The following is a 57,671-nucleotide window of genomic DNA, read 5'->3' as shown; positions in this document are numbered from 1 at the left end:
CGCGTTCCTCAACGCGATCGTCGTCAATTCGGCGATCGGCGGGTCGACCAATGCGCCGATCCACCTTGCCGCAATCGCCCGGCACATGGGGGTGGAGCTGTCGCTCGCCGACTGGGAGCAGGTCGGTCACGACGTGCCGTTGCTCGTCAACCTGCAGCCCGCCGGGGAATATCTGGGCGAGGACTATTATCGCGCCGGCGGCGTGCCGGCCGTGGTCGCCCAGCTGATGCGCCACGGGCTGATCCGCGAGGACGCGCTGACCGTCAATGGCCGCAGCATCGGCGACAATTGCCGCGACGCGGCAATCGCGGACGAAGCCGTCATCCGCCCGATCGACCGGCCGCTGATGGCGCGGGCGGGCTTCGCGGTGCTGACCGGCAACCTGTTCGACACCGCGATCATGAAGACGAGCGTGATCTCCGACGCGTTTCGCGCGCGCTATCTGTCCGATCCCGCCGATCCCGACGCGTTCGAGGGGCGCGCGATCGTGTTCGACGGGCCGGAGAATTATCACGCGCGGATCGACGATCCCGCACTGGCCATCGATGACCGCTGCGTCCTCGTGATCCGCGGCGCGGGGCCGATCGGCTATCCCGGCGCCGCCGAGGTCGTGAACATGCGCCCGCCCGCCTACCTGATTCAGCAGGGCGTGACCGAACTGCCGTGCATCGGCGACGGCCGCCAGTCGGGCACCAGCGGCAGCCCGTCGATCCTCAATGCCTCGCCCGAAGCGGCGGCGGGCGGCAACCTTGCTATCCTGCGCACGGGCGATCGGCTGCGCGTCGACCTGCGCCGCCGCCGCGTCGACATCATGGTCGACGATGCCGAACTGGACCGGCGGCGCGCCGCGCTGGAGGCGGACGGGGGCTATCGCTACCCCGCATCGCAGACACCGTGGCAGGCGATCCAGCGCGCCTGCGTCACCCAGCTGGGCGACGGTGCGATCCTGGGCGGCGCCGACGCGTTCCAGCGCGTCGCGCAACGGGGCTTGCCGCGCGACAGCCATTGATGCGGCCGGCGTGCAGCATTTCGATGCTGCGGCGTCTCAGCCCGCTTCCTGCGCCAGCCAGTCGCGCGTCCGGTCGCGTCGCCAGATCGGCGTGGCGGTCGCGCCCAGAACGAAACGGTTGACCGCCAAGGCGACAAGGATCGAGCTGAACAGCGTGACCGGCATCAGGTGGATGTAATGGGTCGGGGTCCACGCGAAGGTGAAGATCGCGTAGAGCCCGATCCCGAACAGGAAGCCCGCGATCGCCGCGCGCCAGTCGACGCCGCGGAACAGCAGCCCGACGACGAATACCGACAGGACCGGCATGCTGGTCAGCCCGTTAAGCTGCTGGACCAGGTTGATGATGCTGTCCGCGCCGTCATAGACCGGTACCAGCGCGACCGCGAGGACGACGAAGGCGGCGCTGATCGCTGCGCCCAGCCGTACGACATTGGGATTGCGGTCGACATAGGGTTCATGCAGGTCGCAGACATAGAGCGCGGCGGACGAATTGATGATGCTGGCGAAATGCGCGAGCACCGCCGACGCGATCGCAGCGGCGAACACACCGGTCAGCCAGTTCGGCAGGACGGCTGCGACCACCCGGCCATAGGCGGCATCGCCGATCGGCCCGAACAGCTTGTACGACACGATGCCCGGGATCACGACCATCGGCGGGATGATCAGCACCCGCACGAGCGTGGCCGCGAGCAGCCCCTTCTGCGCCTCGCGCAGCGACGGCGATCCCATCGCCTTCTGGGTGATGGTCTGGTTGGTCGACCAGTAGAACATCTGGATGAAGATCATGCCGGTGAACAGCGTCGGCCACGGGATCGGGCTGTCGGGCCCGCCGATCAGCGACAGCCGCTCGGGGGGGATGCCGCTGAAATCGAAGCCGATCGCGGCGAGCGAGAGATAGACGACCAGCGTGCCCATGCCGAGCAGCAGCACGCCGCTATAGGTGTCGGTGATCGCCACCGCGCGCAAGCCGCCGAGAATGGCATAGGCCGCCCCCGCCACGCCCAGCAGCGCGGCGATCAGCAGGATCGGCGCGTCCAGCCCGAACAGCGTCTTCATCAACAGCGCGCCGGTATAGAGCATGATTGGCTGGTAGATCAGGCAATTGCCGACCAGGAACAGGCCGCCGATCGCGGCACGGACATGCGCGTTGCGATAGCGCTTCTCCAGCAGCTCGGTGACGGTCGTGCAGTCATAGCGGTAATAGATGGGCAGGAAGACGAAGGCGAGCATCAGCAGCCCCGCCACCGCGGAGAGTTCCCACCAGGCGAGCAGCGCCATCTGGTTGCCGTTCATGCCGACCAGCTGTTCGGTCGACAGGTTGGTGATGGTGATCGACCCGGCGACGAAGAACCAGCTCAGCCCCTTGTCCGCCAGGAAATAGTCGCGACTGGTGTTCGCGCGGCGTCCGCCCTCGCGCCGGACCTGCCACACCGTCGCTGCCGCTACCCCCAGGGTCAGCAGCACCGCGATCCAGACCTGGCTGTTACCCAGCTCCATCAACGTCTCTCCCGATGGTCGTTGCGCGCGTCGATCAATCCTGCGGCGCGCGGCGATGCAGTTCCAGCCCGACCGCCCAGCGGCGCTGGAACCCGCGCCAATAGCTGGCCGACGCGCCCGCGCCGCTCGCGACGCGCCCGCCGGTCGCTTCGTTGGGCGCGAGCGGCCATTCGCCCGCGTCCGACACCGGGGTTGGCACGTTCAGATAGCCCGCGCGGTCCGCCTCGCCCTTCAGCTTCCAGTCGAGAAACGCAGTGACGAAATGGGCGTTGACCGCCAGGATTCGGTCCTTGCGCCATACTGGTTCGTCATAGCGGTCAAGAAAGCGGTGATCGCCACGCAGCGTCGCGGGGGCGGCGTTCATCGCGATATTGTGGCGCGCCTCGCGATAGACGAGCAGGTAGCGTTCGCTGTTGACCAGCGTGTCGAACATCCAGCGCACGCCGCCGGCGAAATCGGCGACATCGTCCTGATCGCCGTCGACGATCAGCGTGGGTGCCTGCACGCTGCCGAGCGATGCGGGCGTCCACATCCGCACGCCCGGCCCCCCGCCCCATGGCCCGAACAGGATCAGCGCCTTGATGCCGGGGATCGGCCGGGCATTGCCCTCGGTCAGCGGGGTCAGCAGTCCCCCCGGGATCCGGCTGGCCAGCGGCGATTTGGGGTCATAGCCCGCGCCCGCAGTCGACAGCGCACCGAACGCGCCCATCGAAAAGCCGCCGAGCGCCATTCGATCGGGATCGGCATGCGCCAATACCGGGTCGCGGCCGGCGGCGGCGCGTGCGATCAGCTCGGCGATCACGCCGCGCTGGTCGGCGCCACGCTGGACGATGGCCTCGAGCGCGGCGAGCTCGCGCGGGGTGCGGTCACCTTGCAGCGTCGCATCGCCATGCTCGATCGCGGCGACGATATACCCCTTGGACGCCAGATTTTCCGCAAGCTCGCTGAACATCACCGCGCGGTTGCCGAAGCCGTGCGACAGGACGACCAGTGGAAATCGGCCCGGCGCGGGCGCGGCGTCCCTGACCGCAGCACCTGCAAAGCTGACCGTCGCGGGCACGGCGGGTCCGTCGCCCCCGACGATCGGGGTCGGCATTTCATATTCGGTTGCGGCGGGCTTGGCCGTGGCCGGCGCAGGATACCACAGCACGACCGGCAGCTTGCGTGGGCCGCGCGCCATCGCCCCGGTGACGAAATTGCTTGCCCGCAGGTCGGGGCGGTCGGGCAGGGTGATGGTAATCTGGCGAGTGCCGGCCTGAAACGCGCCGCGCGGCGCCAGTTCCGGCGCGTCGGCCGCGATGGAAATCGGGGTGTCCGCGCGCGCCGCGACCGGGGCGGCAATCAACAGCGACAGGGCGAGCATGCGCATCATTCGGGAATCCTCCAAGCCGCCAGGTCGCGCGGACCGATCTGCGGCCCGCCGATCAGGAATTCGGCGTCCGCCGGTGCCGGGCAGGCGACCGGGTCCGCGCCATAGTTGAAGGCGAAGGTCACCGGTCCTCGCCGGCGCAGGCGCAGCGTCGTCGCCAATCGCATCGTCGCGATCCCGGCATCGGCGCAGAGCGATGCGAAGAAATCGGTGAGAAACGCCGCGTCGGTCAGCGTCGCGAGATAATGGGCGCTGCCGGCGCGGACGAGCGCGGGGGCGCCGTCCTCATAGGTCGCAACCACCTCGGCGCTGCCGGGATCGATCGTCTCGCGCCACCGGTCGCTCGCATAGCTGCGCCCGGCGAAATGAAGTTCGCCCGGACAATCCGGCCGGATCGTTTCGGTCGCGAGCATGCGGACCGGGACCAGTTCGCGCAATTCCCCGGGCGGCAGGCCGGTCACGATCGTGACGTCGCGCGTCTTGGCCCCCGATCGCGGGCCGAACACCAGCGTCGCGCCGCTCGCGCGCATCCGGCCGACGACCCCCCCATCGGGCATCGCCAGGCAGGGTGCGGCGATCAGCCGGTAACCCGCCAGATCAGCGTGGGGCGCGACGAAATCAACGTCGAGGCCCAATGTGCGCAGCGCCTGATACCATTCGAGCAGCACGCCGGTGTAATCATAGCTGTCGCCCTGGCGCTCGACCTCGGCCAGCCACTGCGCGTCGATATCGACCATCAGCGCGACGGGCGCGCGCGCGGCCGCGGCGTGCGCAATCCCGGTCCGCGCCAGTTCGGCGGCGACCCGCTCGACCTCCGGCCAGGCCTCGGCCTCGCTGCTGTCGGGGCGCAGCAGCCCGGCATGCATCTGTTCCTGCGCGAACGGCACCTGGCGCCAGCGGAAATAGCTGACGACATCGGCACCATGCGCGAACGCTTCCCAGCTCCACAGCCGGACCATGCCGGGGGCCGGGCGCGGGTTGTGGCCCGCCCAGTTCACCGGACCGGGCTGCTGCTCCATCACCCAGAACGACGTGCCGGTCAGGCAGCGCGTCTGGTCGAAATAGAAGGCGCCGAAATCGGGGTGCCCGGTGCGCATGAACGGGCGGAATTCTTCCGCCGCCGCGCGGCGCATGGTCAGGTCGGTGCGCCCGAGCGGATAATTGTCATAGCTTGCGAAATCGAGCGGGCGGGCGAGCGCGTGATTGTCGACCCCGGTTTCGTCCATCGGGATAAAATTGTGGGTGATGAACCGCCCGGGCGAATGTTCGCGCAGGATCGCGACCATTTCGTCGTGAAAGGCGACGACCTGGTCGGAGGCGAAGCGTTTGAACGCCATGCGATGCGCCGGGCTGGTCTCCGTCACCGCGCCGAACGGGACCTCGATCTCGTCGAAGCTGCGATATTCCATCGACCAGAAGACATTGCCCCATGCCGTGTTGAGCGCGTCGATCGTGCCGTAGCGTTCCGCGCACCACTGACGAAAGGCATCGCGCGCGACCGGCGACGCGCTGAGCGTCGTGTCGTGACAGCTGATCTCGTTGTCGGTCTGCCACCCGGCGACCGCGTCGTTGCGGCCATAGCGCGCGGCGAGTGCGCGCGTGATCCGCATCGCTTCGCGGCGATAGGTCGCGCTCGAAAAGTCATAATGCCGCCGCGACCCGAAACCGCGGGTCCGGCCGGTGTTTGGGTCGACGGGCAGGATGTCGGGATGACGGTCGATCAACCATTTGGGCGGGGTCGCTGTCGGCGTGCACAGCACGACTTGCAGGCCGGCGGCCGCCAGCGTATCGATCGCGCGATCGAACCAGTCGAAGCTGTAACGGCCCGGATCGGGCTCGAACCGTGACCAGGCGAACTCGCCGATGCGGACATAGGTGAGGCCGAGTCCCTTCATGCGGCGGGCGTCGTCGGCCCACCACGATTCGGGCCAATGTTCGGGATAGTAGCAGACACCCAGCACGCTGTGCTTCATCCTCCCGAAAAACCAGCCGCCCCGTCGACGATCGGCGCGGGGAGGATTAGACTTGGATACTGAACATATTTATCAGACAAACAATGCCGGTCAATCCGCCAGCAGCACTACCGCCGCCAGATCACCAGCTTCGGGACCATCATGTCGCACCTTTACCCTGACCGCTACCTCCGTCTCGACGGCGACGCCGTCACCTTGATCCTGGCGATCACCGATGGCGTTCCGCACGTCCTCTACTGGGGCGAGCGGCTGTCGGCCGAGACGGACGGCGCGATGCTCGCCCGACTCGCGCTGCGCGAGGAAGCACCGGCATCGCCCGCGCAGCAGATTCCGGTCGCGCTGACGCCGATGCCGGGCCACGGGCATGTCGGCCGTCCCGGCGTTGCCATCCATCGCGACGGCCGCGACTGGGCAGTGATGGCGCGGGTCGTCGCGGTCGAGGCCGATGCGCGGGCGATCCGGCTGACCAGCCGCGATCCGGCGTGCGGGATCGCGATCGAGCATGCGCTGGCGATCGACGGCGATGTCCTGATCGCGACGACGGCGCTGGTCAACGAAGGTGACGCAGCGATCGACCTCGCGCATCTGTCGGCACCGGTCCTGCCCATCCCCGCGCAGGCAACCCGGATCCTTGGCTTTGAGGGTCGCTGGTCCAACGAGTTCCAGCTTCATTCGCGCGAGCGCGGCGTCGGCAGCTGGCTGCGCGAGAATCGGCGCGGGCGGACCAGCCATGACGCGTTTCCCGCACTGATCCTGGCCGATCCCGGCGCTGGCGAGGCCGACGGGCTGGCCTATGGCTTGCATCTGGGCTGGAGCGGCAATCACCGCAGCGTCGTGGAGACGACCGCCGATGCGCGCGGTCAGGTGATGATGGAGGCGCTGCTGTTTCCCGGCGAAATCCGGTTGGCACCCGGCGACCGCTATGCAACCCCGCCCCTGTTCGCCAGCGTGACGCGCCAGGGCCTGTCGGTGTTGTCGCGGGCCTTTCACCGCTATCTCCGTGCGCGCCCTGAGCATCAGCGGCTGCGTGAACGGCCGCGGCCGGTGCACTATAATTGCTGGGAGGCGATCTATTTCGACCACCGGCTCGACACCCTGCTGGCGCTCGCGGATCGCGCGGCAGCGGTCGGGGCGGAACGTTTCGTGCTCGACGATGGCTGGTTCATGGGCCGGCGCAGCGACCGGGCGGGGCTGGGCGACTGGCGGGTCGATCCGGCGGTCTATCCCGACGGCCTTGCACCGCTGATCGACCAGGTCGCGGCGCGCGGCATGGAATTCGGCCTGTGGGTCGAGCCCGAAATGGTCAATCCCGACAGCGACCTCTATCGCGCGCATCCCGACTGGGTGCTCGCCACGCCGCCTGCGCCCGCCGTCACCTATCGCAACCAGCTCGTCCTCGATTTCGGGCGAGCGGAGGTACGCGACCATCTGTTTGGCTGCATCGACGCGCTGCTGCGCGAATATCGCATCGGCTACCTCAAATGGGACATGAACAGCGACCTGCCTCAGCCCGGCGGCGGCGATGGCAGGCCGGCCGCCGACGCGCATGTGCGCGGCGTGTATGACGTGCTCGACCGGCTGCGCGCGGCGTGGCCGCATGTGGAGATCGAGAGCTGCGCCTCGGGTGGCGGACGGGCGGACTACGGCATCCTGGCGCGCACCGACCGGATCTGGACGTCGGACAGCAACGACGCGATCGACCGGCTGGCGATCCAGCGCGGCTTCTCGCACTTCTTTCCCGCCGAACTGATGGGGGCGCATGTCGGGCCCGATCCATGCCACATCACCGGCCGCACCCTGTCGCTCGCGCTGCGCATCCAGACCGCGATGTTCGGGCATATGGGGATGGAGCTCGACCTGCGGACGCTCGACGACGCGGCGTTCGCCGAGCTTCAGGCGGGGATCGCGCTGCACAAGCGGCACCGTGCGCTCATCCATCACGGCGACCTCGTCCGGCTGGATGCGGGCCGCGGGGTCAACGCGTTCGGCATCGTCGCCGCCGATCGCGCGGAGGCGCTGTTCAGCGTCACCCGGATCACCGAGGCGACCGGCTATTATCCCGATCCGCTCCGCCTCGCCGGGCTCGACCCCACCCGGCGCTATCGCGTGCAGCTGGTCTGGCCGCAAGCGATCCCCGCGCGCTCGGCGCTGACAGCGGCGCTGATCGAGGGAATTGAGGTGACCGGCGAGGCGCTGATGCTGCACGGTCTCCAGCCGCCGCGCGCGCATCCCCAGACGGGTTTCGTCCTGCATCTCACCGCCGCCTGACAAAAAGGGCGCGGCGAAGACGCCGCGCCCAGTTGACCTCCGGTCGGGGGAGGAAAAGCGCAGGCGGCGAGGGTGACCGCCCGCGCCGGAGGCTAGAAGTCGAGCCGGGCACCCAGCGCGTAGCGGGGACCGGTGTCGACCAGTGCGATGAATTCGCGTTCGAGCACGCCCTGGCGGCGGGTCTTGGCGCCGGTCAGGTTGACCCCTTCCGCGAACACGCGGACATTCTTCGTGACCTGATAGCTCGCCTGCGCGTCGAACTGTCCCAGCGGGCGGACGAACACCGGCCGGTTGCCCGGGGCGGCCGACAGCGCCTGAAGGAACTCGTCGCGCCGGTTGTACGCGATGCGCGCCTGAACCGGACCCTTTTCGTAGAAGACGGTCACGTTCTGGCTGTCGCCGAGCCCGGTCAGCGCGACGTTCTGCGTCGGATCGCTGGCGTCGAATTCACCGCTGCTGCCGACAAAGGTCGCGTTGGCGGTGATGCCCAGCCCGTCGAGCGGCGACGGCAGATAGGTGAAGGTGTGCTGCAGGCCGATTTCGAGCCCGTAGACGTCGATCGCATCGAGGTTGCGGGGACGCTGGACGTTGAAATTGGCCACCCCGCCGGCAAATTCGGGCGCGTTGCTGGCATTCGCGATCGGGAACGGCTCGATCGCGCCGTTGGTCGCGATGAAGTCGTCGACGCGCTTGTAGAAGGCGGCGACGGTGAAATAGCCGCCACGCTCGTAATACCATTCGAACGACACGTCGAAATTGGTCGACTTGTACGGCCGCAGATCCGGATTGCCGCCCGACGCCTGAAGGTTGCCGGGACGGGCATTGGTCACCGTCACGCGCGGTGCCAGCAGCGGCAGGTCGGGCCGGGTCACCGTCCGCGACGCCGCGAACCGCCCGACGATGTCGTCGGTGAAGTCGACCTTGAGGTTCAGGCTGGGGAGGAAGTCGTCATAGGAGTTCTTCCGCGAGATCGCGGTCGATCCGGGCTCGAACACCGTGGTGTAGGAGGTCGGATCGCTCGGGATGGTCAACAGGTCGAGGAGCGCCTGCTGCGACCCGTCCGACGTGACGTCGGTGTGGACATAGCGGAAGCCCAGCGTGCCCGACCAGTTCAGCCCGGCCAGCGTGCCCTCGAAATCGGTCTGGACATAGCCGCCGATAATCCGTTCGCCGATGCGATAGCTGACCGGATAGCGGATCGGCGCATAGCCGTTGTTGGCGGCCAGGAATGCGGCCAGCGAGCCGATCGGGCGCCCGACCGCTGCATCCTGTGCGTTGGCGGCAGCGGTGGATTCGAGGAACGCGAAATATTCCTCCTGATCGAACGCGAGCCACTGGCGCGGGAAGTTGCCCGACGTGCCCGAGAAGAAATTGGGCGGGTTGTAGGGCGTGAGCAACCCGGCCGGCACGTCGATCGCATAGCCGCAATAGGCGCAGCCGACATCGTTCTGGCTGCGCAGCAGCTCGTTCGACTTGGTGCGATCGAGGAAATAGCCGCCGACCTTGAACGCCTTGAGGATGCCGCTCTCCGTGCGGAACGTGGCGTCGAGCCGCTGTTCGTACACATCCTCGGCGATGTTGAACCCCTCGCGCGTGGCGAAGTGCGCGCGACCGACGACATTTTCGGTGAAGCTGCGCTGGCCCGCGACGCTCGGCACGCTGCCGGTGCGGTTGTCGAAGGTGATGATGTTGTTGAAGCCGACCACCGCAAAGACTTCGTTGCCGCCATTGTTGGATTCGGCGCGCGAATAGCTGCTGTCCGAGGTGACCGTGATCAGGTCGGTCGGATTCCATTCGGCATTGAAGCCGAACGCCAGCACTTCGGTCGGCCGGTTGAAGGTGCGGCCGATATAGTCGGTGTTGCCGCTCACGGTCATCGCCGTGATCTGGTTATCGCCGTTGACGGTCAGGTTGCGCGCCTGGCTCGGCGAAAAGAAGTGGCCGATGCTGGCCGCTTCGCTGTCGACGGTGAATTTGTTGTACAGGCCGTCGAAAGACAGCGTCAGCTTGTCGGTCGCGCGGAACTGGACGGTGCCGGTCACGCCGATGCGCTCGCGGTCCTGCTGGTCGGAAATCTGGTCGTAATTCTGCGGGAACAACACGCCGCCCGGGGCGCTCGGCACGTCGCGGGTCAGGAAATAGCCGTTGGTCGCCAGCGTGTTCACCAGCGCCTTGCGCCGCTGATACGACACGGACACCAGCGCGCCGAGCCGGTCGTCGGCGGTGGTCGTGCTGAACAGGCCGAATGCCGAGCCGGCGAACTTGTCGGCGAGGTCTTCGTAATTCGCCTTGCCCGACACGACGATCTTCTGGCCGCCCAGATCGAACGGGCGCAGCGTCTTGACGTTGATCGTCGCGCCGATGCCGCCGTCCTGCAGCTTGGCGTTGCTGCTCTTGTAGACATCCGCGCCGGAGATCAGCTCGGCGGCGAGCAGGTCGAAGCTGAATGCGCGATTGTCGTTTTCGGTCGCGAGCGTCCGGCCGTTCAGCAGCACGGTGTTGAACGACGGGCCGAAGCCGCGCACGGTAACGAACTGGCCCTCGCCCGCGTTGCGGTCGATCGAGACGCCGGTGATGCGCTGGAGCGATTCCGCAACGTTTGAATCGGGGAACTTGCCGAGGTCTTCCGACGCGATCGAATCGACGATGACGTCGGCATTTCGCTTGATGTCGATCGCGCGCTCAAGGCTGGCGCGGATGCCGGTGACGACGATGTCGTCGTCCGCCGGGGCCGCGGCGGGCGTGGCGTCCTGGGCATAAGCTGAAAATGGCGTGGCTGCCGCGACCGCGGCGCACGCGCCGGCGAGCAGACGCGTGCGAAGACGTGATTCATGAGTGCGCATCGGCCTCATACCTCCCTAAAGGATCGCAATCGATCCGGCTCCCGGACATCTTCCCGGTTATTCTCTTAATTATCTTATCAATGCGATGGTGTCAAACCTGGCGGAGGCCGGTAGCGCACGTTCGCGGCATGAGCGATTAATATGATGATTGAACTCGCGCCCGGCGATGGTTAGCCTTCATGGCCGAGAGGACAGCGCCGTCGACAAGGCTGATACATGCTGGCGATCACGCGCATCGCGCCGTACCGCCCCGATGCTGGCGGTGGCGGCCGGCATGCTCGTGTCGGGCGGTTGCGGTCAGCCCGCCGCCCCGGTGTCGTCCCCCGCCATCGCCACGCCAGGCCCGGGCGAAATCGCCGGCGCTGGCGTCGGGCCCGCGGACCTTGTCAGCTATCGTCGCCTGCCCGCCTATGCCGAGCCCGCCTGGATCACGCGCGATTTCGTCCGCAAAGGCAAGCTGCCGCGGGTCGAGCGCCGCCTGCCGCGCGAGCCTTTGGTCTATGGTCCGGCCGCCATGCCCGACGGGCCGGGGGTCTATGGCGATGCGCTGCGTCAGGTGACCGGCGGCCGGCCCGAGGGCTGGAACTACAGCGCCGGGCAATCGCAGGGCTGGGGCGGGATCGACCTGGCGACGATGGAATGCCTTACCCGCACCGGCCCGCTGTTCCTGGTCGATCCGGCGCGGCTCGAGCCGCTGCCGAATCTGGCGAAAAGCTGGCGCTGGTCGGCGGACGGGCGGCAATTGACCATGCAGCTGATCGAGGGGGCGAAATGGTCGGACGGCCACCCGTTCAGCAGCGCGGACGTGATGTTCTACTGGAACGACAATGTCCTCGACCCCAATGTCAGCCCGCTCAACGGCGCCTCACCCGACAGCTTCGGGCCGGGAACGCGGCTGGAGGCGCTCGGCCCCTACACGATCCGCTGGACGTTCCGGCGGCCGTTTCCGCGCGATTATCTGTACCAGATGGCGTACGGCAAATTCTGCCCGGGGCCCGCACATGTGCTGCGTCCCCACCATCCGCGCTACAATCCGCGCAGCAGCTACCAGGCGTACAAGCTCGCCTTTCCCGCCAGCCGGGTGAACTTTCCGGTGATGGGGGCGTGGGTCGTCACCGAATATCGCCCCGACGATATCCTGATCCTGCGCCGCAACCCCTATTACTGGAAGGTCGATGCGCGCGGCCGCCAGCTGCCCTATCTGGACGAAGTGCAATATCGCCTGCTGTCCTGGGGCGACCGCGAGGTGCAGGCGATCGCCGGCGGCAGCGATATGGCGAATATCGAAGGCCCGGCGAGCTTCGTTGAGGTGCTGCGCAGCGCTGCCCGACCGCAGGCGAGCTTTCGTGCGATCTTCGGCCCGCGCACCATCGCCTATTCCGTGCATTTCAATCTGTCCGGCAATGGCTGGGGCGAACCCGACGCGCGCGGCCGGGCGGTCCGGCGCCTCAACCGCACAACCCGTTTCCGCCAGGCGGTCAGCATGGCGATCGATCGCGTACGGCTGGGCGAGACTCAGACGCGCGGGCCGTTCATCCATCCCTATCCCGGAGGCCTGCTCGAAAGCGCGCCCTTTTACGATGCGCGCGACACGATCGCGTATCCGCACGATCCCGCGACCGCGCGCGCGCTGCTCGCCTCGATCGGGCTGGTCGACCGCGACGGCGACGGGTTCGTCAATTATCCCCGCGAAACGCAGGACGGTGCCAACGTCACGATCGTGCTGACCGCCAGCCCCGACAGCGTGATCGAACGCTCTTTTGCCGAGGGGATTCAGATGTTTGCCCGCGACGCCGGTCTGCGCGTGGTGCTGCGCTTTGCCAGCGGGCCGCAGCGCGACGCGCTGCGCGCGAGCGGCCAGTTCGACTGGGTGCTCCAGCGCAACGAGACGACCGAGCTCAACACCGTGGTCCAGGGCGCGGACGCGCTTGCGCCCACCGGGCCCTACACCCATGCCTTTCACCGCGCCGGCCCCGACGGCCGGCTCGACCTGCTGCCGCACGAACGGCAGCTCGTAGCCCTTGTCCGCGCGTTCATCGCGAGTCCCGACGCGGCCGAACGGCGGCGGCTGATGCGGCTGTATCAACGCGTGTCGACCGCCAACGTCAACGCGCTCGGGCTGATCCAATATTCGGGCGGGGTGCTGATCGACAAGCGGTTCGCCAACGTGCCCGCGGGCACCCCCGTCATCATGTTCAACTGGGCGGAGGATGCGATCATGCGCGAACGGCTGTGGGTGCCGCGCGCGCGCCGCAGCAGGTATGAATTGCGTCCCGGCACGCTGCCGGGCTGCTTCGATTGCGGCGGGGCGCGGCGGTGACGGTGATCTGGTTCCTGATCCGCCGGCTGGCGGCGGCGATCCCGACGGTGGTGCTGCTCAGCCTCGTCACCTTCCTGATCATTCAGGCACCGCCCGGTGACTACGCCGATTCGCTGCGCACTCAGCTGATCAATCAGGGCGGCGCATCGGCCGCGGAGGCCGAGGCCCAAGCCGCGCGGTTTCGTGCCGAGAACGGCCTCAACGACCCGCTGCTGGTCCAATATGCGCGCTGGGCGGGCGGGATCGTGACCCACGGCGATTTCGGCTTCTCCTACGCGGCCAACCGGCCGGTTGCGGGCATCGTCGGCGAGCGCTTGTGGCCAACGCTGCTGCTGGCGCTGACCAGTCACCTGCTGGCGACCGCGATCGGCATCGCGCTCGGCGTGCTGGCGGCGACGCGCGCGGGGCGCTGGACCGACGCCGCGCTCAACCTGTTCGCCTTTGTCGGCATGACGACGCCGCGCTTCCTGTTGGCGTTGATCGCGCTCTACGTCCTCGTATTCCAGTTCGACCTGGCTCAGGTCGGCAGTTTCCAGTCGGCGGCCTATGTCGGCGCGCCGTGGTCGTGGGGCAAATTCGCCGACCTGGTCGCGCACGTATGGCCCGCGATCCTGATCGCGGCATGGGGCGGCATCGCCTATTCGATGCGGGTGATGCGCGGCAATTTGCTCGACGTGCTCAACGCGCAATATGTCGAGACCGCGCGTGCCAAGGGGCTGTCCCCCGCCCGGGTGATCTGGCGTCATGCCGTCCCCAATGCACTGCACCCGCTGGTCGCGCACCAGGGCGTGGCGCTGCCTTATATGGTGACGGGCGAGATCGAGGTGGCGATCGTGTTCGGGCTGGCGACGGTCGGACCCGCGATCGTCGGCGCGATGGCGGTCGGCGACGTGTTCGTCGCTGCGACCTTCATGCTGGTGCTGGCGGTGACGCTGATCATCGGCAATATCCTCGCCGATCTCGGGCTGGCGCTGCTTGATCCGCGCATCCGGCTGGAAGGGCGCAAATCGTGAGCGGCGCGCCCGCTGCCGGCGGTGACAGCTATGCCCGGCTGGTCTGGCGGCGCTTTCGCCGGTCGCGGCTGGGGATGGCGGGGCTGATCGCGCTCGCGCTGATCGGCGTGGTGCTGCTGATCGGGCCGTTCCTTGCGCCGCATGACCCGGACCAGCGTTTCGCCTCCTATCAACCGCCGAGCCGGATCGGAATCGATTCGTCGGGGCTCTACGCGGTCAATGCGCGGCCGACCGGTGCGATCGATCCGGTCACGTTCCAGCCGGTGCTGAGCCGCGACGGCGCGCCGCGCGAGCGCCTGGGCCTGTTTGTTCGGGTCCCACGCTACCGGCTGATCGGGCCGGTCATGGCGAACCGGCGACTGGTCGCCCCGATCGCCCCGGGCGGGCGCCTTCACCTGATGGGGGCGGACCGCTTCGGGCGCGACATCTTCTCGCGTGGACTGGTCGCCGCGCGTGTCTCGATGCTCATCGCGCTGGCGGTCGGCGGGCTGACCACGCTCGCCGGGCTGATCGTCGGCGCGACCTCCGGCTATATCGGCGGCGCGGTCGATCGCTGGATCCAGCGCGGCGTCGACTTCCTGCTCGCCTTCCCCCAGCTGCCGCTCTACCTCACGCTCGGGGCACTCATCCCGGTGACCGTATCGTCCGGGCTGTTCGTCGCCATCCTCATCCTGACCTTGTCGGTGCTCGGCTGGGCGGGGTTGAGCCGCGAGATCCGCGGCAAGACGCTCACTCTGGCGCGGATGGACTATGTCCGCGCCGCGGTCGCGCTCGGGGCCGGCGACCGGCGGATCATCCTGCGCCACATCGCGCCCAATCTGATGTCGCATCTGCTGGTCAGCTTCACGCTCACCCTGCCTGCGGTCGTCCTGCTGGAGAGCTTCCTGGGCTTTCTGGGCCTGGCGGTGAAGCCGCCGATGATTTCCTGGGGACTGATGCTCCAGGATGTCAGCGGCTATGCCGCGATCGGCTCATACCCCTTCATTCTGTTTCCGGTGGTGTTCGTCTTCGTCGCCGTCTTTGCCTTCAATGCTGTCGGGGATGCGCTGCGCGATGCCGTCGATCCCTATTGATCCCCCGCCGCTGCTGAGCGCGCGCGACATCGGCGTGACCTTTCGCGTCGAAGGGGGCGAGGTGGCGGCGGTGCGCGGTGTCGACCTCGACATCCGCCGCGGCGAGATGCTGGCGCTGGTCGGCGAATCGGGGTCGGGCAAGTCGGTGACCGCCCGCGTGCTGATGGGCCTGCTCGGCCGCAATGCGCGCATCTCGCCCGACACGCGCATCATGCTGGAGGGCCAGCCGCTCGACATCGCCGACGATCGCCGGATGCGCCGTGAGCGCGGGCGATCGATCGCGATGGTGTTTCAGGAACCGATGAGTTCGCTCAACCCGGTCTATCGGGTCGGCGACCAGATCGTCGAAGCGATCCGTGCGCATCAACCGCTGCGCAAAGCCGCCGCCCTGGCGCGCGCCGCCGAGCTGCTGGCGCAGGTGCAGCTGCCCGATCCGTCGGCGATGCTGCGCCGCTATCCCCACGAACTGTCGGGCGGCCAGCGCCAGCGCGTGATGATCGCGATGGCGCTGGCCAATCATCCGCGCCTGCTGATCGCCGATGAGCCGACCACTGCGCTGGACGTCCGCGTCCAGGCCGAGATTCTCGAGCTGATCCGCGCGCTTCAGGTCGAACACGACATTGCGGTACTCCTCATCACTCACGACCTAACCGTGGTGCGCAACTATGCCGACCGCGTGGCGGTGATGCAGCGCGGCGCGCTGGTCGAGCAGGGACACACCGCAACGCTGTTCGCCAACCCGCAGCACCCGTACACGCGCCAGCTGCTCGCAGCCGAGCCGACCGGCTTTGCCGACCCCGTCGCCCCCGGGGCGCCGTTGATCGAGGCGGCGGCGGTGCGCATCGCCTTTCCCGGCCGGGGCAAGTCCGCGCCAACGATCGCGGTCCATGGCGCCGACCTTCAGGTCGCGCGTGGCGAGGCGGTCGGTATCGTCGGGGAATCGGGGTCGGGCAAGACGACGCTGGCATTGGCGCTGACCCGCCTGATCGAGGCCAGCGGCGGCGAAATCCGTTTTGCGGGCGAAGCGATCCACCGGCACGACCGCCGGCGGATGCGGCCGCTGCGCACCCGGATGCAGATCGTGCTGCAGGACCCGTTCGCCTCGCTCAACCCGCGCATGTCGGTGCGCGCGCTGGTCGAGGAGGGGCTGATCGTCAACCGGATCGGCAACGGTGCCGCCGATCGGCTCGATCGGGTCAAGGCCGCGCTGGTCGCCGCCGGGTTGCCGACCGATATCCTCAACCGCTTCCCCCACGAATTTTCGGGCGGCCAGCGCCAGCGGCTGTCGATCGCGCGCGCGATCGCGGTCGAGCCCGAACTGCTCGTGCTCGACGAGCCGACATCGGCGCTCGACCTGTCGGTCCAGGCCCAGATTCTGGACACGCTGCGCACGCTCCAGCGCGAACGCGGGCTGAGCTACCTGTTCATCTCGCACGACCTTCGGGTGGTACGCGCGCTGTGCCAGCGGGTGATCGTGATGCGCGACGGCCGGATCGTCGAGGAGGGGACGGCACGCGACGTGCTGGAGCGACCCTCGACCGATTACACCGCCCGGCTCGTACAGGCCGCATTCCACATCCGCTGAGTCATGCGACAATATCGAAGGTCTTTGCGTCAACGCCCGATTTTCGCCGGGACCGGTCCGGTTTAGACTGGCGACAATTGACAAGGATGCTCCGATGATACCGACCGCGCACGATGCCCAGGATTTCGCGTTCGACCTGCAGGGCTATCTGGTGCTGCGCAACGCGATCGCGCCGGATCTGCTGGGCGAGTTGAACCGCGCGTTCGACGCGTTTCCGCAGCTGGCCAGCGGCGACTGGTGGGGCAATGTCCAGCGGCTCGACAATTCGGGCCATGCCGGGGTCGAGCTGCACAATATCGTCGAGGCCGGGTCGCCGTTCGAGGCGCTGATCGATCACCCCGCCTGGATCGACCGGGTCGCGCGCTATTGCGGGGAAAAGGGCAGCTATGTCGAAGGGCTGTTCATCGACGAATGTTTCGCATCGGTCCGGCGGACCGGCGGCTTCTTTCCGCTGCATTCGGGCGGACAGGACGGCGTGGTGCGCAACCAGTTCCGCTTCGTGAACGGGCAGTTCCGGTGTGCACAGGTCAATATCCTGCTGGCATTGACCGACATCGGGCCGGGCGACGGCGCGACGCGCGTGCTGCCGGGCAGCCACAAGAGCAATATCGCCCACCCCGTCTTCGCCCGCAGTTTCGACGCGCGCCGGGCGGACGAGGACGAGACGGTGGAGGGCGCGATCGAGGTCCATCTGAATGCTGGCGATGCGCTGCTGTTCGTCGATGCGATCGCGCATGGCGCGGCGCGGCGCACCAATGCTGGCGATCGCCGTGTGGTCATCTATCGCTACGGCCCGGCCTGGGGCGCGACGCGGCACGGCTTCCGATACAGCGACGACCTGCTCGCGCGATTGACGCCGGCGCGGCGCCGTATCCTTCAGCCGATCCCGCCGCGCATTCCGGGCGTGACCCCTGGCTATGGCGAGACGCGCGCGGTCGCCGCCGAATGAGTGCCTGCGTGTGACGGCAGAGCCGGCGGATCCGCCCGCCGCGCCGATCCTGGCGGGGGATCAGCGCCAGCGCCCCGGTGTCGTCTCGCGCGCGGTGCGGCCGACGGGCACCCGCGACTGGTTGCTCGTGGCGACGCTGGCGGGCGCTGGCTTCGTCCGCGCAGGCGGGGTGCGCCATACCCTGGAACCGGGGGATCTTCTGCTGTTCCGTCCGGGGTCCCCGCAGGATTACGGCCATCGCGACGATTCCGGAACGTGGCGCAACGTGTGGGTTCATTTCCAGCCGCGCGAGGACTGGTTGCGCTGGCTGGCCTGGCCGGCGCTTGCCCCAGGAATCATGCGGCTGCGGCGGCCTGATCTGCTCGCGCGGCTGCGGCCGCAGCTGTCGGGGCTGGCGCGCGCGCTCGACGGCACGGCGCTTGGCCGGCTCGACGCGATGAACCGGCTCGAACGCGTCCTGATCGACGCCGCCGATCGCACGGCCGAGGCGACGGTCGATCCGCGGCTGCGCCGCGTCATCGACCACGTCCAGGCCAGCCCGGCCGCGCGGCTCGACGGCCCGGCACTGGCCGCGCTGGCGGGGCTGTCGCGGTCACGGCTGAGCGCGATGTTCCAGGCGCAGCTTGGCACGACCCCGCAGGCCTTTGTCGAGCGCGCCCGCCTGATGCACGCGGCCGGACTGCTGCAATCCACCCGCGCGCCGCTTGCGGTCGTCGCGGCACGATCCGGTTTCGCCAGTTCCTTTTATTTCTCGACCCGCTTCCGGCGCGCGTTCGGGACGTCGCCTCGGCAATATCGTCACGCCGCACATCGGCTCGACCCCGCCGAGCCACCAGGCCGCACCTGACCACGACCCCGCCATGAATATGGCGGGCACGTGGGGGCAGGGGAATCGCGAAACGCGGATTCTTGAGGGATGTCCGACCTTCGGCCCTACAGCGGGACAAGCATATCCCAGATGGAATTCGCAACGGGGCCTTCATCGGGCGAAGCCGGGGTCGGCTGGCGCTGCCCTGGTCTGGTGTCATCGCGTTGCCTGACCAGGCGCGGCAGCGACAATGACATGGCTCGACTGACTCGCTTGTCGATCATCGCCGTTACTTGATGACGATCGGGTTCACGGGCGCGCCCGTGCCTCCGACGACCTTCAGGGGCGCAGCCACATAGAGGAAGGTCCATTGGCCGTCCCCGGCACAGTCCTCGGCCAGCGGATCGAGTTGCGCGATCTCGGTAAAGGTGACGCCCAGATTGCGCATGAGCGAATGGTGCAAGGCGAACGATACGCCGGATTCGGGATGGATCGCCAGTTCGTTGGCGATGGTGTCTGTCACCAGATTGGGAATTTCCATGGTGTGGAACCACTCGACCAGTTCGCGGCTGAAACACAGGCCCGGCTCGGCATAGTCGGCGTAAAATTCCTGCTGGTCGCGGTGGTAGTAGGAGCCGATCCATCCCGTGCGCAGGATGAGGATATCATGCTTCTCAATGGTCACGTCCTGGGCGGCGGCGGCGGCCAGCACATCTTCCAGACCAAAGCTCTCGCCGCGGTCCAGCCATGCCTTGCCGCGATGCCGCGCGATATCAATCAGCACCGCGCGGCCCGCGATGCCACGTTCGGCGATCGGCAGCACGCTGGCCTTTGCCATCGCGCCGATGGTCGAGCGCGCGTCATAGCCGTTGTACAGCTTGTCATCGTGCCAGACATGGCCGAGCGCGTCATATTGGGTCGATCCTTGTAGATACAGGATCATCATATCGTCCGAATATTCGGTGCCGCCGGGAATCTCGTCCATCTTGCCGGACAGGAAATCGCCCTTGTCCAGCACGTTCACCCGGTGCGCCTGCTTCCGGCCCGGCCAGACGGGATCGCCCCGTTCGTGACCCATCGGAATCTGGAGCGTGAAGGTCTTTCCCGATCGCACGGCGGCAATTCCGCGCAGCACCTGAGCGGCGTCGAGGAAATTCAACGCGCCGACTTCATCCGCGCTGCCCCACCGGCCCCAGTTGGTGGGCAGGCCGGCCAGCAATGCCTTGGCACTCGGCTTGGCGGGGGCGTGAGTGTCGCACATGCTTACGGTTCCTCTCCCTATCGGTCTGTCTGGCGGGATCATGCGGCGTTTCGCCGTTGCGATCCAGCATTGACCAATTCGATCTCCCCATCCTATACGAACAAACGTTCGTATCAATAATTGTTTTGGGGAGAGGGGATTTGAGCGCCCGACCAAAGGCCTATATCGCCGGCATATCGGAACACCCCGTCCGCAAGGCGACCGATCTGTCCACGGCTCAGATCGTCGCGGACGTCGTCCGCTGGGCCCTGGCCGATGCGGGGCTGGATCATCACGCGGTCGATGGTTTCCTGTGCGATGCGGAGATGCCGGGCCTCGGCGTCCTGTCGATCGCGGAATATCTCGGTCTACGCCTGACCTATATGGACAATACCGACCCCGGCGGTTCGGCCTACCAGATGCATGTCGCGCATGCGGCGGAGGCGATTGCGGCGGGCAAGTGCAACGTCGCCATCGTCGTACTGGCCGGCCGTCCGCGCGCGGCGGGCGCGGGTGCCGATCCCAAGCCCGATTTCAACGTGCCGGAACTGGCGTTCGAACATCCCTATGGCTCGATGGTGCTCAATCAGTATGCGATGGTCGCGCAGCGGCACATGCACGAATACGGCTTGACCAGCGAACAGCTCGCCTGGGTCAAGGTCGCCGCGTCGCACCACGCCCAGCACAATCCCCACGCCATGCTGAAGAATGTCGTGACGGTGGAGGAAGTCGTCGAATCGCCGATGATCGCCGATCCGCTCCATCGGCTGGATTGCTGTGTGGTCAGCGATGGCGGCGGTGCAATCGTCGTCGTTTCGCCGGAAATCGCCAGATCGCTGAACCGGCCGCTGATCGCCATTCGCGGTGCCGGTGAGGCAGTGAAACATCTGAACGGTGGTCGCATCGACTTGACCTATAGTTCGGCGCGGGAGGCCGGGCGCATCGCGTTCGAACAAGCCGGCGTGACCCCGGCCGATATCAAATACGCCTCCATCTATGACAGCTTCACGATCACCGTCGTGCAGCAGCTGGAGGATCTAGGCTTCTGTCCGCCGGGCGGGGGCGGGCGCTTCGTCGCCGACGGCAACCTGATCTCCGGCGTCGGCAAGCTGCCGTTCAACACCGATGGCGGGGGCCTGTGCAGCAATCACCCCAATAACCGCGGCGGGATGACCAAGATCCTGGAGGCGGTTCGCCAGCTGCGGGGGGAGGCGCATCCGGCGGTGCAGGTGCCGAACTGCGATCTGGCGCTGGCCCAGGGCATGGGCGGCTGGCTGGGTAGCCGCAATGCCAGCGGCACGCTGATCCTCGAAAGGGAATGAACCGATGATTGAAGCTCTGCCGACCCTGCCCGCCCCCGCGATCAGCGCCGAGGTCGCCCATTACTGGGCGGCGGCGGGCGCGGGGAAGCTCGCCATCCGCACCTGCAATAGCTGCGGGGAACTGCACCATTATCCACGTGCCATCTGTCCCTTTTGCCATTCCGACCAGCTCGACTGGCGCGAGGCGGCGGGGACGGGAACCATCTATTCCTTCAGCGTGATGCGTCGCGCCGCGACACCCTATGCCATCGCCTATGTGAAGCTGGACGAGGGCGTGACGATGCTGACGCACATCGTCGGCGCGGATTTCGACGCTATCCGCATCGGCCAGCGCGTGACCGTGGATTTCGCCCCGACGGAAGGGGATGGGCCGAAGGTGCCGGTGTTCAGGTTAGTGGCGTAAGGGAAGCCCTTAGCGTCGAGCGAAGGCGAGACACTCGATGCCAGGTGTCTCGACCTCGCTTGACGCGGATGGAATGGGATTCTGGGTGGGCCTAACGCAGCAGCACTAAGCCCTGGTCGATCGCCACCACGTCTCGCTCTACCACGATGAGCTGGAACGACAGCGTGTCGCCGTCCACCCAGATGCGCGCCTCAAGCGTCTCATCCATGAAAATGGGGGAGGTGAATCGGCCCGCGACATGGGCGACGCGCTCCGGCTGATCGCCCACCGCTTCTCCGATCACGGCACGCAGGGCCATGCCATAGCTGCACAGGCCATGCAGGATCGGCGCGGGAAATCCGGCAGCACGGGCAAAATCGGGATCGACGTGCAGCGGGTTATGGTCGCCGGACAGACGATAGAGATGCGCCTGGTTGGGCGCGACCCGCCAGCGGCGCTGGTGGTCCCATGGTCGATCGGGAATCGCATGCGGCGTGGGTCCGCCCTTTGCTGGCCCGCCAAAGCCGCCATCGCCGCGGGCGAAGACCGTGGACAGGAGGGTGGCCAGCGGCTCCGGCCGACCTTCCTCTTGCAGCCTGGTCTCCACGTAAAGCAGCGCGCCCTTGCCGGGCCCCTTGTCCACCGCCTCGACGATCCGGACGCTGGCGCGCAGGGTCGCCGTCGCGGGCAGGGGGCGGTGCAGCGTGATCCGCTGTTCGCCATGGACGATGCGCGTGGCGTCGAGGCCGAGCCGGCCGATCCAGCTATCGTCCCAGGCCACAACGGTCGCCATGGAGGGCACGACCCGCGGCACCGGACCGATCAGATAGGGAAGATCGGCAGCGGCGCCGTCCTGCCCCAAGCCGATGCCGAGCGCGTAGAGCCGTGTGCGCTCAGCGTCGTATTGGAATGTCCGTTCAGGGAACGGCGCGGCCAGCGCCTCGAGCGTCAAAGGCATGCGGGATCGACATCCAGCAAGGTGCGATCCAGCCGCTCGACAATCTCGAGCCACGGGCCGACCCGGCCCAGCTCATAGGCGAAGAAGAAACGCGTCGCGGCCAGCTTGCCCTCGTAAAAGCGTTTCGCTTCCGCACCCGGCGTCTCGTCGAGCGCATTCAGCGCTACGATCGACTGACGCAGCCACATCCAGCCGATGCAGATATGGCCCAGGGCATCCTGAAAGGCAGTGGCGTTGGCGATGCGCAGGCTGGGCTGATCGGCGGTCGCGGCGAGCACGGCGGCGACAGTTCGTTCGGCATGCGACAGCTTGGCGTCCAGCGCATCTGCATGGTCGGCTAGCGCGGCATGGCCACGCGCCTCGGCCAATGTCGTCCGGATCGCGCCAGTCAGTTCCGACCAATAGGCACCGTCCTCCGCCGACAGTTTCCTGCCGATCAGATCGATGGCCTGGATCCCGTTCGTCCCTTCGTGGATCAGGTTCAGCCGGTTGTCGCGATAATATTGCTCGACCGGATAATCGAGCGTGTAGCCGTAGCCGCCGAGCACCTGCATCGCCTGCTTGTTCGCTTCGAGGCAGAATTCCGATGGCCAGCTTTTGACTATCGGCGTCAGGATCGCGAGCAGGCGGCGGGCCGTCTCGCGCGCCTCTTCCTCAGGTGCGGTCTGTTCCTCGTCCACCAGATAGGCGGCATAGAGGCAGAGCGCGAGCGCGCCCTCGACGAACGTCTTCTGCATCAGCAGCATGCGGCGGACATCGGCATGGTCGGTCAGCGGCACGGGCGGCGCAGCCGGATCCTTGTTCTCCGGCGGCCGCCCCTGCAGCCGCTCGCGTGCATAGTCCAGGCTATAGCGATAGCCGGCATAACCGAGCATGGTCGCCCCGGCGCCGACCGAAATTCGCGCCTCGTTCATCATCAGGAACATGGGCGCCAGGCCGCGATGCGGCTCGCCGACCAGATAGCCGACACAGTCCCCATTGTCGCCGAAGTTCAACACGGTGTTGGTCGCGGCGCGATAACCCATCTTGTGATTGAGGCCGACGAGGCTGATGTCGTTGTGCTCGCCCACCGAACCGTCGCTGTTCAGCCGCCGCTTGGGCACGACGAACAGCGAAATGCCCCGCGTGCCGGCCGGTGCACCGTCGATCCGCGCCAGGACGAGATGGACGATGTTCTCGCCCAGCTCATGCTCCCCGCCGGAAATCCACATCTTGGTGCCCTGGATGCGATAGGTGCCGTCGCCATTGGGAATGGCGCGGGTGCGCAGGTCCGCCAGGCTCGATCCGGCGTGCGGTTCGGACAGGCACATGGTGCCGTGGAAGCGCCCCTCCAGCATCGGGCGCATGTACAGTTCCTTCTGCTCCTGCGACCCGTGCGCGCGCAGCACATTGGCCGCGGAAACGGTCAGGAAATAATAGATGGTCGCGCCGATGTTGCAGCCCTGGAACATGGCGTAGCAGCTTTGCAGCACCGTCCAGGGCAATTGCTGCCCACCCTCCTCATACGGCAGGTGGGCCGACATGAACCCCGCTTCCGTAAAGGCGCGGATCGCCTCGCCGATTTCAGGAACCAGTACGACCTTGCCGTCCTCGACATAGGGTTCGTTAGCGTCGCTCTTGCGATATCCCGGCAGGAAGTGATCCACGGCCACCCGCTCGGCCAGATCCAGCGTCGCATCCAGGGTCGCGCGATCGTGATCGGCAAACAGCGGACGATCCGAAAGCCCTAGCGTCGGTAGCACCTCGAAAATCTGGAAATTGAAATCGTCGCGGCTGATCGGTGAAGTGGGCGTCTGCGCCGCCATGACCTGCTCCCTTTGAAATGCTTCGACGGCTCTTGACGGGCCTCGTGCATCCGACTTAAACAAACGAACGTTAGTTTGCAAGGGAGGAGAGTGCGCGTGGCGATCCGTTTTGACGACCGGACGGCGATCGTGACCGGTGCCGGCAGCGGGCTTGGCCGCGCGCATGCGCTGATGCTGGCCAGCCGTGGCGCACGGGTGGTCGTGAACGATCCGGGCAAGTCGGCGGGCGGCGAATGGCTTGCGGATGCGGTCGTGGCAGAAATTGTCGCGGCCGGGGGACAGGCGGCGGCGAACCACGAATCGGTCGCTTCAGTCGAGGGCGCGCAGCGGCTGGTCGAACAGGCGGTTGATGCCTTTGGCGGGCTGGACATCCTCATCAACAACGCCGGCATTCTGCGCGATCGCAGCTTCGTGAAAAGCGATATGGCGGATTTCGATCTGGTGGTGGCGGTGCATCTTCTGGGCTCCGCTTACTGCACGCGCGCCGCCTGGCCGATCATGCAGCAGGCCGGATATGGCAGGATCGTGATGACGCTTTCCAACACCGGGCTGTACGGCAATTTCGGGCAGGCCAATTACGGCGCCGCAAAGGCCGGCCTGATCGGCCTGATGAACGTGCTGAAGATCGAGGGACGAAAATACGGCATCCTCGTCAACGCGCTCGCCCCGATGGCAGCGACGGCGATGACCGAAGCCACGATGTCCCCGGAAATGCTCGCCCGCTTCGATCCCGCCTTTGCCTCTGCCGGCATGGCGGTGCTGGCCAGCGAGGGCTTTGCCGAAAGCGGGACCATCCTGTCCGCGGCGGCAGGTCACTATGCCAAGGTCCGCATCGTCAGCGCCCGCGGAGTCCAGTTTACGGCAGACGCGGTCAGCCCGGAACAGGTGCTGGACGCGTGGGACCGGATCGGCGACCTGTCCGATCCCGTCCTGTTCGAAAGTGCAGGCGACGAGGTCAACTATGTCGCCGAACGCACGATGAAGGCTGCAGCAGCTGCGGATTGAACGACAGGCGCAATACACCGAAGATCGCGTCGGACCACAAATGACAGAGCCTCCAAAGAGCAAAGCGAAGAGGGGACGGACAATGGAGAGGGCCAAGCCCGCTTTGCGCCACGAACTGCTTTTCGGTGAACGCATGGTGCGCTGTTTCGCCGACCGCCCGGCCGACATCTGGTCGATGGTGACGGAGAGTGCGGCCGGCTCAGAAGCCGCACCGGCGCTGCTGTGGGGCGATGAAGGTTGCCTCGCCTATGCCGACCTGCTCGGTCGGGCGGAGGCGCTGGCGCAGCGGTTGGTCGCCGAGGGCGTTCGGCGCGGCGACCGGCTGGCGACCTGGCTGTCCAACCGCGCGGAATATCCGATCTGGTTCCTTGCCTGCTGGCGGCTGGGTGCGGTGCTGGTGCCGATGGACACGCGACTGAGCATGAAGGAGGCGGCGTACCTGCTTCGTCATTCGGGCGTTGCGATGCTGTTGAGCGAAGCGGCGATGGTGGACAAGCTGCCCGCATCGGACGACTTGCCCGACCTGCGCCATGTTGTGCTGGCGGAGGAGATGACGGACTGGATCGATGGCGGCCCGCGCCCCGTCCTTCCCCCGCATGAGGCGGACGAGGAGGCTCTGGCCGCGATCCTCTACACCAGCGGTACGACCGGCGCGCCAAAGGGCGTGATGCTGGCCCATGTCAACATCGTCCATTCGGTGCTGCACTTCGAGGGGAGCTGGGGCTTGCCGCGCGGCAGCCGCACCCTGCTGGCGATCCCCGGCTGCAACGTCACCGGACTGATCACCGAGTTTCTGACCTTTTTCAGGCTGGGCGGCGCGGTCGTGCTCATGCCGCCGTTCCGCGCGGCAACATTCATCGAGGAAGCGGCGCGGCACCGGATCGACCATGCCTTCATGGTGCCTGCGCAATACAAGCTGTGCCTGATGAACGATGCGCTGGCCGCGCATGACCTGTCGTCATGGAAGCTCGGATCTTTCGGCGGTGCGCCGATGCCCGCGGCCTTCATCGCCGAACTGCGCGAGCGGTTGCCGGCCCTCAGCCTTTCCAACGGCTATGGCGCGACGGAGACGGCATCGCCCGTCGCGTTGCTGCCTGCCGCACTGACGCCGGATCATCCCGATGCGGTCGGCGCGCCGGTGCCTTGTGCCGATGTGATCGTGGTCGATGAGGATGGTCGGGAGGTTCCGCCGGGCACGCCGGGCGAGCTGTGGGTGGCCGGGCCGATGGTCGCGCGCGGCTACTGGAACAATGCCGACGCGACGCGCGCGGCATTCGTCGGCGGATACTGGCGTTCCGGTGATGTCGTCACGATGGGCGCGGACGGGCTGGTCCGGCTGCACGACCGGAAGAAGGACGTCGTCAATCGTGGCGGGTACAAGATCTACAGCGCCGAGGTGGAGGCCGCCCTCGCCGAGCATCCCGCCGTGGCGGAGGTGGCGGTGGTCGGTCGCCCAGACCCGGTGCTGGGCGAGCGCGCGCATGCCTTTGTCTGTCTGAAGGCGGGCATGTCGGCGAATGCGGAGACAATCGCCGCCTTCGCCCGCGAGCGCCTGTCCGATTATAAATGCCCGGAGGGCTGGACCATCGGCATCGATCCGTTGCCCCGCAATTCCAACGGCAAGCTCTTGAAGCGGGAATTGCGCGACACCCTGGTCGAACGGGCGGAGGCCTGAGTCCCGTGTCAAAATTGCGGTGGGTCCCGTCCGGGCTGTTTGGGCTGGTGCTGTTGGTGGTGGGCGCGCTGCTGATATGGGGCGGCACGCTGCTGATCGCGGCGGGCGGCTCGCCCTATTACCTGCTGGCAGGAGCTGGATTGCTGGTCGCAGGCATCCTGTTCGGCCTGCGCCGCTATGCCGGCTTGCAGCTACTGGCGGCAGTAGTGGCGCTGACGCTGCCCTGGGCAATCTGGGAAGGGGGGTGGGATTTCTGGCCGCTGTTTGCCCGGATGTTCGCCCCGCTGGTGCTGTTGACGCTGGGCGGACTGGCGGCGCTCGCGCTGCCGAGCCGCGGCCGAACAGGCGCCGTCGCGTCCGCCCTGATTGGCGGAGCAGGCGCGGCCGCACTGTTCGGGGGGATGTTCTGGGAACATGGCGGCATCCGGCCAGCCAGCCGCGCGCCCTTCGTCGCAGCGACCGAGGCGCCGGGCGACTGGCGCTTCTACGGCCGATCCGGCGATGGCAGCCGCTATGCTCCGGCAGGCCAGATCACGCCGGAAAACGTCGCGGGGCTGAAGGTGGCATGGACGTTCCGCACGGGCGACAGCGGCGCGGGCGAACTTTTGTCCGAGGACCAGAATACCCCGCTGCAGATTGGCGACACGCTTTATGCGTGCACGCGCAACAACCGTGTCTATGCGCTGGATGCCGATAGCGGTGCGGTGCGCTGGTCGTTCGATCCCAGGCCGGTGCCGCCGCCGCTGTGGCGTCGCTGCCGCAGTCTGGGCTATCACGAGACCGCAACACCGGGGCCGGCCGGCGATCCGGCTGGCGAGTGCCAGCGCCGTATCCTGCTGACCACCATCGACAACCGGCTGATCGCGCTCGATGCCGCCAATGGCCGCCCGTGTGCGGGGTTTGGCAAGGACGGCACCGTCGATCTCGCCGATCAGATGGGGCCGCTCAAGCCCGGCTATCTGATCCCGTCGTCCGGCCCCACCATCGTCGGCGACATCGCCATCGTCGGTGCCTGGGTGTTCGACAATCAGGAGGTGAACGAGCCCTCGGGCGTGGTGCGCGCCTATGATGTCCGCACCGGCGCGCTCGCCTGGGCGTGGGACATGGGTGCACCCGACCGCATCGGCGCACCGCCGGAAGGGCAGACCTACACCCCCGGCACACCTAATATGTGGTCGGTGCCCAGCTTCGATGCGGCGCTCGGCTTGGTCTATTTGCCGATGGGCAACCAGACCCCCGATTTCTGGGGTGCGGACCGGACGGAAGCTGCGGAGAAATACGCGGCTGCCGTCGTCGCGCTGAACATCGCTGACGGCCGCCCGCGCTGGGTCTATCGCACCGTTATCCACGACGTATGGGATTATGACGTGCCCGCCCAGCCGGTGCTGCACGACCTGCCCGACGGCAAGGGCGGGACGATTCCCGTGCTGGTGCAGGTGACGAAGCAGGGCGACATCTTCATGCTCGACCGGAGAACGGGCCGGCCCGTCGCGCCGGTGACGATGCAGCCCGTGCCGCAGGGCGCGCAGGCGGGCGAGACGCTGTCGCCGGTGCAGCCGCGATCGCTCGCGATGCCACGCATCGGCAATGCGACGTTGACCGAGCGCGACATGTGGGGCGCGACCCCGCTGGATCAGCTGGCCTGCCGCCTCGCCTTTCGCCGGGCGCGCTATCAGGGGCTGTTCACGCCGATCAAGACCCGCGAATGGACGCTGCAATTCCCCGGTTATTATGGCGGCATGAACTGGGGCAGTGCTGCGATCAACAAGGCGAACGACACGCTGATCGTCAATGACATCCGGATGGGCATCTTGCTGAAGCTGGTGCCGCAAAAGGACGTCGACCGCGTGACCCCGCGCCAGGGCGACCATGACGGGATCGGACCGCAGACCGGCGCGCCCTATGCGATCAACCGCGAGAGCTTTGTCTCGCCATTGGCCGTGCCATGCCAGGAGCCGCCCTTCGGCACGATGACCGCCATCGACCTCAAGACGCGCCAGATCGTCTGGCAGAAGCCGCTGGGCACGCTGCGCGACACCGGGCCGCTGGGGATCGCCACGGGGCTGGACGTGCCGGTGGGAATGCCGTCGATCGGCGGATCCGTGACGACCGGGTCGGGGTTGGTCTTCTTTGCCGGAACCCAGGATTTCTACCTGCGCGCGCTGTCCGTGGCGGACGGGCGGGAATTGTGGCGCGGTCGCCTGCCGGTGGGGTCGCAAGCGACGCCGATGACCTACGTCTCTCCCAAATCCCGTCGCCAATATGTGGTCGTGTCGGCAGGCGGGGCGCGGCGTTCGCCGGTGAAGGGCGATTATCTGATCGCCTATGCGCTGCCGGGGGGCAGCGGCGAATAGCCGGTCGGCACCAGCAGACGACTGTCCATGCTGGCGATCATCGGGCGGATGATCGCCAGGCATTCCTGCCACCGACTGTCTGCCGCCAAGCGCGCGCGCCGCGCCAGCCGCTCCTCGAACGAGGGATAGGCCCATAGGTGCACCAGGCTGTGCAGCCCGCCCACCTCCACCGTGTAAGCGCCGACAAGGCCGCCAAGGATCGAGCGCTGCACCGGCAGCCCGATCCGCTCATAGGGTTCGAGATACGCCGCCAGCGAATGAACCGGCGACAGGCGATAGGTGCGTTCCTCGACGATCATACGTCCGCTCCGCAATTGACAGTTCGTGGATCTTTATACAAACATACGTTCGTATAAAAGGAGGATGCAATGTCAGCAATCACGGTCAGCGACAGCGACCTTCATCCCTATATCCTGGAAAGCCAGGAGGCCCGCGGGCGCATCGTCGTCGGCAATTCCCTGACGTCGTTTGACGAGGGCGATTGGCAGGGCGACGTGCTGCTGGGCGCGTCCTTTGCCGGCGCACCGACCGGCGCTATTCCGCTGCGGCGGGGTGCGCGGGGCTGGATCGCGCACGAAGGCGGGCCGGGCAAGGACGAGGCGGGGATCGCCGGCCTTCCGCTGTCGGACCGGTTTGGTGTTCCGGCCGCCGCCATCGCCACCATGGAGGCGCGGCTGTCCGACGGCGACTCGCTGCTGACCGGGCGGGTTTCACGCGCCAACGCCGCCGCCAACGCGATCGGTGTGGTGCCCGGCATGACCGGGCTGGAGGCCGCGCGCGTCATGCTCGCAAATGGCCCAGAGGGCGCACGGGCGGATGTCGATGCGCTGGTGGACGAGGAAACACGGATCGTCCACCGCGCACCCAATGGCGGGCGCATTTTTTCCTGCTGGTCCTTTTCGCGCGTCGGCGAATCGACGCCCGATGACGTGTTCTGCGTCGCCTCACACGGCGCGCGATTGATGGCACTTTACGCCCTGCGCATTCGGCCGAAGGGGCTGATCTGCAATGATGCCGGGCGTGGCCTGGACGATCTGGGGATCGAGGGGCTGGGGATGCTTGACCCCGAAGGCATCGCGGCCGCCTCGGTCGATACCGACAGCGCTCGGATCGGCGACCCGCTCAGCACCTACGAGCATGGCGTGATCTCCGCCGCGAATGCCACTGCCGCCGCGATGGGCATCGCACCGGGCATGAGTGCGCGCGATGCCGCGCACCGAATGCTGGAAGGCTGAACAGGGGAAACCGTGATGACTGCCACCGGAATCGAACAGGCCGCCGACGGCCTTGGCCCGCTCGCCTCGCGCTATATCGACGTCGCGTCGCTGCCCTGGAAACCGACGCCGACGCCGGGCATCGACATGAAGGTGCTGATGTCCTTTCCCGAAACCGGGCTATTGACGGCCCTGTTCCGCTGGCAGCCGGGCACCGCACTGCCGCTGCACGAGCATGTCGAGGTCGAGCAGACCTATGTGCTTGAAGGCAGCATCGTCGATGACGAGGGCGAGGTGCGCGCGGGCGATTTTGTCTGGCGGCCCCGCGGCAACAGGCATTTGGCGAGGTCGCCGGACGGCGCACTCGTCCTCAGCTTCTTCCTCAAGCCGAATCGCTTCATCGGCGGGGAATTTGACGGCCTGGAGCTGAAGTGAGCGACCCCGGAGCCGACGTCATCGTCGTCGGATCGGGGGCAGGCGGCCTTTCGGCAGCGGTCACGGCCGCACGCCTCGGCCTGTCCGTCCTCGTCATCGAAAAATCGGGACTTGTCGGCGGGACGACCGCGCGGTCGGGCGGCGTCCTGTGGCTGCCGGGCAATCCGGTCGCCGCACGGGCTGGGGTGACGGACGATGTGCCGGCGGCGCGCAGCTATATGCACGCGATGGCCGGCAACTGCTTCGACGCCGAACGGGTGGATGCATTTCTGTCCAATGGTCCGGAAATGGTCGATTTCTTCGAACGGGAAACGCGCGTCGCGTTCGTCGCCCAGCCAGGTTTCCCCGATTATAATGCCGACAGGCCCGGCGCATCGGCGGGCGGGCGCTCCATCGTCGCCGCGCCAATGGACGGTCGCGAACTTGGGCGCGAGATCCGCCGCCTGCGCCCGCCGCTTCGCGAAATCACCTTTGTCGGCATGATGTTCAACGCCAGTCAGGAAGTGCAGCATTTCTTTCGCGCGACCCGGTCTCTGGCCAGCGCCCTCTACGTCGCGCGGCGGCTGGCCGTCCATGGCTGGGAAATGTTGCGCCATGGCCGGGCGATGCGGCTGACCAACGGCAATGCCCTGGCCGCACGCCTTTTCGCCAGCGCGCTGGATCTCGGGGTTCAGATACGCACGGGCACCGGGCTGGTTGAACTGATCGAACGGGGCGGGCGCGCTGTCGGCGTCCTGACCGATGGTGGCGAACGCCTTTTCGCCCGCCATGCCGTCGTCCTGGCTGCGGGCGGCTTCCCGCGCGGCATCGCGCGGCAACAGCGCCTGTTTCCGCATGTGGCGGCGGGCGGGCAGCATCTGTCGCCCGCGCCGGACAGCAACCAGGGCGATACGTTGACGGCCGGCGAATCGATCGGCGCGCGGGTTCGCGATGACCTGCCCAACGCGGCCGCCTGGATTCCGGTCTCTGCCGTGCCCCGCGGCAAGGGGCCGCCCGGCGTCTTTCCGCACCTGATCGACCGGTACAAGCCCGGCATCATCGCGGTCGATCCGTGGGGCCGCCGTTTCGTGAACGAGGCGAACAGCTATCACGATTTCGGACAGGCAATGCTTGAGCGTTGCCGCCGGAACGGGCGCGTCTATGCCTGGCTGATCGCCGATCACCGTGCGTTGCGCCGCTATGGTCTGGGCATCGTCAAGCCTTTCCCGGTGCCCTATGGCGGCTGGATCCGTTCCGGCTATCTGAGGCGGGGTCGCACGGTTGCTGAGCTCGCGCGGGCGATCGCGTGCGAGCCCGCATCGCTGGACGCCACGCTGACCAGCTTCAACCTCGACGCGGCGAAGGGCGAGGACACTCAATACGGCAAGGGATCGACGCCCTATAACCGCTATCTGGGCGATCCGGGGCATCTGCCCAATGCCTGTATTGCGCCGCTCGATCAGGCGCCCTTCTTCGCGGTGAAGCTCGAGATGGGCGATCTCGGCACCTTTGCCGGCCTTGCCACCGATGCGAGGGCGCGGGTGCTGAATGCGGCCGGCGCCCCGATCCCCGGCCTCTATGCTGTCGGCAACGACGCGGCCAGCGTGATGGGCGGCGCCTATCCCGGCGGCGGCATCACCCTGGGCCCGGCCATGACCTTTGGCTACATCGCCGCCCGCACGATCGCCAGCGACGCGGGGCTGGAAAACTAGACCGGGTTGGGGCAATCCGGTCACCCCGGCTTTTACAACTACAAGGTAGCGCAAGGTCCATGCCCGCCACGAAAAGCGACATCATCTTCAAATCGACGGACCGACCTTCGCGCGAAAAGGGTCGTGAAACCCGCGAAATGCTGCGGCACGCTGCAATTACGCTGTTCGCCAAACATGGCTATCAGAATGTCAGCCTGAGGATGCTGGCCCAGCATATCGGGATCCAGGCCGGCTCGATTTACAATCACATCACCAACAAGCAGGAATTCCTGTTCCTTCTGCTGCGTTCCATCATGGAAGATCTGCAAGCGGAGGTGCAGTCGGCTGTCGATCGGGCACAGACCGCCCCGGAGCGGCTGGATGCGTTCATCCGCACCCATGTCCATTTTCATGCGATCAACAAGGAAGCCGTTTTCATCGGCAATATGGAGCTGCGGAACCTGGAGCCGGAACATCTCGACCAGATCCTCGACATGCGCCGCGCCTATGAAGCGCGGTTCAGCGACGCCTTGCTCGATGCCGCCCGCCATCACGGCATCGGCATCGATGACGTCCGGTTCATGACCCGCGCGGCTTTTTCAATGATGAACGGAGTCGCCAGCTGGTACAGCCGCAAGGGGCCGATGAAGAGCGATGCCGTTGCGCAGGGTTTTGTCGACCTGATCCATCGAATGGCCGGCATCCCCCAGGAATCCTGAGCCTTTTCAGCTTCCTACTCCGGGAGACCAAAAACTATACGAACGTTTGTAAGCCTATTGCGGCCGCATTGCGCTTGCTTTATAAACTAACGAACGTTCATATTATGCGACGGATCGGCAGGATAGCCGACCGTGCACGAGAGAGGGGAAGTCCATGAACAAGAGCGTGATCCGTTCGCTGCATCAATGCGCCGCGATACCTGCGTTGATGGTCGCCGGGATCGGCACCGCACAGGCACAGGATGCGACGGCAGACGCCGAGCAGACGACGGAAGCGAGTGCGCAGGATGGCCTCGGTGACATCATCGTCACCGCCCAGCGCCGGTCCGAAAGCCTTCAGGACGTTCCCATCTCGATCACCGCGTTCGGCACCGAGACCCTGCAAACGCGTGGCATCACCAGCGTCAGCGATCTGGCCCGCGTCGTCCCGGGGTTCCAGGCAGCGGAATCAGGCCTCAATACACCGATCTACACGCTGCGCGGCATCGGCTTCAACGAATCCAGCCTGTCGGCGACAAGCACGGTAAGCATCTATGTCGATGAGGTCGCCATCCCCTTTCCCGCGATGACGCTGGGCGCGACGCTCGACCTCGAGCGGGTCGAGGTCGTGAAGGGGCCGCAGGGCACGCTCTATGGGCAGAATACGACTGGCGGTGCGATCAACTATATCGCCGCCAAGCCGACCGACATGGTCGAGGGCGGCGTCACCTTCGGCTTCGGGCGCTTCAACGCCGTGGAAACGGCGGGCTACCTCAGTGGGCCGATCACCGACACCCTCAAGGCGCGGCTGGCCGTGCGCACCGACAATGCCGATGACTGGCAGCGCAGCCAGCTGCGCCCCGGCGACGGCGCGGGCCAGGTCAATCGCCAGAGTGGTCGCCTGACCCTCGAATGGGGACCTGCGCCGACGCTGCGCACCACCCTCGTGATGAGCGGCTGGCGCGACCGCAGCGACACTCAGGTGCCGCAGATCCGTCAGATCGACCCCGTGTTTCCCGAGGCGGTCAATCCCGATCTTGCCGCATATCCGATCGCACCGGAGGGCGATGTGCGCGCCGCCGACTGGGATGAGGGATCTGACTTCGCGCGCGACAACTGGTTCTGGCAGGCCTCTGGCCGCGTCGACTGGGATCTCAGCTCGGATATCACCTTGTCGTCGATTACCGCCTATGCGCGGTTCAAGGATGAGAGCTTCAACGAATATGACGGCACGCCCGTCACCGTGTTCGATTTCACCACGTTCGGCCGGATCAATTCCTTTCAGCAGGAGCTCCGCCTGACTGGCTCGTTCGAAGGGCTGGCCGACTGGGTGGTCGGTGGCAATTACGCCCGCTCGACCGTCTATGCCGAACAGACTTATCGCACCGGCCAGACCAGCGCCAACCGCATCTCCGGCGTGCAGTCGGCGGAAAATTTCACCGACCAGACACTCAAGTCCTTTGCCGCTTTCGCCTCGATCGACTGGCAGCTGACCGACAAGCTGACCCTGACCACGGCGGCGCGCTACACCGATTTCAAGGTCGATTTCCGCGGCTGCAGCGGCGACACGGGCGACAATACGCTGAGCCCGATCATCCAATTCGTCAGCGGTCTGATCCGCACCGGCGCGGGCCTGGCCCCGCTGCCCGCTAGTCAGTTCCAGCCGGGCCTGCTCAGCAACGGTAACTGCACAACCTTTGTCGATCCGCGCGGCGACGTCAGCCTGACCGCCACGCCGGGCCTCAGCGTCAACACGCTGGCGGAGGACAATGTGTCCTGGCGCGCCGCGCTCAACTACAAGCCGGTTGACGATCTTCTCTTCTACGTGTCCGCAAGCCAGGGCTATAAATCGGGCAGCTTCCCCAATGTCGCCGCCACCGGTTTCCGCCAATATGAACCGGCGACCCAGGAAAAGCTGATCGCCTATGAAGCGGGCGTAAAGGCGAGTTTCGGCCGCACGGCGCAGGCGAATGCCGCGGTGTTCTACTATGACTATACCGACAAGCAGCTGCGCGGGACGTTCCTGGACGAGGTGTTCGGCCCGCTGAGCCTACTGATCAACATCCCCAAATCGCATATCGTCGGGTTCGAGGTGGATACGACCGTGATCCCCACGCCGGGTCTGAAGCTGACCGGCGCTGCCGCATATCTCGACACGCGCATCGACGAATATGTCGGCCTGGACGTCAACGGCGTGCTGACGGATTACGAGGGCGGCGTGCTCAGCTTCGCGCCGAAATGGTCGCTCGATTTCGACGGGCAATATGACTGGGATGTCGGTAATCTGGGCTTCTTTGTCGGGGGCAGCTGGTCCTACCGCGCGACCGCGTCGGCGGTGTTCGGAGAGGACCCGCGGCTTGACCTGCCCTCCTATGACCTGCTCGGATTGCGCGCCGGCTTTGGCAACGAAGCGGCGGGATGGCGGCTCACCTTCTGGGGCGAGAATGTCACCAACAGCTATTACTTCAACAATGTCTTGCCGCAGTTCGACACGATCAAGGCCTATGTCGGCCGTCCGGCCACCTATGGCGTGCGGCTGAACTACGATTTCTGATATCCTCCCTGGCGTCCGGGCCCTGTGCCCGGACGTGCCTTGTCGGTGAGCTGCCCCATGTCGCTGCTGTTCGATCTTCCTGTCGCTTCGGTCGCGGTGGCGGGCGATGTCCGGCGCTTTCCGGTTCGCCGCATCTTTTGCGTCGGGCGCAACTATGCCGCGCACGCGCGGGAAATGGGCATGGACCCGGTCAAGGATCCTCCATTCTTCTTCACCAAGCCGGCGGATGCCGTGGTCGATGACGGCGCGTCCATTTCCTATCCGCCGCTGACCAGCAACCTGCACTACGAAGCCGAGCTGGTCGTCGCCATCGGCGCAGCCGCCCGGGACATCGCGGCCGATTCGGTGGAGGATGTGATCTTCGGCTATGCCGCCGGGATCGATCTCACCCGCCGCGACCTCCAGCTCCAGGCGCGCGACATGGGCCGCCCCTGGGACTGGGGCAAGGCGTTTGATCACTCCGCCCCCTGTGGCCCGATCCTTCAGGCCAGCCGCGTGGGCGGGGTGCCGGATGCGGGCCACATTCACCTGTCGGTCAATGGAGAGACGCGGCAGTCTGCCGATCTTGCCGACATGATCTGGGGCGTGCGAGACATTGTGTCGCTGATCTCGCACGGAGTGGCGCTGAGCGCTGGCGACCTGATCTTCACCGGCACGCCGGAGGGAGTCGGGCCGCTGGTGCCCGGCGATCACGTCGTTTGCACCGTCGACGGCATTGGCACGGTCGCGATCGATATCGGCCCGGCCGCGGGAGGAAGAGCATGAAGCGAAAGCTCGCCGTCGTCGGCGCGTCCGGCCTGATCGGCCAATCCTGCATCGCCCATTTCGCGGCCCAGCCGGATACAGAGGTGATCGGCGTGTCGCGTCGCGCGCCGTTCCACCTGCACGGCGCCCAGTTTGTCGCCACCGACCTGCGCGATCCCAAATCGGTCGCGGCGGCGGCGGATGCGCTGAAGGGCGTGACCCACCTTGTCTATGCGGCGCTCTATGAGGCGCCCAGCCTCGTCGCGGGCTGGTCGGATCAGGAGCAGATCCGCGTCAATGCGGAGATGCTTCGCAACCTGATGGAGATCGGCATCACCGATCATGCGGCCCTCGCCCATGTCACCCTGCTCCAGGGGACAAAGGCGTATGGCGTCCATATCCGGCCGATGGTGCTGCCCGCGCGCGAGAATCGCTCGGAAATGCGCGAGCACCCCAATTTCTATTGGGAGCAGCAGGATTATCTGACCGAGCTCGCCGGGATGCACGGCTGGCACTTCACCGTGCTGCGGCCGCAATTCGTATTCGGCCATTCGCTGGGCGCGCCGATGAATCTGATCCCGGCGCTCGGCGTCTATGCCGCGATCCTCAAGGCGCGGGGTGAGCCGCTTCATTATCCCGGCGGTCCCATGGGCATATTGGAGGCGGTGGACGCCGACCTGATCGCCGAGGCGATCGACTGGTCGCATGGTGTGGAAACGGCCCGGAACGCGGTCTTCAACATCACCAATGGCGACATCTTCCTGTGGAAGAACATCTGGCCCGCGCTGGCTCGCTCGCTCGGCATGGAACCGGGCGAGGACCGGGCGATGGAGCTGGCAACCGCCATGCCTGCTGCTGCGTCCGAATGGGATGCGATCCGCGAGCGCCACGGCCTGGCCGCGCCGGATATCGGCAAGTTCGTCGGCTCCTCCTTCCAATATGCCGATTTCGCGCTCGGCTATGGACGCACGGTCGCATGGGAGGACTCGATTGTCTCGACGGTGAAACTGCGCCGCGCCGGATTCAGCGGCGCGATTGATACCGAAGAGATGTTCGATAAATGGTTCTCGCGCCTGCGTGCCGATCGGCTGTTGCCACCAATCGACTGACTCCGGAAAGCATGACGACGAAGTCGCGGATAATGTCCCGCGCGCGCTTGAGGATAATGTCTAGCCGCGGGTGGGGTCGGACGGGCCGGGGATAACCCGTTCGGCCAGCGTGCGGCCGAGGAAGCAAGCGTGGCGAGCGATACGGGCAGCGTCTTTCGAGCTGCACGGCGCACTCAACAGAAAAGTGGAGCAGGTTCTGGACGACAATGGTCGAAAGCGGACGTTTGCTTAGCTGACTGAAACCGCCCGGCCGGGCCATGCCAGCCATGAAATGACGGCCCATGGTTTGCGCGCGATGATATCAAGGCTGGTGAAGGAAAACGGAAAGTGGCCCCCGGACGCGACCGAGCGCGCGAAGGAATGGGTGCAGCGCGGCTCACACGCGCCCTTGCCACCACCGACCTCACGGTGTCGGAACGGTGCTTCCCGGCGTGATGACGATGTCGTTGTTGGTGAGCGCGGTGCCAGGGATCAGCGTGGCGATGATCTGTGCCTCTCCGGAACTGGTGCCGTCCGCGTCGTAGAACAGGCGACCGGTCGCCTGATCGTACAGGAGCTGCGGACCCGCAGCGGTGGCGGCGACGCCCAGCACGAACTGCGCAGCGGTGATCGTCGCGCCGGTAAAGCCGGTGAAGGTACCCTCGCTCAGCGAGATCCGGTCGCCCTGCGCCGCGCTGAAGTCGGCGATCACGTCGGCATTGCCTGCACCCACGTCGGCAAAGTGGAAGGTGTCCGCGCCGCCCAGCCCGGTCAGCGTATCTACCCCAGCGCCACCCGCCAGCACGTTGCGCCCGAAATTGCCGCTGATGCCGTTGTTCCCGGCATTGCCCTGCAGCACCAGATTGTTGAGCGCGCGCGCGTCGGCGGCAATGAGATTTTCGATGTTTGCGCCGAACAGACCCAGATTGAAATTGCTGCTGGTGAACACCGTGTCCGTGCCGGCATTCGCGAACTCCTCGGCGCGGTCGTCGGCAGAATAGACCCGATAAATGTCGTCACCAGCGCCGCCGCGCAACGTGTCGCCTAGGCCGGCCGGGGCACCGCCGCCGTCGAGGATATTGTTGCCGTTGTTCCCGATGATGAGTTGCGCGCCCGAATTGCCGATCAGATAGACGTCGCCGGTCGCCGCATCTGCCCGCAGATCATCGATCGCGACGTTTTCGGCCAACGCATAGCCGCCGATCGTGCCTTCGAAGACGACAAGGTCGAAGGTCTGCGTGAAGCCGTTGGGTGCCAATCCGGTTTCGATGATGACATCGTCCGCGCTGTCGACGCGATAGACGTCGCTGCCGGCACCGCCCACCAGCGTGTCGGCCCCACCCCCGCCGATCAACGTCTCTGAAAGCGGCCGATCCGTGCCGTAAATCGTTTGGCCAAACTCATTGCCGGTGATCAATGCTGGCCCGCCACCAAGCCGCAGGACTTCCACCTCGCTGCCTGCGCCAAGGACAAACGGTTCGCCGGCCGCACCGGCGAAGGTGATCGTGTCAAACCCGCCACCGACCGCTTCCAGTACGATATCGGCCTGGCCGAGGAGGTCGTCGATGCTTTCCAGAATGTAAAAATCATCCCCACCGAGGCCGATCAGCGTGTCCGCGCCGCCGCCGCCCACGAGCGTGTTCGCCGCCATATTGCCGATGATCTGGTTGTCGGCGACATTGCCGGTCAGCACGATGCCGGTGCTCGTGCTGCTGTGGTCGGCGACCGACAGGTTTTCGACCACGCCGAATGTCGTCGCCAGCGAATAGCTGGAGCTGGTGAATATCGTATCGACCCCGCCCGCGTCGGTTCCGGCGACCCCTGATCTGGTGGCGAAGTCGTAAATCTCCTCGCTCACCACATCGGCGGCGCTGTAGACGCGATAGATGTCGCTGCCGCCGCCGCCATAGAGCGTGTCGCCCGCACCGCTCGCGCCGGCCGCGCCGTTCAGGATGTTGTTGCCGTTGTTGCCGACGATCTGCTGACTTGAGCTGTTGCCGACCAGGAAGACGTTGCCGGCGGCACCGGCGAGCAGCCGGTCGACATTGACTCCGTCGGCCAGGGCATAGCCGCCGGTCGTGCCGTTGAACTGCACCACGTCGACGGTCGGGGTCACGCCATTCGCCGCAAAGCCGCTTTCGATGATCACGTCGTCGGCGGAATCGACGAAATAGTCATCTTCGCTGCCACCGCCGGCCAGCGTGTCGGCGCCGCCGCCGCCGTCCAGCGTTTCGTCGAAATCACCGGCGGCACCATTGATCCGCTGGGCGAATTCGTTGCCGAAGACCTGGTTGACGTTGGCGCTCAGGTTGATGACGTCGATCGACGCCCCCGCGTTCAGGATGAAGGTCGGCGCAACTCCCAGCGCGAAATTGATCGTGTCGGTGCCGGCCGAATCGATGATGGTGATGATGCCCAGGCCGCCGATGACATAGGTGTCGTCGCCGTCCAGGCCGATCAGCGTGTCGTCGCCGTCGCCGCCGCCGTTCAATGTGTTGTTGCCGAAATTGCCGATGATCGTCTGGGTGCTGCCGTTGCCGGTCAGCACCAGCGCTTCGGTCCCGCTGTGCGTCGCCGCCGACAGCGTTTCGATGATGACCCCGGCGGCGAGCGTGAAAGTGGCGATGGCCTGGCCCGCCGCCTGCAGCGACGCGGCGTCGATAAAGGCGATGTCGGCACCGCCATCGGAGTCGACCAGCACATCATTGGGGTTGCGCACGACGAAAATGTCGTTGCCGCCGTTGCCGATCAGCGTATCGCCGCGACCCGGCTCCGACGTGTTGCGACCGCCGTCGAGCAGGCCATCGAACAGGCTGCCTTCGATTTGCTGGGCAAAGTCGTTGCCGACGAACGACACACCGGCATTGAATATCGAGATGATCTCGATCCGGGCGCCCGGGCTCAACGCATGGGAAGCAAGGGCGTTGAGCCGATCGACTTCGCCGGGTCGATCCTCAACGATCAACAGGCCCGAGACTGGAAAGTTCACGAAGTATCGGTCTTCGCCGTCTCCGCCGACCAGGGTGGCGCCGTTATGGGCGAATAAAAGGTCATCGCCGGCGCCGCCGACCACGCTGTCCGCACCCTCGGCAACCAGACGATCGTCGCCACCATTGCCGAAGATGGTCTCCGCCAGACTACTTGTGCCCCTGATCGTGTCCGGGCCATCGGTGCCGATGAAGATCGCCATGTGCTGCGCTTCCCCTGGGTCGCATATCCGCGCGCGTCCGTGATAACGCCCGCTCCGCATCGACCCGGCATTGCCAAGGTGGCGCGATTCCCGTCAATCAGCGCGCACGTCTCCACGTCTCATGTCCGTTGTTAGCGCGTCGCACGTGGCGTTCGTTGACAAGGGCTCAACCAACGCGGTTTTTGACCCTCGATCTGTCAACCGGCTTGCCCTGTGCCGGCTCTGTGGCGACCGGATACAGCGTTAATTGCCGCGCTGAAAAACGTGCCCGCACTTCAACCAGAGGCTTCGGGATGCTATTTCAACTTGCGATGGACCAGCCCGCTTCCCGGTCGAAGTCACGAACGGCGTCGACCGCCGCAGATTGGGCACCCGGCGAAGCGCGCTGGACCCCGGCGATCGTCCATCCCGAGACACCCATATTGGTCAATGTCTCGACCGATGCAGTGCCACCAGCCGATCGCTTCGCATACTGGTGCAACATCGCGTACTATCACTTCGAAGCTATGCCGCGACCGTTCGACGCGCCGCTATTCTCGGCGGAGGTGCATGGTGCGTTGATGCGAACCGTCGAAATCTATCGCTACCGGTCGGATGCGGTGCGCGGGGTGCGCACCACCCGCCAGATCGAGCGCGATGGCGGCGATATAATCAGCATCGGGTTCGTGATCGAAGGCGAGCGCCAGGCCACCCAGCAAGGCGATCGCATCACGCGCGCGGGGCCCGGAAATCTCTTCGTCTACGATGCGGCGCGCCCATGCGAATTGGGCTGGACGGCGCACCGGGGCATGCACGTCGGATTGCCACGCCGCACCGTGGTTCGGGCGCTGGGCCATGATGTGCCGCGCCCCAGCGTGCTGATCGATCAACTTAACCGGACGTCGTCGATCACGCTGCTTCGCCGCCAGTTCGAAATGGTCTTGGACCTGCTGCCGATGGTTGAGCCGCACGCCGCTGCGTTGATGCTCGACCAACTTGTGCAGACGATCAGCTTCGCCCTCATGCGGATCGAAGCTGGGCCGATCGAGGGTGATGCGACGCGAAGGCGGGCGCTTTATTCGGTCGCCATGATGGTGATCGACCGGCATCTTTCATCACCGGGCCTGAGCCCCGATTTGCTGGCCAATCGCCTCAACTGTTCGCGTGCGACACTCTATCGCGCCTTTGCCGATCAAGGCACATCGATTGCCGCCGTTATCCATCAGCGTCGGTTCGAGCGCGCCAGGCGGTTGTTGCGTACCCTCCCTGCCAGCGTAACCGTGAGCGAGATCGCAACCCGCTGCGGCATCTATGACACGATCAATTTCAGCCGGCGCTATCGGTCGCGTTTCGGCTGTACGCCGAGCGACGAACGCGCCGACGCCCCCTGCGACAACGCGACGTCTCGATTGCGACACCAGGATTAGCGCTGGCGCCGCCTGATGTGGATTATCCTCCGAACGCGAAGCGCCGGGGGCGGAAAAATGCAGGTACGGACGTTCATCGACAGGCCATTGTATCTGAACACGCTGGGCGTGAATGCGACCACCATGCTTTCCAACTTCGTCCGCCCGCAAATGCTGGGCGACGAGACCGTCGACGGGACGCGCTCAGTCTATCTGTTCGGCGGCCGTAGCTCGATCCGGCGATATTGCGATGCCGTACGCTTTACGGTCAGCGCGCGGGGCGCGCTGTACATGCAGGTTGCGCGCGGCAGCTATGGCCTTTTCAAGCCGCGAGCTGATTACAAGGACAAGAACCTCGAGATGCAGTTCGCCAACGAGATCGGTGCCTACAAGCTCAAGACAGTCACGCTTGTCGCCATCTGCGCGACCGCGCCTGACGTCGACACCACTTACATGTTTGACGAATCCGGCGTGATGCACACCAAGGTCTCGAGCACGCGAATTGGCATGGCGTTGGCCGAATGGGATGAAATGGATCTGCGGATGCGGAAGTCGACTGCGGGCCCGTCCATGACCAAGACCGACTACAATCATGCCAAGTCTTACCTGGCAGGCCAGAAGGATGCACTGAGCAACTATGGCGACACCATGGACGCGCTGTTCCCAGGCCGAGTCAAAAACACCGGTCGATGGTTGAAGGGCACACCGCCGCTCAACGAGTAAGGAGCGCGTCCCTTCCGGGGGACGAACACTTGACCAGGTGTCGTCTAAAATGTGCGTGCGGCGAGGCTCCCGTTCGCACCAAGTCGTTCCGGAGCTAAGGCGTCGGAACGGTCGTCCCGGGCGCGATGACGAAGTCCGGTTCTCTCAGGGCTATCGTTCCAGCGTCTCACCGTGCTTGGGACGCCGCGCTGGCGACCCGCTCCGCGGCAAAATCATCGCGATGTGCACGGCCTGAAGTTAGGGTCTCGGGGATGGGACGATTATCCGGGCCAGCCGCGCAAGTGGGCCAATGGCGTGACGTTTCCGGGGCGCAACGCTGGCCAGGTCGCGGCCTGGCGGTGCTCGCCGCTCACGCCACTTGCCACCGCGACCAGATTCCGGCATTGCCCTAATATACTATATATTATATTGTCGTGCCGGGCTTACGGAGGATGGATTATGAACGGCACGATTAAATCGTTTCGACTGGCTCCACGGAGGCATGGCGTCGACCTGCAAAGGTTTGAACGAAACGCTGTCCAAAAGTTCGTATTGCGAGCAGCCACATCGTTCAGTGCGCTCATCGTCACCTGCGCTCTAGGGCCGGTGACCTTCGCACAAACCCCCGCGCCGGTGAATGTGACGTTGAGCCAGAGCCAGCCGGGTCCCTTCACCGACGCCGTGCGGCCGAACGTCTCGATCAACTCCTACTGGTTGAACGATCAGAACGCGGCGATCTTCTTCAATTCGACCACGGTGGCGCAGCTCTTCAATACCCTCGGCGGGTCAGACGCCGTGCGGCGCCTGCGCATCGGTGGATCGGGCGGCGACACCACGTTCTGGACGAGCACGAACGAGCCGACCCCGGCATGGGCAACCTATGTCCCTGGATCGACGACGCAAGATGGTCGCGGCAGGATCACGCCCGCGAGCCTTACGGCGCTCAGGAACTTCGTCAATCGTACCGGTTGGGGCATCGTCCTCACGGTCAACCTGCGTCAGCGGGTCGCGTCGCCAGCGTCCGACGCGGCCCGAGCGGCGAATTTCGTCGCTGCGGCTCGCGCGCAGCTCGGATCGGGCCTCGCGGCCGTCCAGGTCGGCAACGAACCCGACCTCTATGGCGTCTATGGGGGCGGAAGCGGTCCGGGGACGTATTTTTCGCACTGGCGTCAGTATCGTACGGCGATCGAGCAGGCTGCGCCGAACACGCGCTATTACATGGCCGCGACGGCAAGCATTGGCGGGTTTCTCAACGCATTCTTCCAGAACGAGCTAGCCCTGCCGTCGCCGGACATCAATGCGCTGACCGCTCATCACTATAATGGATGTGCCACCAACTTCGGCTCGATCAGCAACCTGACGAGCAGAGGGGTGTATGACGGGCAGATCAATGCCGCGCAATTTATCGTCAGCCGTGCCGCAAATCCCGACCTGAACGTCCCGGCGGTTCTGGACGAGCGCAATTCCTATTCTTGTGCCGGTCGGCCGGCGGTCAGCAACAGCTTCGCCGCGGCGCTCTGGACGCTGGACAGCAGCCTGTTGTTCGCGCGCGAAGGAATTCAGCGCCATTACCTGCATTCGATGTTCGGCCGCTGCGGCGACATCGCGCCGGAATATGGCTGGTACTCGCTGTTCTGCTCGCCCGATGACGCCGCGCGCAACGCCGGCGCCGTCCAGGCGGCCGTGCCCTTTTACGGCGCGCTCGCGGCACGGCTGGTCGGCTCGGGTCATTTCCTGCCGGTCACCTTTGCCAACAGCGACGATCTCAACCAGACGCGCGTCTATGCGCTTCGTGCCGCAAGTGGCAACGGGCTGACCGTCGTCGTCGTCAACTATAGCGATCCGGACTCGTCGTCGAGCCGTGTGGTAAATGTCGATCTCGGGCGCCTTTACGCCAGCGCCAGCAGCATCGTGCTGCAGACATCATCCGCCAGCGATCTGTCGGCGACAACGACCGCCGGGATCACCCTGGGCGGTGGCAGCGTGTCGACGACCGGGGTGTTCAGCGGCGCGACCTGGACCAACGTGCCCGTCACGCCGGTGGGTGGCTCGAACTCCAGCATCGCGATCACATCGCAGCCGGCGACAGCCACGATCATTCGACTGAACTAGCGTGGCCGATCGACTGAACGGATCGGCACCAGGACAACGGGACACCCAGGCAGGCGGAAAGCTCGGCCTGGGCGCCCTGTGTCTCATCATCATCGGCGTCGCGGCGGTCGTGACGGCGGCGACGTGGCTGCTCCTGTTCAGCGCCGCGCGGGACAACGGACAATCGGGCGCGGCGGGCCAGATCAAGGTCGAACGCGCGCCTGCAGCCGGCGGGTCGGCGGCACCTGCGGTTGAATCGCGCAACGTCATTCGGCCCATCGGTGAGGGATATGTGCTTAAACGCGTCGACATGAGCTCGAGTGATCCCTCAGCGTCGCTCCAGGCGCCGGACGGCACGGTGGCGACATGGCGGGCGGGGGTGCAACTGCCTGACGGCACGCGCCTTGAGCGGATCGGGCCATCCTATGTGATCCTGGGCCGGGGTGGCGAAACGCGCCGCATTGGCGTGGAAGTCACCGAGGTACCAGCTATGGCCTTGCGCAAGGATGGCCGGGCGCTCGGCACGCCGACGCCTGGCGCGCCTTCGGAGTGAATAGAGACGTGGCGCGGTGGCTCCGCTCAAAACTGGCGACGAGCCGCTCAGTGCGCCCTGATCCAGCGCGCCATTCGCTGCAGGCGCCTCCACCTGGCGGCGCGCCGGGCCTGACCTCGCGACCTGCCGGATGATCATTTCGTCCACTGCTGATTTCCGCGAGGCGGCCCGCCGCCGTGTGCCGCGCTTCCTGTTCGATTATGCGGATGGTGGTGCCTATGCCGAGCACACGATGCGCCGCAACGTCAGCGACCTGTCGGCGATCGCGCTGCGCCAGCGGGTGCTGAAGGACGTCGCGACGATCGACCTGACGACACAGATCCTGGGCGCGCAGCAGGACCTGCCCGTGATCCTCGGCCCCGTCGGCATCAGCGGCATGTATGCGCGTCGTGGCGAGGTGCAGGCCGCACGCGCCGCCACGCGTGCGGGCATCCCGACGTGCCTGTCGACCGTGTCGATCTGCGGGATCGAGGACGTCGCCGCCGCCGCGCCCGACCGCTTCTGGTTCCAGCTCTACGTGATCCGCGACCGCGCATTCATGCGCGACCTGATCGCGCGCGCCAAGGCGGCGGGGGCGAAGGCGCTGGTGTTCACCGTCGACATGCCGGTGCCCGGCGCGCGCTATCGCGACGCGCATTCGGGCATGTCGGGCCCGAACGCCGCCTATCGACGCGTGGTGCAGGCGATGGGCAAGCCCGGCTGGGCCTGGGACGTGGGCGTCATGGGACGGCCGCATACGCTGGGCAACCTGGCGGCGGTGCTTGGCCGCAACAGCGGGCTCAACGACTATATCGGCTGGCTGGGGGCCAATTTCGATCCGTCGATCCAGTGGCGCGATCTCGGCTGGATCCGCGAGCTGTGGGACGGCCCGCTGGTCATCAAGGGCATATTGGACCCCGACGACGCGCGCGAGGCGGCTGCGCTGGGTGCCGACGCGATCGTCGTGTCGAACCACGGCGGACGCCAGCTTGACGGCGTGCTTTCCTCCGCCCGCGCCCTGCCGCCAATCGCCGATGCCGTCGCGGATCGGCTGACGATCCTGGCGGACGGCGGCGTGCGTTCGGGGCTGGACGTGGTTCGCATGCTGGCGTTGGGCGCGAATGGCGTACTGCTCGGCCGGGCCTGGCTCTATGCCTTGGCCGCAAGCGGCGAGGCCGGGGTGACCAAGCTGCTCGACCTGATCGCGCGCGAGATGACGGTCGCCATGACGCTGACCGGGGTCAATCGGATTGCCGCAATCAATCGATCGATTCTGGTCTGAGGGTTGCCCGTCGGGCCGTGTCGTCGGCTATGAGCGCCTAACGCCCGCCGACGATCGGGAACCAGTCCGGGCGGCGCGGATCGACGCGAAAGCGCGCATAATAGTCGCCCTTCTCCTCGAACAGACGCGCGTACTTCGCCATCTTTTCCTCGTCGAGTGCGACGCCCAGGCCGGGTCCGGCCGGGACGTCGATCATGCCGTCGCGATAGGCGAACTTGCCGCCGGCGATGATGTCGTCCTCCAGATAATGATAATGCGCGTCGCCCGCGACGACCATTTCGGGGATGGTGCTGGCGGTGTGCAGCATCGCCGCCAGCTCAATGCCGAACTCGGTGCCGGAATGCATCGCCACGCCGACGCCGAAGGTCCGGCAGGTATTGCACAGGTCGCGCACGCCCAGCGGCCCTTCCCAATAATGGATGTCGGTTAGGATCAGGTCGGCCGTATCGCGGCGGATCGCCGGGCCGAGATCATCGAAGCGCGCGGGGTACATGTTGGTCGCAATCGGAATGTTCACGCGGCGGCGAACCGCGTTCAGGCCCTCGATCCCCCACGCCGGATCCTCATACCATTCGAGATTGATCCGCTCCAGCCGCCGCCCGATGGCGATTGCGGTCGGTACCGACCAGGTGCCGTTCGGATCGATGCGCAGGTTGAAGGCGTCGCCCATGCGCGCGCGGCACGCCTCCATCGCGGCGGCTTCCTCCTCCGGCGCCATCACCCCCGCCTTGAGCTTGGCGGAACGGATGCCGAGCGTCTCCGCCAGTTCCTCGCAATGATCGGCGATGTCCTGGGGATCGGCGTCGTCGCCGCCGCCGGGGCGGTCATAACGCCAGAACAGATAGCCGATGAACGGCAATCGCTGGCGCAGACTGCCGCCGAGCAGGTCGGACACGGATCGCCCGGTCGCCTTGCCCTGGATGTCGAGCAGCGCCATCTCGATTGCCGCATAGATGCGCGCGTTGGGCATGAAATAGGTGTTGCGCAGCGTCCGCTGCTTGATCACGCCGATATGGTAGGGATCATGGCCGATGATCCGCGACGCCAGCCGCTCGAACGCGGCACGTTGATCGCCGCCGCCGACCTCGCCAAGCCCGGTGATCCCTTCGTCGGTCATGATCTCGATGATCGTGCGGACGAAATAGCCGGGATGGACGCCGGTGTTCGACCGCAACGTGGCGCTGAGCGGAATAGCGACACAACGTGCCCGTGTTCCGGTAATCTTCATACGACAGACTCATCCTGAAAATGTTGCGAGCCGGGTCTGCCGCGTTCGACCCAGGCTTCATATTGCCGCATCGCGGCATCATCCGGCGGATAAAGGCCGGTGACCGGCCGCCCCGCGCGAAGTTCGACGGCGATGAAGTCCTCCACATCCTCCTTGCGAACGGCCAATCGCGCGACCTCCGCCGCCATCGCGCGCGGGATGACCACGATTCCCTCATCATCGCCGACGATGATGTCGCCGGGGCGCACCGACACCCCACCACAGGCGATGGCGAGCTGGACATCCTCCGGATGATGGCGGACGACCACGGGCGGCGCGGCGGGGGCCGAGTGGAACGCCGGCATGTCGAGCATTCCGATTTCGGGCGAGTCCCGAAAGCCCCCGTCCGTGACGATGCCGGCGACGCCGCGTACCTGCATGCGCAGCGCAAGCAATGCGCCGCCCGAGGCACCCGCTGCGTCACCGCGCGAGTCGATCACCAGCACCGCGCCCGCGGGGACGGTTTCGGTCGTGACGCGCTGAAGATCCGTGCGGCTATCGCGTTCGAACAGGCTGTCGATGTCTTCACGGCACGGAATCATGCGCAACGTGTAGGCGGGTCCGACCATGCGCGCCTTTCCGGGCTGAACCGGCCGAACCCCCTGCATGAACACGTTGCGCAGGCCCTTGTTGAACAGGATCGTCGTCAAGGTCGCGGTGGACGCCAGGCGAAGTTGCTGCGCGATGTCGGCTTCAAGCGCCTGTGATCGCTCGGGCATGAAAGTCTGGACCTTTGTTCAGCAAAGTGACTGGGCAACTGATAGTCAGGCGGCGGACAGCTCGTCAATCAGAAATATATAATCTATAATCGTTGACGCGCCGGCTGTGCGACGGCAAGCTGGCCACATCGATTCATTCCGTTGATGAACGCAGCAGGGCCATGCGCGACAACCCGAACCCCGACACATCCACGCTGCCGATCGTTCCCACCATGGCCTGGGTCATCCTGGCGCTGACATCGCTCGATTCGATCCTGGGCATGATCGACCGTCAGGCGATCTCTGTCCTGAAGGCGACGCTGCGGCTCGAGATGGGGATCGGCGACGCGCGGTTCGCGGTGCTGGTCGGCATTTTCCTGACCACTTATGCCATCTTCTATCCGATCTGCGGGCGGCTGGTCGATCGCTTCGGCAGCCGGGCCAGCCTGACCGCATTCATCCTGATCTGGTCGGCGGCGACGGTGATGAGCGGGCTCGCCAATTCCTACCATGAACTGCTGGTCTTTCGGGCGGTACTCGGCGCGGCCGAGGCGGGTCTCGTGCCCGCGACCATCGCGGCGCTGGTGGTGTGGTTTCCCCGCGCCCGGGTCGCCACCGCATACTCGCTGCGCGCGGTGCTGGTGGCGCTGGGGCCGATCATGGCACCGCCCGTCATCGCGTGGCTCGCGCTGACCTATGGGTGGCGATACGGCTTCATCGTGCCGGGTTCGGTCGGCATTCTCTTTGCGCTCGCCTGGTACGCCGCCAATCGTAACCCGCCCGACTATGGGGAGAGCGAACCGGCGAAGCAGGCGAGTGACCTGAGCCCGATGCGCGAAGTGCTGGGCAACAAGATGCTGTGGGGACTGATCGCGGCGCGACTGATCAGCGATCCGCTGTGGTTTTTCATCCAATATTGGCAGGCCGGCTATTTCCAGGAAGTGCTGGGATTGACCCTGGGCGAGGTGGGCTGGCTCCTCTGGATCCCACCGCTTGCGGCGGCGCTGCTCGCGTTTCCGGTCGGCCAGGCTTCCGATCGGTGGGTCAAGTCGGGCATGGAGCCGGCACGTGCGCGGGTCCGGGCGATGCAACTGGTCGCTCTGGTCGGGCCACTGTTCGCAATCATTCCGCTGACCACCAATATCTGGGCGGCGATGGCCCTGTTTGCCGTGGTGCAGGCGGCGGCTCTGGTCTGGCTCACGCTCTCCAACATCCTTGCTGCGGCGCTGTTTCCGCGTCGCGCGGTCGGGACGGCGGTCGGCGTCCTGAACGCGGTCGGGACGGTCGGCGCTGCACTGTTCAATTTCGCAGTCGGCCCGGCGGTGGAGACCTATGGCTACACGCCGGTGTTCGTCGTCGGAGCACTGCTGCACCCGCTGGCAGCGACGCTATTGTTTCTTGCCTATCGGCGACGCGGCGCGAGCGGAGCCTCTCCGGCGCCCACTCGCGCCTCGGCAACCTGAAGCAAGCCAACGCGACAGCCGACGCATGGTGTTCAAGAAACCAGTTTCTCAGGAAGTTCGGATGCGACTTTATCCACTCACGCTTCTCGCGCTGCCGCTGATTCTCTCGGCAGCCGAAGCTCAGACACCGGCGAGCCGCACAATATCGGCGCGCGAACGGCCGCCCGTGCACGTCCGCGTCGACCAGCAAATGGCGACAGGTCTTCGCGCCGGATTCAAGGGCGACCTGTCGCTTAACCCCTACTGGTTGATCGACCGCGAGGGCGTTCCACATATCCTCGAACAGGATGGCGTTGCCCGGATCATTGCGACGCTCGCGCCAGCGGCCATGCGGTCTTCAGGGCACAGCCCGACGATCCGGATCGGCGGGATCGGCAGCGAACTGACCTTCTGGACCAGCACGGGCGAACCCAATCCCGATTGGTCACAGGGGCGGCTGACCCCGCGTAGCATGGCGGCTCTTGCGACGCTCGTCAGGCGCACCGGTTACCGGGTCATCCTGACCGTCAATCTGGGCCAGTACCGCCGTGGCAACCAAAGTCCCGAGCGCGCCGCAGACATGGTCCACCATGCCAAGCTGGCACTCGGCGAAAGCCTGGCCGCGGTCGCAATTGGCAATGAGCCGTCGCTCGAGCCCTTCACCTACGACCGCAATCATGACCGCTCCTACCAGCCAGACGAGATTGACCTGTACTGGCAGGATTGGAACCTGTTTCGCTCGGCGATCCTGGAGCGGGTGCCCGGAATGCGCTTTTATGGCCCGTCCGATTTCGCCATCGACGACCACAACAATATCAAGCCCACGATCTACGAAGGCTTTGTCGAGCGGCAGGCAGCGCTGCGCGATGCAACGGGCGTCGCTTCAGTCGATACACTCACCTACCATCACTACACCGCCACTGCCTGCGAGAACGCGGAACAGGCGACGATCCCGATCCTCCTTTCTTCCGTTCAGCGCGAGCGCACCCGACGCGTGGCGCGCAGGCTGCACACCGATGCGGCCAGGCTGGGCGTGCCGGCGGCATTCGATGAGCGCAATTCGGCGTCCTGTGCTGGCAAGGCCGGGGTCAGCAACACGATGGCCTCGGCGCTTTGGGCGCTCGACGCCATCCTGCTCAATGTTCAGGAAGGCATTGTCGGGCAGAATTTTCACGCGATGCTCGGCCGGTGCGGCGATGAGAAGCCGCGATATGGCTGGTACACCCCGTTTTGTGGCGCGACAGACGCCGACGCCGTCGCGGGCAAGCTGATCGCGCAGCCGATCTTCTACGGCATGCTCGCGGCGCGACTGGTGCCGGATGGTCGCTACTTGGCGGTCACCCATTCCGGTCCGGAAACCCTGCGAATCTTCGCGGTTCGTGAAGGGCAGGACGCCGGGGCCAGGCTGTCGATCGTGGTCATCAATGTGGCCGATCCGGCACCCCGGCCCGCCGAGGATATCGTCATCGATCTCGGATCGACCTATATGGCGGCATCGTCCGTGACGCTTCAGGTTGCGGGGAAAGATGGGTTGCGTGCCACCAGCCAAGTCCGGCTGGGCGGCGGCGAAGTCGATGCGAAGGGCCAGCTGAACGGCATGAAGTGGCTCCCGCTTTCACTGTCAGGAAATTCGCTATCGCTGAGCGTCGCGGGGGCTACCGCGCAGGTCATTCGCATCGAGTGAGCAGGCGCGACGTCGCTGCCAGTCGGGTTATCCCCGCCAGGGCGGGATCACCGCGCCCGTCCAGGCCGCACCGACACGCAGTAGCGCACCATCGAGAGGACCTGACGTCAATCCGCCGGGCCCGCGCCGGGTTGTTACGTACAGGTCGCGTAGCACTCCGCCGCCGAAACATGGGCGCGTCGGCCAGGTGACGGGCAAATGCACCGTGTCGGTTAGGATGCCGTTCGCCGCGAAGCGATAAATGCGGCCGGCATCGGTCGCGGCGACCCAGTATCCGCCCTGCGAGTCCATCGCCGCACCGTCGGGCCGCCCCGCCAGACAGTTGAAGTCAGCGAACATATGACGACTGCCGATCGCACCGGTCACGACATTATAGTCGGTGGTCCAGATCCTTTGCACGTCGGGATGGCTGTCAGTCACGTAAAGCGTACGCCCATCCGGCGAGAAGGCGAGACCATTGATCGTCCGGAACCCGTCGAGCAGGCACCGCCAGCCGTCGCTGCTGCAAAAGACATAAAGCCGGCCGCTCGGCTGGCCCTGGTTCGGTGCAAGTGCCAGCGTCCCGATGATCAGGCGTCCGATCGGATCCGTCGTCGCATCGTTGAAGCGGTGCGTCGCCGCCGAATGGCCCGGCGGCGCGCCCAGGAAGCGCGGCGCTTCGCCTCCTCCGATCTGCCACAGGCCGCGCGTGCCGCCCGCGACCAGGGTATCACCGGGTCCGGCGACGACCGCGCCGACCGGCTCGCCCAGATCCACGCTCTGGGTTCGACCGCTCGCTGCCTCCGTGACGTGGACCAGCCCCCCGGGAATGTCGACCCACGCCACCGCGTTGCGGCCCGGCAGCCACACCGCGCTTTCGCCCAGCATGGCCCGGATATCGCCGTGTGCGGCTACCGCTGGGGAGACACGCCCGGTCAGAACGTCGCCGAAAAGCCAAAGAAGAAGCGTCGGTCATCGATCAGCAACGAGTTCAGCCGCGAGGACACGCCGTCGAAGCGGCGTTCGGGGCGCCGCAACAGGTTCTGGCCGTCGACGGTCAGCTTGATCGTGTCGGTCAGATTATAGGAGAGCGTCGCATCGAGCTGGGTCTGGTTGTCGACATAACGGCTACCGCCGAGCGACGCGGACTGGATCGCAAGCAGATAGTCGCTTCGGAAAGTGTAGGCGACGCGCCCCTGGACCGCGCCCTTTTCGTAATAGCCGATCAGGCTGTAGCTGTGGGTGGACAGGTTGGGCAGCGGCAAGGTGTTGCCTGTCAGCTCGTCCGGTGTCGGAGTCGAGCTGTCCGCATAGGTGTAGTTGGCCTGGACCCCCAGTCCGTCGAACGGCGCGGGCAGGAAAGACAAGGCGTGCTGATAATTCACCTCAAAGCCGCTGACACTGCCGTCCTCGCCATTTTCAGGCCGTGTGATCTGAAAGACATTGCCGGTGCCGTTGGGGTTGATGAAGCCCGGAATCGTCTCCGATGTCACCACTGACCGGGTGAATGAGCCGACGGTCTTGTGGAACAGCGATACCGCCAACAGGCTCGCATTGGCGAAGTACCATTCGACCGACAGATCTGCTTGCTCTGCCCGATACGGATCGAGCAGTGGATTGCCCCCGGTCCCGGTATTGCTGACGATCGAGACCGCCGATCCGGCGGACAAGTCGCTGAGCGGCGGCGACGCCACCACGCGTGCCGCCGACAGGCGAAGCACAAGCGTGTCGGTCAGGTCGGCGACCAGCGTCGCGCTCGGCAGGAAGTCGGTATAGTCAGTCGAAAAGGTGACCGGCAGAACCTGAGCGCCGGAGACGACGTTGCCGGATGACGATCGGCTGGTCCAGATGTAGCGCGCGCCGACATTGCCGCGCATCGGCACGCCCAGCAGGTCGAACTTCAGATTGGCCTTGGCATAGATGGCATTGGTGGTCAGCGTGACCTGGCTGACGCTGGTCGGCGAGATCGGGGAGGCTTCATAGCCAAGGGACGACCGCGCCGCGGAGGCGTCGACACGACCGGTCAGGTAGCGGCTGGGAAAATCGCCGCTGGACCCGGGAAAAACGCCTCGGTCGAGCAAGCCGGTATAGCTGAGCGCGGGGATTTCACCCGGCGTGACCGATCCATCGCGGTTCGCATCAGCGACCGCCGCGATCTCGGGAAGCGTGATCGCCTGAACCCGCCGTGCGGTGTCGAAGCTGCGGTCTTCGTGCCGATAGCCGAAATCGAAGCTGGCGAGGGGACCCCACGCCGCGTCGTAGGTGAGGTCGAGGCGGCCCGCATAGCCTTCGTTATTGATGATATTGGAGTTTTCCGAGATCGATGCGACGCGGTACTGTTCGGGGTCGTTGATGTCGAAGTTCGACGTGAGCGCATAATTGGGCAAGTCGGTGCCCGCTGCGAAGTCATAGGTGACATTTGCCGTCCGGCCTGGACGCGGGGCGATCACGAAGGTGAACGTGCCTGCGTCGATCGGAGATTCACCGCGGCCATAGGAGCCGTCGGCCACGATCTTCAACCGGTCCTTTTCCCAGATCGCGCGCGAACCGATCTGGAAGACATCCGATTCATCTTCTTCCTCAAACACCAGCGGCCGCAGCGTGACGCCGTTGAAGGTACCCGAAACGACGGTGCGGGCATCGTCGATCCGCGCGCCGACATCGTTGCTGTTCAACAGGATTTGCTGGTGGACCGGCCGCCCCTTCGCCTCGAACTTGTTGTATGTTCCCTCGAGGAGCAACTCGAGCTCGTCGGTGGGCTTCGCCTGGAACGAGCCGTTGAAGGTCAGCCGCTCGACGCGTCGGGGAACGCGGATCAACTGCAGGCGGGCCGGGCGGAACAAATTGGCGTCATTGACCCCGTCCCCCGTGCCGTCGATGTCGCTGACGCGGGTATAGTTCGCCACCTCGAACCGCTGCTGCTCGGTCTCGAGAGCTTGATAGGCAACATTGACGAGCAGCCCGAGCTTGTCGCCGCCGAAGCGGGTTGAGTAGAGTGCCGAGCCCCGGAACCCGAGATTGCGGTTCAGGTCGCCGTATTGACCCTGGGCACGCAGCGCCACGGTACCGTCGGGCAGGTCCAGCGGCCGCTTGGTACGCAAGTCGACGGTGCCGCCGAGCGCTCCCTCGATCTGGTCGGCGGTCGGCGACTTGTACACGTCCACGCCGGCGATGATGTCGGATGCGATCACGTCGAGCCGAGCCGAGCTGCCCGCATTGGCGCCGATGAAGGTTCGGCCGTTGATCAGCGTATTGTTGAGCGAAATGCCCCGGATCGTGAAATCCGCGCCTTCACCCCGAAAGCGCGTGATCTGCAGACCCGGAATCCGGCTGAGGCTGTCAACGACATTCTGGTCGGGCAGCTTGCCGATGTCCTGTGCCGAAATGGAATCGACGATGCCGACCGCATCGCGCTTTGTATCGATTGCCGCCTGAATCGACCTGCGAATGCCGGTGACCACGATATCGTCGTCGACAGTTTGGGCCTCCGCCTGGGGAGCGTCGGCCGGACTGGTATCATCGGCCGGCGTAACCTGCGCTGCCGCCTGACCGGTCAGCATCAGCAACATGAGTGAAGCCGTTCCCGTCGATACCAGCAACCGTGCCCTAAAGATCATCCTACCCGCTCCCACTATTATATGGAATATATAATGTAGAGTCGTTCAAGGGCTGTCAATCGCCGATCCTGACGGGTCGTTTTCAAGCGGTTCAGCGGCGACAATGGCCGGAAAGCGCCCGATTCATCCGCCGGGATCGACCTAGATTCTCGGGGTTGCCGCGATAAAGCGGCCGCCGACTCGCCCTGTCCCCGCCTGATCGGTGGCATCGTCGGCCAGCTCGAACCGTGCCGCATCGTCCTGCGGGTTATAGCCGACACGGCACCATGCATCACGATCAACGTTTGCGGCGGCATTGGCCGAAAATCCCCACAAGAGGTGATGCCCACCCGCCGGATCGCGAATACAGGCGTCGACGAGCCGGACGCAGTCGGCGGGGCTGAGCCACGTCACACGCTCGCGCGCCGTCATCGGGATGGGCCGACAGGTTCCGATGCGCAGAATGTAGACGTCTCCGCCCCCGCGCGCATGATGCAGGGTCAGCAACGCCTCGGCCGCCAGCTTCGAAACGCCGTACAGGCTATCCGCCGGTGATGGGGTCCGATGATCGAACCGCATGTCGAAGGGTGCATAACCGGCGGCATGCAACGAGCTGGCGAAGATGATCCGTTGGCCAGGCCGCACCGCGCGGCATAGCGTCAAGGTCGCCGCGACATTACGATCGTGAAGCAGGTTCCACTCGGCATCATCGGCGTGACCGGCCAACTGGACGATGGTGTCGACGTCCGCGCATGCTCGCTCCATTGCCGCCGCGTCGGTAATGTCCAACTTAATTTGCGCGACGGAGCCGTCCGCCAGTTCCGCATTCGGCTCGATATCGGCAGCGACAACGACATGACCCCGGCTGACCAATGCAGGCACCAGATTACGGCCAATCCGCCCGGAGGCACCCGTGACCAGAACATGCTTGCCGACCATGACCAACCCTCTTTGATATTCTATTCTATATAATTATATGCTCTTGCTAGCGGGATGTCGGTCCAGAGCAAACACGGAAAGAGAACGATGACGGGTATTAGGGCGGGCAAGATCGATCCGACGACGGCGACGATGTATCTGCGCGTGACCGAGGCACTGCGTGGTGACATCGTGGCGGGCCGGCTGAAGCCGAACGATCGCCTGAAAGTGCCTGAGCTTGCCGTTGCCCTTGGCGTTTCACCGTCACCGATCCGCGAGGCGCTTCAGAAGCTCCAGTCGGAGGGACTCGTCACCCTCAAGCCGAACCATGGCGCGGTTGTGCGCGGGATCGACGCGGAGGAATTCGCGCAATTGCTCAGGCTGCGCGCCGCGATCGAGGGTATGCAGGCCAGCCTGTGCGCGGATCGAGCTTCCGCGGCATTCATCAGCCGCTTACGCACGCAGGTCGAGCGGTTCGGGCAAGCGATCGACATCGGCGATCGCGACGCGCGGCTGAAGGCGAACGCAACCATCCACAAGCTCATCAACGGGATCGACGGCAGCGTGGTCGCGCAGGAAATGTTGACGCGGATCGATGCGATCACGGCGGCGGTGCGACGCGAATGGCCGCTAGGCGCCGACCGGCTCGACGCTGCGCACCGCGAACATGTCGCCCTTGCCGATGCCATCGCCGACCGCGACCGCGAGCGTGCCGCCAGGGTGGCGCGCGATCACGTCCTGGCCACGCTGAACGACATTCTTCAGCATATGAAGGTCGCGGAAAGCTTCGCCTCCGGCTGAAGATTCACAAGCCTGGAAGTGTGCTCAACTGTTTCGGGAGGATCGATCTTGACGGAGGCTGTCCAGCTCACCGGTGCGATGTTCATCGGCGGGGTTTCGCGGTGGAGCGAGACGCGCTTCGCGGCGTGGGATCCCGCGTCGGGCGTGGCGATTGAGGATGTGTCGTTCAGCGTGGCGTCTTTGGCCGACGTCGCCGATGCGTGCGCGTGCGCCGACGCGGCGCTCCTGCCCTATCTCGCGCGATCGCTCGAAG

42 protein-coding genes and 1 pseudogene (1 of these 43 running past the window's edge) are annotated in these 57,671 nt (G+C 65.9%); 29 read left to right on the top strand and 14 right to left on the bottom strand.

What is annotated here, in order from left to right; genetic code table 11:
* Positions 1-1,009, top strand: the 3' portion of a protein-coding gene (locus tag GO308_RS09215) for an IlvD/Edd family dehydratase (protein WP_240885259.1). It extends 791 nt beyond the left edge of the window; only the last 1,009 of its 1,800 coding nucleotides appear in the window; its start codon lies beyond the left edge, outside the window; it ends in the stop codon at positions 1,007-1,009.
* Between the two features lie 36 nt (positions 1,010-1,045).
* Here the strand turns inward: GO308_RS09215 and GO308_RS09210 are convergent, their stop codons facing one another.
* Genes GO308_RS09210 through GO308_RS09200 form a run of 3 tightly spaced genes read right to left on the bottom strand, consistent with a single transcriptional unit; the run spans position 1,046 to position 5,848 of the window.
* Positions 1,046-2,506 (bottom strand): sodium/solute symporter, encoded by a 1,461-nt coding sequence (locus GO308_RS09210; protein ID WP_240885258.1) that lies wholly within the window; start codon positions 2,504-2,506, stop codon positions 1,046-1,048.
* 34 nt (positions 2,507-2,540) lie between these two features.
* Complete coding sequence (locus GO308_RS09205; RefSeq protein WP_240885257.1) at positions 2,541-3,878, bottom strand: dienelactone hydrolase; 1,338 nt, start codon at positions 3,876-3,878, stop codon at positions 2,541-2,543.
* Positions 3,875-5,848 carry a beta-galactosidase gene (locus tag GO308_RS09200; RefSeq protein ID WP_240885256.1) on the bottom strand — a complete coding sequence of 658 codons (1,974 nt, stop codon included), beginning with the start codon at positions 5,846-5,848 and terminating at the stop codon, positions 3,875-3,877. The genes GO308_RS09205 and GO308_RS09200 overlap by 4 nt, the downstream gene beginning before the upstream one ends.
* A gap of 141 nt (positions 5,849-5,989) precedes the next feature.
* Between GO308_RS09200 and GO308_RS09195 the strand changes: the two genes are divergently transcribed.
* A complete protein-coding gene (locus GO308_RS09195; protein ID WP_240885255.1) occupies positions 5,990-8,116 on the top strand; it encodes an alpha-galactosidase in 2,127 nt (708 codons plus the stop codon).
* A 92-nt stretch (positions 8,117-8,208) separates the two neighbouring features.
* On the opposite strand, the gene GO308_RS09190 is transcribed toward GO308_RS09195, so the two are convergent.
* Positions 8,209-10,959: a TonB-dependent receptor gene (locus GO308_RS09190; RefSeq protein WP_240885254.1), complete on the bottom strand. Its 2,751-nt coding sequence runs from the start codon at positions 10,957-10,959 to the stop codon at positions 8,209-8,211.
* Between the two features lie 166 nt (positions 10,960-11,125).
* On the opposite strand from GO308_RS09190, the gene GO308_RS09185 reads away from it, so the two are divergent.
* The 6 genes from GO308_RS09185 (at position 11,126) to GO308_RS09160 (ending at position 18,746) form a co-directional block, all read left to right on the top strand.
* Complete coding sequence (locus GO308_RS09185; RefSeq protein WP_240885253.1) at positions 11,126-13,279, top strand: ABC transporter substrate-binding protein; 2,154 nt, start codon at positions 11,126-11,128, stop codon at positions 13,277-13,279.
* The gene (locus GO308_RS09180) at positions 13,276-14,292 is read left to right on the top strand and encodes an ABC transporter permease (protein ID WP_240885252.1); all 1,017 of its coding nucleotides are present in this window, start codon (positions 13,276-13,278) and stop codon (positions 14,290-14,292) included. The genes GO308_RS09185 and GO308_RS09180 overlap by 4 nt, the downstream gene beginning before the upstream one ends.
* Positions 14,289-15,365, top strand: a complete 1,077-nt coding sequence (locus GO308_RS09175) for an ABC transporter permease (RefSeq protein WP_197417161.1) — start codon at positions 14,289-14,291, stop codon at positions 15,363-15,365. Before GO308_RS09180 ends, GO308_RS09175 begins: the two co-directional genes overlap by 4 nt.
* On the top strand, positions 15,346-16,950 hold the full coding sequence (locus tag GO308_RS09170) for a dipeptide ABC transporter ATP-binding protein (RefSeq protein WP_240885251.1): 1,605 nt from the start codon (positions 15,346-15,348) through the stop codon (positions 16,948-16,950). The genes GO308_RS09175 and GO308_RS09170 overlap by 20 nt, the downstream gene beginning before the upstream one ends.
* Positions 16,951-17,044: 94 nt before the next feature.
* On the top strand, positions 17,045-17,899 hold the full coding sequence (locus tag GO308_RS09165) for a phytanoyl-CoA dioxygenase family protein (protein ID WP_240885250.1): 855 nt from the start codon (positions 17,045-17,047) through the stop codon (positions 17,897-17,899).
* A gap of 10 nt (positions 17,900-17,909) precedes the next feature.
* Entirely contained in the window at positions 17,910-18,746 is an 837-nt protein-coding gene (locus GO308_RS09160) for a helix-turn-helix domain-containing protein (RefSeq protein WP_240885249.1), read from the top strand.
* Positions 18,747-18,996: 250 nt separating this feature from the next.
* Here GO308_RS09160 and GO308_RS09155 read toward each other — a convergent pair whose 3' ends face one another.
* Positions 18,997-19,968, bottom strand: a complete 972-nt coding sequence (locus GO308_RS09155) for a cyclase family protein (protein WP_240885248.1) — start codon at positions 19,966-19,968, stop codon at positions 18,997-18,999.
* Positions 19,969-20,108: 140 nt separating this feature from the next.
* On the opposite strand from GO308_RS09155, the gene GO308_RS09150 reads away from it, so the two are divergent.
* Both GO308_RS09150 and GO308_RS09145 read left to right on the top strand, forming a co-directional pair.
* Entirely contained in the window at positions 20,109-21,269 is a 1,161-nt protein-coding gene (locus GO308_RS09150) for a thiolase domain-containing protein (RefSeq protein WP_066482893.1), read from the top strand.
* 4 nt (positions 21,270-21,273) lie between these two features.
* Positions 21,274-21,672 (top strand): Zn-ribbon domain-containing OB-fold protein, encoded by a 399-nt coding sequence (locus tag GO308_RS09145; protein ID WP_066482891.1) that lies wholly within the window; start codon positions 21,274-21,276, stop codon positions 21,670-21,672.
* Positions 21,673-21,763: 91 nt separating this feature from the next.
* Here GO308_RS09145 and GO308_RS09140 read toward each other — a convergent pair whose 3' ends face one another.
* Positions 21,764-22,609 (bottom strand): MaoC/PaaZ C-terminal domain-containing protein, encoded by an 846-nt coding sequence (locus tag GO308_RS09140; RefSeq protein ID WP_240885247.1) that lies wholly within the window; start codon positions 22,607-22,609, stop codon positions 21,764-21,766.
* The gene (locus GO308_RS09135; RefSeq protein WP_240885246.1) at positions 22,600-24,414 is read right to left on the bottom strand and encodes an acyl-CoA dehydrogenase; all 1,815 of its coding nucleotides are present in this window, start codon (positions 24,412-24,414) and stop codon (positions 22,600-22,602) included. Before GO308_RS09135 ends, GO308_RS09140 begins: the two co-directional genes overlap by 10 nt.
* Before the next feature lie 96 nt (positions 24,415-24,510).
* Between GO308_RS09135 and GO308_RS09130 the strand changes: the two genes are divergently transcribed.
* From GO308_RS09130 to GO308_RS09120, 3 genes are all read left to right on the top strand, one after another.
* The gene (locus GO308_RS09130) at positions 24,511-25,419 is read left to right on the top strand and encodes an SDR family NAD(P)-dependent oxidoreductase (RefSeq protein ID WP_240885245.1); all 909 of its coding nucleotides are present in this window, start codon (positions 24,511-24,513) and stop codon (positions 25,417-25,419) included.
* A gap of 82 nt (positions 25,420-25,501) precedes the next feature.
* Entirely contained in the window at positions 25,502-27,094 is a 1,593-nt protein-coding gene (locus GO308_RS09125) for a class I adenylate-forming enzyme family protein (protein WP_240885244.1), read from the top strand.
* Between the two features lie 47 nt (positions 27,095-27,141).
* Entirely contained in the window at positions 27,142-29,448 is a 2,307-nt protein-coding gene (locus tag GO308_RS09120; protein WP_240885243.1) for a membrane-bound PQQ-dependent dehydrogenase, glucose/quinate/shikimate family, read from the top strand.
* Here the strand turns inward: GO308_RS09120 and GO308_RS09115 are convergent.
* On the bottom strand, positions 29,418-29,747 hold the full coding sequence (locus GO308_RS09115; protein WP_066482872.1) for an NIPSNAP family protein: 330 nt from the start codon (positions 29,745-29,747) through the stop codon (positions 29,418-29,420). The genes GO308_RS09120 and GO308_RS09115 overlap by 31 nt on opposite strands.
* A gap of 69 nt (positions 29,748-29,816) precedes the next feature.
* On the opposite strand from GO308_RS09115, the gene GO308_RS09110 reads away from it, so the two are divergent.
* From GO308_RS09110 to GO308_RS09080, 7 genes are all read left to right on the top strand, one after another.
* Entirely contained in the window at positions 29,817-30,683 is an 867-nt protein-coding gene (locus GO308_RS09110; protein WP_240885242.1) for a hypothetical protein, read from the top strand.
* 15 nt (positions 30,684-30,698) lie between these two features.
* Positions 30,699-31,097, top strand: coding sequence for a cupin domain-containing protein (locus tag GO308_RS09105; protein ID WP_066482868.1), 399 nt, complete (start codon positions 30,699-30,701; stop codon positions 31,095-31,097).
* The gene (locus GO308_RS09100; RefSeq protein ID WP_240885241.1) at positions 31,094-32,788 is read left to right on the top strand and encodes an FAD-dependent oxidoreductase; all 1,695 of its coding nucleotides are present in this window, start codon (positions 31,094-31,096) and stop codon (positions 32,786-32,788) included. The genes GO308_RS09105 and GO308_RS09100 overlap by 4 nt, the downstream gene beginning before the upstream one ends.
* A 59-nt stretch (positions 32,789-32,847) precedes the next feature.
* On the top strand, positions 32,848-33,486 hold the full coding sequence (locus tag GO308_RS09095) for a TetR/AcrR family transcriptional regulator (protein ID WP_066545457.1): 639 nt from the start codon (positions 32,848-32,850) through the stop codon (positions 33,484-33,486).
* Positions 33,487-33,640: 154 nt separating this feature from the next.
* Positions 33,641-36,019, top strand: a complete 2,379-nt coding sequence (locus tag GO308_RS09090) for a TonB-dependent receptor (RefSeq protein WP_240885239.1) — start codon at positions 33,641-33,643, stop codon at positions 36,017-36,019.
* Between the two features lie 57 nt (positions 36,020-36,076).
* A complete protein-coding gene (locus GO308_RS09085; RefSeq protein WP_240885238.1) occupies positions 36,077-36,784 on the top strand; it encodes a fumarylacetoacetate hydrolase family protein in 708 nt (235 codons plus the stop codon).
* Positions 36,781-37,872, top strand: a complete 1,092-nt coding sequence (locus GO308_RS09080) for an NAD-dependent epimerase/dehydratase family protein (protein ID WP_240885237.1) — start codon at positions 36,781-36,783, stop codon at positions 37,870-37,872. Before GO308_RS09085 ends, GO308_RS09080 begins: the two co-directional genes overlap by 4 nt.
* Positions 37,873-38,275: 403 nt before the next feature.
* Here the strand turns inward: GO308_RS09080 and GO308_RS09070 are convergent, their stop codons facing one another.
* Positions 38,276-41,041: a hypothetical protein gene (locus GO308_RS09070; RefSeq protein WP_240885236.1), complete on the bottom strand. Its 2,766-nt coding sequence runs from the start codon at positions 41,039-41,041 to the stop codon at positions 38,276-38,278.
* A 182-nt stretch (positions 41,042-41,223) separates the two neighbouring features.
* On the opposite strand from GO308_RS09070, the gene GO308_RS09065 reads away from it, so the two are divergent.
* The 5 genes from GO308_RS09065 (at position 41,224) to lldD (ending at position 47,033) form a co-directional block, all read left to right on the top strand.
* The gene (locus tag GO308_RS09065) at positions 41,224-42,447 is read left to right on the top strand and encodes a helix-turn-helix domain-containing protein (protein ID WP_240885235.1); all 1,224 of its coding nucleotides are present in this window, start codon (positions 41,224-41,226) and stop codon (positions 42,445-42,447) included.
* 15 nt (positions 42,448-42,462) lie between these two features.
* Positions 42,463-43,149, top strand: a complete 687-nt coding sequence (locus GO308_RS09060) for a hypothetical protein (RefSeq protein ID WP_240885234.1) — start codon at positions 42,463-42,465, stop codon at positions 43,147-43,149.
* A gap of 222 nt (positions 43,150-43,371) precedes the next feature.
* Positions 43,372-45,240 (top strand): hypothetical protein, encoded by a 1,869-nt coding sequence (locus tag GO308_RS09055; RefSeq protein WP_240885233.1) that lies wholly within the window; start codon positions 43,372-43,374, stop codon positions 45,238-45,240.
* 1 nt (position 45,241) lies between these two features.
* On the top strand, positions 45,242-45,772 hold the full coding sequence (locus GO308_RS09050) for a hypothetical protein (protein ID WP_240885232.1): 531 nt from the start codon (positions 45,242-45,244) through the stop codon (positions 45,770-45,772).
* A 130-nt stretch (positions 45,773-45,902) separates the two neighbouring features.
* Positions 45,903-47,033: an FMN-dependent L-lactate dehydrogenase LldD gene (gene lldD / locus GO308_RS09045; protein ID WP_240885231.1), complete on the top strand. Its 1,131-nt coding sequence runs from the start codon at positions 45,903-45,905 to the stop codon at positions 47,031-47,033.
* Between the two features lie 37 nt (positions 47,034-47,070).
* Here the strand turns inward: lldD and GO308_RS09040 are convergent, their stop codons facing one another.
* Together GO308_RS09040 and GO308_RS09035 are read right to left on the bottom strand one after the other, a co-directional pair.
* Entirely contained in the window at positions 47,071-48,261 is a 1,191-nt protein-coding gene (locus GO308_RS09040) for an enolase C-terminal domain-like protein (RefSeq protein ID WP_066478036.1), read from the bottom strand.
* The gene (locus GO308_RS09035) at positions 48,258-49,019 is read right to left on the bottom strand and encodes a ribonuclease activity regulator RraA (protein ID WP_240885230.1); all 762 of its coding nucleotides are present in this window, start codon (positions 49,017-49,019) and stop codon (positions 48,258-48,260) included. Before GO308_RS09035 ends, GO308_RS09040 begins: the two co-directional genes overlap by 4 nt.
* Before the next feature lie 161 nt (positions 49,020-49,180).
* Here GO308_RS09035 and GO308_RS09030 point away from each other — a divergent pair, with 161 nt between their 5' ends.
* The gene (locus tag GO308_RS09030) at positions 49,181-50,461 is read left to right on the top strand and encodes an MFS transporter (RefSeq protein ID WP_156454140.1); all 1,281 of its coding nucleotides are present in this window, start codon (positions 49,181-49,183) and stop codon (positions 50,459-50,461) included.
* Between the two features lie 25 nt (positions 50,462-50,486).
* Entirely contained in the window at positions 50,487-52,124 is a 1,638-nt protein-coding gene (locus tag GO308_RS09025) for a hypothetical protein (RefSeq protein WP_240885229.1), read from the top strand.
* A gap of 27 nt (positions 52,125-52,151) precedes the next feature.
* Here GO308_RS09025 and GO308_RS09020 read toward each other — a convergent pair whose 3' ends face one another.
* From GO308_RS09020 to GO308_RS09010, 3 genes are all read right to left on the bottom strand, one after another.
* Positions 52,152-52,991, bottom strand: a complete 840-nt coding sequence (locus GO308_RS09020; RefSeq protein WP_240885228.1) for an SMP-30/gluconolactonase/LRE family protein — start codon at positions 52,989-52,991, stop codon at positions 52,152-52,154.
* 47 nt (positions 52,992-53,038) lie between these two features.
* Positions 53,039-55,720 (bottom strand): TonB-dependent receptor, encoded by a 2,682-nt coding sequence (locus tag GO308_RS09015; protein WP_240885227.1) that lies wholly within the window; start codon positions 55,718-55,720, stop codon positions 53,039-53,041.
* Positions 55,721-55,861: 141 nt separating this feature from the next.
* A complete protein-coding gene (locus GO308_RS09010) occupies positions 55,862-56,638 on the bottom strand; it encodes an NAD(P)-dependent oxidoreductase (RefSeq protein WP_240885226.1) in 777 nt (258 codons plus the stop codon).
* A gap of 87 nt (positions 56,639-56,725) precedes the next feature.
* On the opposite strand from GO308_RS09010, the gene GO308_RS09005 reads away from it, so the two are divergent.
* Complete coding sequence (locus GO308_RS09005; protein ID WP_197419031.1) at positions 56,726-57,418, top strand: GntR family transcriptional regulator; 693 nt, start codon at positions 56,726-56,728, stop codon at positions 57,416-57,418.
* A 48-nt stretch (positions 57,419-57,466) separates the two neighbouring features.
* Positions 57,467-57,671 (top strand): annotated as a pseudogene (locus GO308_RS09000) (hypothetical protein); the annotation flags it as partial.

Source organism: Sphingomonas sp. SFZ2018-12, from assembly GCF_022496715.1.
In the GTDB taxonomy this organism is placed as follows: Bacteria; Pseudomonadota; Alphaproteobacteria; order Sphingomonadales; family Sphingomonadaceae; genus Sphingomonas.
This window is presented reverse-complemented; position numbering and strand designations above follow the sequence as displayed.

Excerpts from the sequence above, each read along its gene's own strand:
- GO308_RS09090 (WP_240885239.1), top strand. The coding sequence starts at position 33,641 with ATGAACAAGAGCGTGATCCGTTCGCTGCATCAATGCGCCGCGATACCT.
- GO308_RS09205 (WP_240885257.1), bottom strand. The coding sequence starts at position 3,878 with ATGATGCGCATGCTCGCCCTGTCGCTGTTGATTGCCGCCCCGGTCGCG.
- GO308_RS09200 (WP_240885256.1), bottom strand. The coding sequence starts at position 5,848 with ATGAAGCACAGCGTGCTGGGTGTCTGCTACTATCCCGAACATTGGCCC.
- GO308_RS09115 (WP_066482872.1), bottom strand. The coding sequence starts at position 29,747 with ATGATCGTCGAGGAACGCACCTATCGCCTGTCGCCGGTTCATTCGCTG.
- GO308_RS09060 (WP_240885234.1), top strand. The coding sequence starts at position 42,463 with ATGTGGATTATCCTCCGAACGCGAAGCGCCGGGGGCGGAAAAATGCAG.
- GO308_RS09020 (WP_240885228.1), bottom strand. The coding sequence starts at position 52,991 with ATGCTGGGCGAAAGCGCGGTGTGGCTGCCGGGCCGCAACGCGGTGGCG.
- GO308_RS09165 (WP_240885250.1), top strand. The coding sequence starts at position 17,045 with ATGATACCGACCGCGCACGATGCCCAGGATTTCGCGTTCGACCTGCAG.
- GO308_RS09030 (WP_156454140.1), top strand. The coding sequence starts at position 49,181 with ATGCGCGACAACCCGAACCCCGACACATCCACGCTGCCGATCGTTCCC.
- GO308_RS09035 (WP_240885230.1), bottom strand. The coding sequence starts at position 49,019 with ATGCCCGAGCGATCACAGGCGCTTGAAGCCGACATCGCGCAGCAACTT.
- GO308_RS09040 (WP_066478036.1), bottom strand. The coding sequence starts at position 48,261 with ATGAAGATTACCGGAACACGGGCACGTTGTGTCGCTATTCCGCTCAGC.
- GO308_RS09095 (WP_066545457.1), top strand. The coding sequence starts at position 32,848 with ATGCCCGCCACGAAAAGCGACATCATCTTCAAATCGACGGACCGACCT.
- GO308_RS09185 (WP_240885253.1), top strand. The coding sequence starts at position 11,126 with ATGGTTAGCCTTCATGGCCGAGAGGACAGCGCCGTCGACAAGGCTGAT.
- GO308_RS09070 (WP_240885236.1), bottom strand. The coding sequence starts at position 41,041 with ATGGCGATCTTCATCGGCACCGATGGCCCGGACACGATCAGGGGCACA.
- GO308_RS09195 (WP_240885255.1), top strand. The coding sequence starts at position 5,990 with ATGTCGCACCTTTACCCTGACCGCTACCTCCGTCTCGACGGCGACGCC.
- GO308_RS09085 (WP_240885238.1), top strand. The coding sequence starts at position 36,077 with ATGTCGCTGCTGTTCGATCTTCCTGTCGCTTCGGTCGCGGTGGCGGGC.
- GO308_RS09190 (WP_240885254.1), bottom strand. The coding sequence starts at position 10,959 with ATGCGCACTCATGAATCACGTCTTCGCACGCGTCTGCTCGCCGGCGCG.
- GO308_RS09105 (WP_066482868.1), top strand. The coding sequence starts at position 30,699 with ATGACTGCCACCGGAATCGAACAGGCCGCCGACGGCCTTGGCCCGCTC.
- GO308_RS09210 (WP_240885258.1), bottom strand. The coding sequence starts at position 2,506 with ATGGAGCTGGGTAACAGCCAGGTCTGGATCGCGGTGCTGCTGACCCTG.
- GO308_RS09005 (WP_197419031.1), top strand. The coding sequence starts at position 56,726 with ATGACGGGTATTAGGGCGGGCAAGATCGATCCGACGACGGCGACGATG.
- lldD (WP_240885231.1), top strand. The coding sequence starts at position 45,903 with ATGATCATTTCGTCCACTGCTGATTTCCGCGAGGCGGCCCGCCGCCGT.
- GO308_RS09145 (WP_066482891.1), top strand. The coding sequence starts at position 21,274 with ATGATTGAAGCTCTGCCGACCCTGCCCGCCCCCGCGATCAGCGCCGAG.
- GO308_RS09080 (WP_240885237.1), top strand. The coding sequence starts at position 36,781 with ATGAAGCGAAAGCTCGCCGTCGTCGGCGCGTCCGGCCTGATCGGCCAA.
- GO308_RS09170 (WP_240885251.1), top strand. The coding sequence starts at position 15,346 with ATGCCGTCGATCCCTATTGATCCCCCGCCGCTGCTGAGCGCGCGCGAC.
- GO308_RS09015 (WP_240885227.1), bottom strand. The coding sequence starts at position 55,720 with ATGATCTTTAGGGCACGGTTGCTGGTATCGACGGGAACGGCTTCACTC.
- GO308_RS09135 (WP_240885246.1), bottom strand. The coding sequence starts at position 24,414 with ATGGCGGCGCAGACGCCCACTTCACCGATCAGCCGCGACGATTTCAAT.
- GO308_RS09125 (WP_240885244.1), top strand. The coding sequence starts at position 25,502 with ATGGAGAGGGCCAAGCCCGCTTTGCGCCACGAACTGCTTTTCGGTGAA.
- GO308_RS09010 (WP_240885226.1), bottom strand. The coding sequence starts at position 56,638 with ATGGTCGGCAAGCATGTTCTGGTCACGGGTGCCTCCGGGCGGATTGGC.
- GO308_RS09025 (WP_240885229.1), top strand. The coding sequence starts at position 50,487 with ATGGTGTTCAAGAAACCAGTTTCTCAGGAAGTTCGGATGCGACTTTAT.
- GO308_RS09140 (WP_240885247.1), bottom strand. The coding sequence starts at position 22,609 with ATGCCTTTGACGCTCGAGGCGCTGGCCGCGCCGTTCCCTGAACGGACA.
- GO308_RS09110 (WP_240885242.1), top strand. The coding sequence starts at position 29,817 with ATGTCAGCAATCACGGTCAGCGACAGCGACCTTCATCCCTATATCCTG.
- GO308_RS09155 (WP_240885248.1), bottom strand. The coding sequence starts at position 19,968 with ATGTGCGACACTCACGCCCCCGCCAAGCCGAGTGCCAAGGCATTGCTG.